The 57,671-nt window shown below is 63.8% G+C and carries 41 protein-coding genes (2 of these 41 cut by a window edge); 22 read left to right on the top strand and 19 right to left on the bottom strand.

Annotated features, from left to right (window positions below; translation table 11 throughout):
* The 4 genes from IFT65_RS12835 to creB form a co-directional block, all read right to left on the bottom strand.
* Positions 1-931: the 5' portion of a M20/M25/M40 family metallo-hydrolase gene (locus tag IFT65_RS12835; protein ID WP_192081750.1), read on the bottom strand. Its footprint begins 671 nt before the window's first position; only the first 931 of its 1,602 coding nucleotides appear in the window; it begins with the start codon at positions 929-931; its stop codon lies off the left edge, out of view.
* Positions 932-1,079: 148 nt separating this feature from the next.
* Entirely contained in the window at positions 1,080-2,438 is a 1,359-nt protein-coding gene (creD, locus tag IFT65_RS12830) for a cell envelope integrity protein CreD (protein ID WP_192081749.1), read from the bottom strand.
* A gap of 400 nt (positions 2,439-2,838) precedes the next feature.
* The gene (gene creC / locus IFT65_RS12825) at positions 2,839-4,272 is read right to left on the bottom strand and encodes a two-component system sensor histidine kinase CreC (protein WP_192081748.1); all 1,434 of its coding nucleotides are present in this window, start codon (positions 4,270-4,272) and stop codon (positions 2,839-2,841) included.
* Positions 4,273-4,274: 2 nt separating this feature from the next.
* Positions 4,275-4,988: a two-component system response regulator CreB gene (gene creB / locus IFT65_RS12820; RefSeq protein WP_192081747.1), complete on the bottom strand. Its 714-nt coding sequence runs from the start codon at positions 4,986-4,988 to the stop codon at positions 4,275-4,277.
* 46 nt (positions 4,989-5,034) lie between these two features.
* Between creB and rlmJ the strand changes: the two genes are divergently transcribed.
* The 4 genes from rlmJ (at position 5,035) to IFT65_RS12800 (ending at position 10,892) form a co-directional block, all read left to right on the top strand.
* Positions 5,035-5,892: a 23S rRNA (adenine(2030)-N(6))-methyltransferase RlmJ gene (rlmJ, locus tag IFT65_RS12815; RefSeq protein ID WP_192081746.1), complete on the top strand. Its 858-nt coding sequence runs from the start codon at positions 5,035-5,037 to the stop codon at positions 5,890-5,892.
* A gap of 95 nt (positions 5,893-5,987) precedes the next feature.
* Positions 5,988-6,533 carry a GNAT family N-acetyltransferase gene (locus tag IFT65_RS12810; RefSeq protein WP_101098371.1) on the top strand — a complete coding sequence of 182 codons (546 nt, stop codon included), beginning with the start codon at positions 5,988-5,990 and terminating at the stop codon, positions 6,531-6,533.
* A gap of 134 nt (positions 6,534-6,667) precedes the next feature.
* Positions 6,668-10,132 (top strand): transcription-repair coupling factor, encoded by a 3,465-nt coding sequence (gene mfd / locus IFT65_RS12805; RefSeq protein ID WP_192081745.1) that lies wholly within the window; start codon positions 6,668-6,670, stop codon positions 10,130-10,132.
* 166 nt (positions 10,133-10,298) lie between these two features.
* Positions 10,299-10,892 (top strand): hypothetical protein, encoded by a 594-nt coding sequence (locus tag IFT65_RS12800; RefSeq protein WP_192081744.1) that lies wholly within the window; start codon positions 10,299-10,301, stop codon positions 10,890-10,892.
* 63 nt (positions 10,893-10,955) lie between these two features.
* Here IFT65_RS12800 and IFT65_RS12795 read toward each other — a convergent pair whose 3' ends face one another.
* The 4 genes from IFT65_RS12795 to IFT65_RS12780 all read right to left on the bottom strand — a co-directional run bounded on the left by IFT65_RS12795 (position 10,956) and on the right by IFT65_RS12780 (position 16,911).
* The gene (locus IFT65_RS12795) at positions 10,956-13,052 is read right to left on the bottom strand and encodes a M13 family metallopeptidase (RefSeq protein WP_192081743.1); all 2,097 of its coding nucleotides are present in this window, start codon (positions 13,050-13,052) and stop codon (positions 10,956-10,958) included.
* The gene (locus IFT65_RS18735) at positions 13,049-14,548 is read right to left on the bottom strand and encodes a hypothetical protein (RefSeq protein ID WP_249405151.1); all 1,500 of its coding nucleotides are present in this window, start codon (positions 14,546-14,548) and stop codon (positions 13,049-13,051) included. Before IFT65_RS18735 ends, IFT65_RS12795 begins: the two co-directional genes overlap by 4 nt.
* A gap of 167 nt (positions 14,549-14,715) precedes the next feature.
* On the bottom strand, positions 14,716-15,465 hold the full coding sequence (gpmA, locus tag IFT65_RS12785) for a 2,3-diphosphoglycerate-dependent phosphoglycerate mutase (RefSeq protein WP_188326572.1): 750 nt from the start codon (positions 15,463-15,465) through the stop codon (positions 14,716-14,718).
* Positions 15,466-15,969: 504 nt separating this feature from the next.
* Positions 15,970-16,911, bottom strand: coding sequence for a cation diffusion facilitator family transporter (locus IFT65_RS12780; protein ID WP_192081742.1), 942 nt, complete (start codon positions 16,909-16,911; stop codon positions 15,970-15,972).
* 216 nt (positions 16,912-17,127) lie between these two features.
* Between IFT65_RS12780 and IFT65_RS12775 the strand changes: the two genes are divergently transcribed.
* On the top strand, positions 17,128-18,201 hold the full coding sequence (locus IFT65_RS12775) for a Rieske 2Fe-2S domain-containing protein (RefSeq protein ID WP_192081741.1): 1,074 nt from the start codon (positions 17,128-17,130) through the stop codon (positions 18,199-18,201).
* A gap of 8 nt (positions 18,202-18,209) precedes the next feature.
* Here the strand turns inward: IFT65_RS12775 and uraH are convergent, their stop codons facing one another.
* Both uraH and IFT65_RS12765 read right to left on the bottom strand, forming a co-directional pair.
* The gene (gene uraH / locus IFT65_RS12770; protein ID WP_197974119.1) at positions 18,210-18,677 is read right to left on the bottom strand and encodes a hydroxyisourate hydrolase; all 468 of its coding nucleotides are present in this window, start codon (positions 18,675-18,677) and stop codon (positions 18,210-18,212) included.
* Between the two features lie 44 nt (positions 18,678-18,721).
* Entirely contained in the window at positions 18,722-21,328 is a 2,607-nt protein-coding gene (locus IFT65_RS12765) for a TonB-dependent receptor (protein ID WP_192081787.1), read from the bottom strand.
* Positions 21,329-21,727: 399 nt separating this feature from the next.
* On the opposite strand from IFT65_RS12765, the gene IFT65_RS12760 reads away from it, so the two are divergent.
* Complete coding sequence (locus tag IFT65_RS12760; RefSeq protein ID WP_192081740.1) at positions 21,728-22,783, top strand: beta-eliminating lyase-related protein; 1,056 nt, start codon at positions 21,728-21,730, stop codon at positions 22,781-22,783.
* Between the two features lie 78 nt (positions 22,784-22,861).
* Here IFT65_RS12760 and IFT65_RS12755 read toward each other — a convergent pair whose 3' ends face one another.
* Positions 22,862-23,224, bottom strand: coding sequence for a glycine zipper 2TM domain-containing protein (locus tag IFT65_RS12755; protein ID WP_188326569.1), 363 nt, complete (start codon positions 23,222-23,224; stop codon positions 22,862-22,864).
* Positions 23,225-23,407: 183 nt separating this feature from the next.
* Between IFT65_RS12755 and IFT65_RS12750 the strand changes: the two genes are divergently transcribed.
* Positions 23,408-26,029 (top strand): excinuclease ABC subunit UvrA, encoded by a 2,622-nt coding sequence (locus IFT65_RS12750; protein ID WP_192081739.1) that lies wholly within the window; start codon positions 23,408-23,410, stop codon positions 26,027-26,029.
* Positions 26,030-26,072: 43 nt separating this feature from the next.
* Here the strand turns inward: IFT65_RS12750 and IFT65_RS12745 are convergent, their stop codons facing one another.
* Complete coding sequence (locus IFT65_RS12745) at positions 26,073-28,784, bottom strand: PAS domain-containing protein (protein ID WP_249405162.1); 2,712 nt, start codon at positions 28,782-28,784, stop codon at positions 26,073-26,075.
* A 260-nt stretch (positions 28,785-29,044) separates the two neighbouring features.
* Here IFT65_RS12745 and IFT65_RS12740 point away from each other — a divergent pair, with 260 nt between their 5' ends.
* Positions 29,045-29,437 (top strand): barstar family protein, encoded by a 393-nt coding sequence (locus IFT65_RS12740; protein ID WP_192081738.1) that lies wholly within the window; start codon positions 29,045-29,047, stop codon positions 29,435-29,437.
* Between the two features lie 228 nt (positions 29,438-29,665).
* The gene (locus IFT65_RS12735; protein ID WP_192081737.1) at positions 29,666-29,983 is read left to right on the top strand and encodes a hypothetical protein; all 318 of its coding nucleotides are present in this window, start codon (positions 29,666-29,668) and stop codon (positions 29,981-29,983) included.
* Positions 29,984-30,253: 270 nt separating this feature from the next.
* On the opposite strand, the gene IFT65_RS12730 is transcribed toward IFT65_RS12735, so the two are convergent.
* On the bottom strand, positions 30,254-31,162 hold the full coding sequence (locus IFT65_RS12730; RefSeq protein ID WP_192081736.1) for an alpha/beta hydrolase-fold protein: 909 nt from the start codon (positions 31,160-31,162) through the stop codon (positions 30,254-30,256).
* A gap of 87 nt (positions 31,163-31,249) precedes the next feature.
* On the bottom strand, positions 31,250-31,876 hold the full coding sequence (locus IFT65_RS12725) for a YiiX/YebB-like N1pC/P60 family cysteine hydrolase (RefSeq protein ID WP_192081735.1): 627 nt from the start codon (positions 31,874-31,876) through the stop codon (positions 31,250-31,252).
* Positions 31,877-32,325: 449 nt separating this feature from the next.
* Between IFT65_RS12725 and IFT65_RS12720 the strand changes: the two genes are divergently transcribed.
* On the top strand, positions 32,326-32,544 hold the full coding sequence (locus tag IFT65_RS12720) for a hypothetical protein (RefSeq protein WP_192081734.1): 219 nt from the start codon (positions 32,326-32,328) through the stop codon (positions 32,542-32,544).
* A gap of 12 nt (positions 32,545-32,556) precedes the next feature.
* Here the strand turns inward: IFT65_RS12720 and IFT65_RS12715 are convergent, their stop codons facing one another.
* The gene (locus tag IFT65_RS12715; protein WP_342365885.1) at positions 32,557-33,342 is read right to left on the bottom strand and encodes a DUF6491 family protein; all 786 of its coding nucleotides are present in this window, start codon (positions 33,340-33,342) and stop codon (positions 32,557-32,559) included.
* A gap of 143 nt (positions 33,343-33,485) precedes the next feature.
* On the opposite strand from IFT65_RS12715, the gene IFT65_RS12710 reads away from it, so the two are divergent.
* The 6 genes from IFT65_RS12710 (at position 33,486) to IFT65_RS12685 (ending at position 39,189) form a co-directional block, all read left to right on the top strand.
* On the top strand, positions 33,486-34,448 hold the full coding sequence (locus tag IFT65_RS12710; protein ID WP_192081733.1) for a cation diffusion facilitator family transporter: 963 nt from the start codon (positions 33,486-33,488) through the stop codon (positions 34,446-34,448).
* Between the two features lie 156 nt (positions 34,449-34,604).
* Positions 34,605-35,324: an EAL domain-containing protein gene (locus IFT65_RS12705; RefSeq protein ID WP_197974125.1), complete on the top strand. Its 720-nt coding sequence runs from the start codon at positions 34,605-34,607 to the stop codon at positions 35,322-35,324.
* A 111-nt stretch (positions 35,325-35,435) separates the two neighbouring features.
* Positions 35,436-36,533 (top strand): hypothetical protein, encoded by a 1,098-nt coding sequence (locus IFT65_RS12700; RefSeq protein ID WP_192081731.1) that lies wholly within the window; start codon positions 35,436-35,438, stop codon positions 36,531-36,533.
* A 113-nt stretch (positions 36,534-36,646) separates the two neighbouring features.
* Positions 36,647-36,964: a helix-turn-helix transcriptional regulator gene (locus tag IFT65_RS12695; RefSeq protein ID WP_192081730.1), complete on the top strand. Its 318-nt coding sequence runs from the start codon at positions 36,647-36,649 to the stop codon at positions 36,962-36,964.
* A 6-nt stretch (positions 36,965-36,970) separates the two neighbouring features.
* A complete protein-coding gene (locus IFT65_RS12690; protein WP_197974118.1) occupies positions 36,971-38,197 on the top strand; it encodes a type II toxin-antitoxin system HipA family toxin in 1,227 nt (408 codons plus the stop codon).
* A gap of 269 nt (positions 38,198-38,466) precedes the next feature.
* Entirely contained in the window at positions 38,467-39,189 is a 723-nt protein-coding gene (locus tag IFT65_RS12685; protein ID WP_192081729.1) for a hypothetical protein, read from the top strand.
* 714 nt (positions 39,190-39,903) lie between these two features.
* Here IFT65_RS12685 and IFT65_RS12680 read toward each other — a convergent pair.
* Both IFT65_RS12680 and IFT65_RS12675 read right to left on the bottom strand, forming a co-directional pair.
* Complete coding sequence (locus IFT65_RS12680; protein ID WP_192081728.1) at positions 39,904-42,588, bottom strand: DEAD/DEAH box helicase family protein; 2,685 nt, start codon at positions 42,586-42,588, stop codon at positions 39,904-39,906.
* Positions 42,585-44,540, bottom strand: a complete 1,956-nt coding sequence (locus IFT65_RS12675) for a site-specific DNA-methyltransferase (protein ID WP_192081727.1) — start codon at positions 44,538-44,540, stop codon at positions 42,585-42,587. The genes IFT65_RS12680 and IFT65_RS12675 overlap by 4 nt, the downstream gene beginning before the upstream one ends.
* Before the next feature lie 179 nt (positions 44,541-44,719).
* Between IFT65_RS12675 and IFT65_RS12670 the strand changes: the two genes are divergently transcribed.
* The 3 genes from IFT65_RS12670 (at position 44,720) to IFT65_RS12660 (ending at position 48,166) form a co-directional block, all read left to right on the top strand.
* Positions 44,720-45,781 (top strand): DUF4238 domain-containing protein, encoded by a 1,062-nt coding sequence (locus tag IFT65_RS12670; RefSeq protein WP_192081726.1) that lies wholly within the window; start codon positions 44,720-44,722, stop codon positions 45,779-45,781.
* A gap of 178 nt (positions 45,782-45,959) precedes the next feature.
* Positions 45,960-46,952 (top strand): phage exclusion protein Lit family protein, encoded by a 993-nt coding sequence (locus tag IFT65_RS12665; RefSeq protein WP_192081725.1) that lies wholly within the window; start codon positions 45,960-45,962, stop codon positions 46,950-46,952.
* Positions 46,953-46,978: 26 nt separating this feature from the next.
* Positions 46,979-48,166, top strand: a complete 1,188-nt coding sequence (locus IFT65_RS12660) for a phospholipase D family protein (RefSeq protein ID WP_192081724.1) — start codon at positions 46,979-46,981, stop codon at positions 48,164-48,166.
* Positions 48,167-48,211: 45 nt separating this feature from the next.
* On the opposite strand, the gene IFT65_RS12655 is transcribed toward IFT65_RS12660, so the two are convergent.
* Positions 48,212-51,034 (bottom strand): UvrD-helicase domain-containing protein, encoded by a 2,823-nt coding sequence (locus IFT65_RS12655; protein ID WP_192081723.1) that lies wholly within the window; start codon positions 51,032-51,034, stop codon positions 48,212-48,214.
* Between the two features lie 72 nt (positions 51,035-51,106).
* Between IFT65_RS12655 and IFT65_RS12650 the strand changes: the two genes are divergently transcribed.
* The gene (locus tag IFT65_RS12650) at positions 51,107-51,820 is read left to right on the top strand and encodes a VRR-NUC domain-containing protein (RefSeq protein ID WP_192081722.1); all 714 of its coding nucleotides are present in this window, start codon (positions 51,107-51,109) and stop codon (positions 51,818-51,820) included.
* A 32-nt stretch (positions 51,821-51,852) separates the two neighbouring features.
* Complete coding sequence (locus tag IFT65_RS12645) at positions 51,853-52,692, top strand: HNH endonuclease (RefSeq protein WP_192081721.1); 840 nt, start codon at positions 51,853-51,855, stop codon at positions 52,690-52,692.
* Here IFT65_RS12645 and IFT65_RS12640 read toward each other — a convergent pair whose 3' ends face one another.
* Positions 52,693-54,948 carry an Arm DNA-binding domain-containing protein gene (locus tag IFT65_RS12640; protein ID WP_192081720.1) on the bottom strand — a complete coding sequence of 752 codons (2,256 nt, stop codon included), beginning with the start codon at positions 54,946-54,948 and terminating at the stop codon, positions 52,693-52,695.
* A gap of 216 nt (positions 54,949-55,164) precedes the next feature.
* Here IFT65_RS12640 and mutS point away from each other — a divergent pair, with 216 nt between their 5' ends.
* Positions 55,165-57,671 carry the 5' portion of a DNA mismatch repair protein MutS gene (gene mutS, locus IFT65_RS12635; protein ID WP_249405161.1) on the top strand. 64 nt of this gene lie beyond the right edge of the window, so 2,507 of the gene's 2,571 nt are visible here — the first part of the coding sequence; it begins with the start codon at positions 55,165-55,167; the stop codon falls past the right edge of the window.

The following is a 57,671-nucleotide window of genomic DNA, read 5'->3' as shown; positions in this document are numbered from 1 at the left end:
CCAGCATCACCACTTCGTCAGCCTTGCTGCTGCCGCGTAGCTCAGCCAGCGTGTTGTAGCCGGGCTGGTTGGCTGCATCGGTGAAGCGCGCTGCCACGTCCACGCGCAGCTTCACCGCCTGCTTGTTGGCCAGCGCCCGCACCAACGGATTGAAGTGCTCGGAAATCATCGCCAGCTCGGGGATGCCAGCCGACTCACCGGCCCTACGCGAACCGCCGCCGGCGACGCGGATGATGCCGTTGTCCCAGCCGCTGATGCTGATCGCGGCCAATGCGCCCTCTTCCACGAAGAAGGCATTGGTGGCCTTGGCCAGCGCCTGCCGCTCGCTGTACTCCTTGACCCGCTTCTCCTTCTCGGCCGCTGCATTCTTCGGCAGGGTGAACTCCTGCAGGCCCTCCAGCGAGGTCGCATCATGGCGATGCGAGTCCGGTTCGGTGCCACGCTTGTACTCGCGTGCCTCGCCCAGCAGCAGGATCTTGCCGCGCAGCGTGCCTTTGTATTTTTCCAGGTCCGCCAGCTTCTTGATGTCCACCTGGACCAGCTCGCCTTCCACCGGTCCGTTGGTACCCGGCGTCCATGCCTTGGGCAGTGCATGCAGCGGCTGCACGCGCTCACCCAGCATCTCCACGCGGGCGGAGGTGAACTCCCAGCCACGGCCGAAATCATCGAAGGCTTCGTCATGCACGTTGCTCAGCCCCCATTCGCTGAACTTGCCGCGCGTCCACGCGTTGGCCTGCGCCATCGCCGGTGAGTTGGTCAGCCGCGGGCCAATGGACTCGGTGAGGTGGCTGAAGGTATCCATCACCTGCGAGCGATGGAATGCCTCCTGGCGGATCTTGCTGACCATGTCCAGGTCGACCGGCTCGGCGCGCTGCGCCATCGCCGGATTGCTCACGGCCAGCGCAACGGCCAGCACTCCCCACTTCAACATCGGCTTCCCCCGGCTCACACCATCATTGGTCAACCATCGAGTGTAGAGGCGACCCCGCCAGGTCGCAGATGCCTAAGGTCACGCAAAGAAGCAGGGCCACATTCCGATCCGGAATGTGGCCCTGCCAGGGTGATGCAGGAGGCCGGCTTCAGCGCACGCCGCTGCGCCCGTCACCGTCCGCAGGCAGGGCCGGCGGCCCGCCCATCCCCAGTGCATACCAGTCGACCCGGCGGGTCACCCACATCACCAGCGCCAGGATGCCGAACAGCAACAGCGAACCCATCAGCAGTGCATTGTTTTCCGACACCAGCAGGCCATACAGCGCGCCGTACAGCACCGTCAGCATCAGCGCGAAGCCTGCCCCCCGCTTCCAGTGCCCCAGCACGTTGGCCAGGTACACCGCCTGCAGCCCGATACACGCCAGCGCGGAAACCAGATACGCCTGCCAGAAGGCGATGTGCTCGGACAGGCTGATCAGCAGCAGGAAGAAGATCGCCAGCGCCAAGCCCACCATCAGGTACTGCAGCGGATGGATGCGCAGCTGTCGGATCAGTTCGAACAACAGGAAGCCGACGAAGGTCAGCAGGACGAACAGCACGCCGTACTTGGATGCGCGGTCGGCCTGGGTGTACACGTCCACCGGGTCCACCAGCGATACCTCCACCGACTGGGCCGAGGAATCGCCAGCACGCAGCTGGCGCTGTGCATCCGAGGCCAGCGACGAGACCGCCCAGCGGGCCTCGAAGCCCTGCGCATCGACGCGGCGCTCGTTGGGGAGGAACGCACCGGCAAACGAGGGATGTGGCCAGGTGGAGCGCAGGGCGATCTGGTTGTCATCGCCCACCGGCACCACGGCCAGCGAGCGGCTGCCATCGACCTGCAGCTCCAGCTCCACGCGGCTGGCCGCCAGCAGGCCACCGGCGGGATCGCTGAAACCGGCGACCTCGGCCTGCAGTCCGCGACCCAGCTCATCGGCCACGCCCACGCCGGGCTGCAGGCGCAGCGGCGCACCGTTGACTCGCAGATTCGGTGTGCCGACCAGACCGCGCACATCGCTCAGCCCGACCGCCAGATACGGCGTGCCGTACGTGCGGCCGGTCTTGATCGGGTAGTCATCGGCGGGGAATGCAGCCGTGATCTTGCCCTGCCAGCTGTACACCGGCACCTTGAACAACCCGACCGAGCGCTGGTCCGGCAGCATTCGGCCATCCACGCTCAGCTGCTGCGGCATCTGCAGCCAATGCCCCTGCGTGGTCTGCACTTCGGTGGTGGTCTTGCCCGCCTTGTCGACGACGGCGACCGTGGTGCGCTCGATCCAGGGCACCACGCGCACCGGCCCGACCAGTTGCTGCGTACCCGCACGGCTTTCGGCCACGCGACGGAAGGCTTCTTCGCGGTACTCGCTACGGTCGGTGATGACGCTGCGGATCATCATCAGCGGAACCAGCAGCAGCAGGATCAGCCCGCCGACAATGGCAAAGCGCAGGAACAGGTGAAGGGATTTCATGGTCCATCCTCGTTGGAGAGGACTGCAGGATGGACAGCACCGGTGTGCGCAGTTTGAAGTGAATGTGAAGTGGAGCGACCCGCGGCGCACGTCCGTTGCGGTCATGCGGCCGTCGCAACACGGCAATGGCGATGAGGCGGTGACAATGACGCCGTGGAAACGCCGCGCGGTGTCGAGCCGACCTGGTAGAGCCGACTTCAGTCGGCTGCCGTTTGCGGGCAAGCACAACGCAGCCGACTGAAGTCGGCTCTACCAGAACGGCATCATCCCACCAGCCAGAGCGGCATCACCCCGCCAGGCAAAGCAGCATCATCCCACCAGCCAGAGCGGCATCACCCCGCCAGGCAAAGCGGCATCATCCCGCCCGCCAAAGCGGCATAACCCGCCACCCAGAGCAGCATCAACCCGGCAGCCACAACGTGGCCACCGTACCCCCGCCGTCGCGGTCCTCCACCCGCACCCGGCCACCATGCAACCGGGCCACTTCGTGCACGAACGGCAGCCCCAGCCCGGAGCTGCGCCGTCCCGTGGCAGGCCGTGGCAGCGAATAGAACCGTTCGAAGATCCGCTCGCGTGCGTAGTCCGGTACGCCCTCCCCGTGGTCCACTACCTGCAGCGCCACGCCATCGCCCTCCGCCAGCGCACGCAGGTGCACCCTGCCGCCCACGGGCGAAAAGTCGATCGCGTTGTCCAGCAGGTTGTGCAGCGCCTGGCGCAGCAGGTACCCGTCACCGCGCACCGTCAACGCAACAGACGCGTCGATGTCCAGGCTGACCTGCGCCGCCTGCGCGCGCAGCTGCAGAGCCTGGGACACGCCGTCCAGCAACACCGATGCCGGCAGCACCTCGCGCGTCTGCAGCCATCCGTGCTGCTCCACTTCCGCCAGCGCCAGCAGTTTGTCGATCGTCTCGGTCAGCCGTTGCTGCTGGTCGACGATGCTGCGCGCGAACCGTGCCCGATCCTCCTCGGCCATGGGCTCCTGCAGCAGCTCGGCCGCGCCACGGATCGCCGCCAACGGGCTTTTCATTTCGTGGGTCAGCGACTGCACGTAGTGCTCCACGTACGCCTTCCCCTCCAGCTTGCGCCGCATGGTCTCCAGCGCCTGGCCCAGGTCGCCGATCTCATCGCGCCGCGGGCGGGGCGGCGGTACCGGTTCGCCCGCGCTCACCGCCTGAGCGTAGCGATTCAAGCGCCGCACGCCGGTCATCAGCCATGCTGTCATCAGGATGCCGATCAGCGCCGACAGCCCGATCAGCCACGCGCCGCGCAGCATGATCTGGCGCTGGCTGGCGGCAATGAAGGGGTCGATGCTGCGATTGGGCTGCGACAGCGACAGCACCCCGATCAGCCTGTGCCCATCGGCTGGGTCGTACACCGGCGCCGCCACGTGCATCACCGTGTGGGTGGGATCGCCGGGTACTTCGGGGCTGGACCGCGCACCGTACTCACCGCGCAACGTGCGATGGACATCATTCCAGCGCGAGTTGTCACGCCCCACGTCGCGCCCCAGCGAGTCATACACCACGATGCCCTTGGCATCGGTAATGGTCACCTGGTAATCCAGCGCGCGCTTGGGGAAGCGCCACACCATCGCCTTCGGGTCGCGGCGCTGGGCGCGTGCCAGGCTGGCAGTGAAACCGCCCCCCGCCAGCGTCCCCGCCTTCAACTCCGGTGCCGCCATCTCGGCCAGCACGTTGGCCGCATCCACCAGCGTGGATTCCATGGCCTGCCGCACACCCGGCTTCACTTCATCCACGAATATCCGCATCACGAAGAAGGCCGCCAGGCCCACGATCAGGAAAAATCCCAGGAACAGCTTCAGCCCCAGCCGCATGCTCAGACCTCCAGCGCGTAGCCGAGGCCACGATGGGTGCGGATCGGATCGTCCTGCGCCCCCGCCGCCCGCAGCTTCGCCCGCAACGTCTTGATATGCGTGTCGACGGTGCGGTCCGCACTGTCACTGGTAGCGTCCCAACCGCGATCCATCAACTGGTTGCGGCTGAGGATGGCCCCGGGCCGCTGCAGCAACGCCGCCAGCAGTGCGTACTCATAGCGGGTCAGGTCGAGCACCCGCCCTGCGTAATGGATGCGGTGGCTCTCCGGGTCGATCCGGAATGCACCGTGCTGCTGACCCTTCTCGTCAGCTACCGCCGTGGTGGCAACCGACGCACTGCGGCGCAGGCGCGCACGCACCCGCGCCACCAGTTCGCGCGGTGAAAACGGCTTGGTCACGTAGTCGTCGGCGCCCAGCTCCAACCCCAGCACCCGGTCGATCTCCTCGCTGCGCGCGGTCAGGAAAATCACCGGCACCTGCCCCGCCGGACCGGGCAGCGCGCGCAGCCGGCGGCATACCTCGAAGCCGCCCAGGTCGGGCAGGCCGACATCCAGCATCACCAGGTCCACGCGGTGTGCCTGCAGGTGCTGCAGGGCCTGCCCGCCGAGCAGGCAGTGGGTCGCCGCGTAGCCTTCGCTGCGCAGCGCATACAGCACGGTTTCGGCAATGGCGGTCTCGTCTTCGACCACCAGTACGTGGGCAGCAGCTTCTGTCATGGCGGCAGCATAGCCGCTGCGCCTGCCTACCCGTACACTGCGCCCCATGAACTACCGCCACGCCTTCCATGCCGGCAACCATGCCGATGTCCTCAAGCACATCGTGCTGCTCGCCCTGATCGACAGCTTCAAGCGCAAGGACAGCCCGTTCTTCGTGCTCGACACCCATGCCGGCCGCGGCCGCTACCTGATGGCCAGCGAAGAGGGCCGCAAGACCCTGGAGGCCGAAGAAGGGGTGATGCGCCTGATGTCCCAGCCCAAGCTGCCCGAGGTGGTCGAGCGCTACCTGAAGGCGGTGCAGGCCGATAATCCGGTCGGCGCGATGATCAACTACCCGGGCTCGCCGCTGCTGGCCGCCCAGGCGCTGCGTCCGCAGGACCGTCTTGCGGCCTGCGAACTGCAGCCCGAAGAAGCCGCTGCCCTGCGGAAGGTGTTCGCCAACGATGCGCGGGTCGGCGTCTACGAAGGCGACGGTTACGAAAAAGTGCGGGCCCTGGTGCCGCCGAAGGCCAACGGGGCCAAGATCGGCCGCGGGCTGGTGTTGATCGATCCGCCTTACGAAGGGCAGGACGCTGAGTACATCCGCATCCTGGCCACGTTGAAGGAAACCTACGAGCGTTGGCCACAGGCCACCTGCGCGGTCTGGTTCCCGATCAAGCAGCGCCGCACCATCCTCCACTTCCTGCGCAAGGCGACCGCGCTGCCGTTCAAGTCCGCCCTGACCATCGAGCTGCTGGTGCGCCCGGACGAATCGCCGTTGCGCCTCAACGGCAGCGGCATGCTGATCCTCAATGCCCCCTTCCAGTTCGACCGGGTGGTCGGCCCGGCCCTGCCGGCGCTGAAACAGCACCTCGGTGAAACGGGTGCCAGCACCCGCATCGATTGGTTGAAGACCGCCGAATAGGCCCCTGTGACGCCGTGCATCGCCGTGAACCATTCGTTCACGGTGTGCGGCCATGGGAATGCCACAATCGCTGGACCACCAAGGAACAACCCGGTATGGCCACTCGCAACCGCATGCCGCCCTGGCACGAGATCTTCAAGGCCCCCAGCGGCCACGAACTGCTGATCCGTCCGATCCGGCCAGAAGACGGCCCGCCGCTGCAGGCTGCTTTCAGCCTGTTCGGCCCGGAGGAAATCCGTGACCGCTTCCTGCAGGCGGTCACCGAGCTTTCGCCGGAGACCACCCAGCGGCTCACCCACCCCAATCCGAAGACCGAAATCACGCTGGTCGCGGCCGAATCGCTGCCGGCCGGTGAAGCCGTGGTCGGCGCGGTAGCCCGCGCCTCGATCATCCAGGGCACCCGTGAAGCCGAGTACGCGATCCTGATCAGCCGCTTCCTGATCGGCCAAGGGCTTGGCCGGCAGTTGATGCGCAAACTGGTGAAGTGGGCGCGCGGCAAGTACCTGGATCGCCTGTATGGCGATGTCGCCGAAGAGAACGAGCCGATGAAGCAGCTGGCTGACTCGCTGGGCTTCAAGCCGGTGCCGCACCCGCAGGGCACGCCCGGCCTGGTGCGGATGGTGCTGGAACTGGATAACTGAGGCGCGTGCGCCGGGCGCTGCCCGGCGATCCATCCCGGGCCACCGCGCGCGCCGGGCATGGCGCGACGCCGCGTTCGGGCTTGTTGCAGCGTTGTCCCGGTCTGCACAACGGCCTCTGATAGAATCGGCGGCCAATGTCGCGCTCTCCTTATCCCATTCCGCCGCTGCCCCGTCCCGGCCAGCTCCGCGCCTGGTGGCGCGCTCCCAGCTCCGCCACGGCGCTCGCGTGGTACCTCGCCCGTGCGGCGCAGGCACACGACGGCCCGCTGCTGGTCGTCGCTCCGGACAACCACGGTGCCAACCAGATCGAAGCCGATCTGCACACCTTGCTCGGTGCCGACGACAGCTTGCCTGTGGTGGCGTTCCCGGACTGGGAGACGCTGCCCTATGATCGTTTCAGCCCGCATCCGGACATCATTTCCCAGCGCCTTTCCGCACTGCATCGCCTGCCCGGCCTGAAGCGCGGCCTGGTGGTGGTACCCGTGCAGACGCTGATGCAGCATCTGGCACCGAAGCAGTACGTGATCGGCGGCAGCTTCGATCTGCAGGTTGGCCAGCGACTGGACCTTGATGCGGAAAAACGCCGTCTGGAAAGTGCCGGCTACCGCAATGTGCCGCAGGTGATGGACCCGGGCGATTTCGCCGTGCGCGGTGGCCTGCTGGATGTCTATCCGATGGGAGCCCGCGAGCCGCTGCGGGTGGAACTGCTGGATGAAGACATCGACACCATCCGTGCCTTCGACCCGGAGACGCAGCGCTCGCTGGACAAGGTCCAGGCCGTGCACATGCTGCCCGGGCGCGAAGTGCCGATGGACGATGCCAGCATCTCGCGGGTGATGGACGCGCTGCGCGAGCGCTTCGACGTGGATACCCGTCGCAGCTCGCTGTACCAGGATCTCAAGTCCCGCTTGGCACCGGCGGGCATCGAGTATTACCTGCCGCTGTTCTTCGACCGCACCGCCACGCTGTTCGATTACTTTTCCGCCGACGTGCTGCCGGTCATGGCACCGGGCGTGGGCGAGGCGGCCGCTGCGTTCTGGGCACAGACCAGCCAGCGCTACGAACAGCGCCGGCATGACGTCGAACGCCCGCTGCTGCCGCCGGACCAGCTGTATCTGTCGCCGGATCTGCTGCGCGAGAAGCTCAACGACCTGCCACGGGTTGAAGTATGGCCGCCCGAACACGCACGCATCGAGCAGGCCCAGCCACTGGGCGATACCAAGCTTCCGCCACTTCCGGTGGCCGCACGTGATGCAACGGCGGGCCAGGCACTGGCCTCGTTCGTCAAGGAATACCCGGGCCGCATCCTGATCGCCGCCGATACGGCAGGCCGACGGGAAGCCCTGCTGGAAGTGCTGCAGGCCGCTTCATTGAAGCCGCCCGTCGTGGTCGACCTGCCCTCGTTCCTTGCCGGCAGCGAGCGCTTCGCGATCACCGTTGCACCGTTGGAAGACGGCTTCGCGCTGGACGATCCGCGCATCGCGGTGCTGACCGAACGCCAGCTGTTCCCGGAGCGCGCGGGCCAGCAGCGCCGCTCGCGCCGCGCCGGGCGCGAGCCCGAAGCGATCATCCGCGACCTTGGCGAGCTGACCGAAGGCGCGCCGATCGTCCACGAAGACCACGGCGTAGGTCGCTACCGCGGCTTGATCGCAATGGATGTGGGCGGAATGCCCGGCGAGTTCCTCGAGATCGAGTACGCGAAGGGGGATCGGCTGTATGTGCCGGTCGCCCAACTGCACCTGATCAGTCGCTACTCCGGCGCATCGGCCGATACCGCGCCGTTGCATTCGCTGGGTGGCGAACAGTGGACCAAAGCCAAGCGCAAGGCCGCGGAGAAGGTGCGCGACGTCGCCGCCGAACTGCTGGAAATCCAGGCACGTCGTCGCGCGCGTGCAGGCCTGGCGCTGGACGTGGACCGTTCCATGTATGAACCCTTCGCGGCCGGCTTTCCGTTCGAAGAGACTCCCGACCAGCTGGCCGCCATCGACGCCACCCTGCGGGATCTCGCCAGCAGCCAACCGATGGACCGAGTGGTCTGCGGTGACGTGGGCTTCGGCAAGACCGAAGTGGCCGTGCGTGCTGCCTTCGCTGCGGCCAGCGCCGGCAAGCAGGTCGCGGTACTGGTGCCGACCACGCTGCTGGCAGAACAGCATTACCGCAACTTCCGCGATCGCTTCGCCGACTATCCGATGAAGGTGGAAGTGCTGTCGCGCTTCAAATCCACCAAAGAGATCAAGGCGGAACTGGAAAAGGTCGCCGAGGGCACCATCGACGTGATCATTGGCACGCACCGGCTGCTGCAGCCGGATGTGAAGTTCAAGGATCTTGGCCTCGTGGTGGTCGATGAAGAACAGCGTTTCGGTGTGCGGCAGAAGGAAGCGTTGAAAGCGATGCGCGCCAACGTGCATCTGCTGACCCTGACGGCCACGCCGATCCCGCGCACGCTCAACATGGCCATGGCCGGCCTGCGCGACCTGTCGATCATTGCCACGCCGCCGCCGAACCGGCTGGCGGTGCAGACCTTCATCACCCAATGGGACGACGCGCTGCTGCGCGAAGCCTTCCAGCGCGAGCTGGCGCGCGGCGGGCAGCTTTATTTCCTGCACAACGACGTGGAGAGCATCGGCCGCATGCAGCGCGAGCTGTCCGAGCTGGTGCCGGAGGCGCGCATCGGCATTGCTCACGGGCAGATGCCGGAGCGCGAGCTGGAACGGGTGATGCTGGAATTCCAGAAGCAGCGCTTCAATGTGCTGCTGTCGACCACGATCATTGAATCGGGCATCGACATCCCCAACGCGAACACCATCATCATCAACCGGGCGGACCGCTTCGGGCTGGCGCAGCTGCACCAGTTGCGTGGCCGTGTCGGTCGTTCGCACCACCGCGCGTACGCCTATCTCGTCGTGCCGGACCGCCGGTCGATCACACCCGACGCGGAAAAGCGGCTCGATGCGATCGCCTCGATGGATGAGCTGGGCGCCGGCTTCACCCTGGCAACCCACGATCTGGAGATCCGTGGTGCCGGCGAGCTGCTGGGCGAAGACCAGAGCGGCCAGATGGCTGAAGTGGGCTTCAGCCTGTACACCGAGCTGCTGGAACGCGCCGTGCGCAGCATCCGGTTGGGCAAGCTGCCCGATCTGGATGCGGGGCAGGAAGTCCGCGGCGCCGAGGTGGAACTGCATGTACCGTCGCTGATTCCGAGTGACTACCTGCCCGACGTGCATACGCGCCTGACCCTGTACAAGCGCATTTCCAGCGCGCGTGACAGTGCATCGCTGCGCGAACTGCAGGTGGAGATGATCGACCGCTTCGGCCTGTTGCCGGATCCGGCCAAGCATATGTTCGCCATTGCCGAGCTGAAACTGCAGGCCAACGAACTGGGCATCCGCAAGCTCGATCTGGGCGAGGCCGGCGGTCGCATCGTCTTCGAAGCCAAACCGAACATCGATCCGATGTCGGTGATCCAGCTGATCCAGAAGCAGTCCAATCTGTACAGCATGGACGGCCCGGACAAGCTACGGATCAAGCATCCGTTGCCGTTGCCGGAAGACCGCTTCAACGCAGCGCGCGCACTGCTGACCACGCTGGCCCCGGGCTGACGTCAGTTGGCTGCCGCTGCGCTCGCCGACCGTGGGTCGGCGCTACCGCGAACGCACCGATGCGTGACCTGACCCGCCGCTGCGCTCGCCGACCATGGGTCGGCGCTACCAATGGCCATGCCTCATCTACACTCCATCCTCTGCATCACAACACGGACGCATCACCATGCACGGACTCACGCGCCTCCCCGCCCTGCTTGCTTGCCTGCTCATGCCCTTGGCAGGCCACGCCAAGACGGTCGATCAACGTGCGGCGGGCAACCTGCAGGCAACCCGCTCGCTGCCCTGCACCGCGCTGAAGGATGTCACCGCCAACGACTCGCCGGCCGATCTGATGGCCGCCATCCCCAGCTGCATCCAGGCCGGGCGCAATACCGACGGCGCAGACCTCTTCTCCATCGCCGGTGTATTCGCCCACTTCGATACGCAACGCGTGGCAGACAGAACCGCACACGGTGCCTACGGCGCGCTCAAGATGAACCTGGTCGCCAGCTTCGAGTCTGCTGGAGACGGGCCGATGGCTGCGTTCAGCGCCGCGCTGCAGGACCGCATGGCCCACGCGGACGCCTACCAGAAAAGTCTGTGCCTCCTCGCAGAGCGCTTGGGTCCTCCGCGCTACGCCCCCACCTACATGCTGAGCCACGGCATGTCGGCGTTCACCGGCAAGGACACCGGACTGGTGCCGGGATTCGATGCCGCTGCCGCATGGAAGATCACGCAGCAGGAGTACCTGAAGTGCGACGAGATCGCGGCCGGCTGATGGATCTGCCTAGAAAAAACCCGGCTTTCGCCGGGTTTTTCATTTCTCAGCACACGCGTGCGATCACCAGATCACAACGCGCTTGTCATCGGCACGCACCATCGGCTGCCCCGCCTTGCATTCGAATGCTGCCGCGAACGACGGCATGTTCGACGGCGCACCATTGGCGCGGAAGTTCGCCGGTGCGTGCGGATCGGTGTTCAACCGCACGCGCAGTTCGCCGTCGGTGAAGTTGCGACGCCACACGGTGGCCCAGTTCATGAAGAAGCGCTGGTCCTGGGTATAACCGTCCACCGGTGCGTTCTTCGACGGATCTTCCTTCAGCGCCATCTGCAGCGCGTCATAGGCCACGGTCAGGCCACCGAGATCGCCGATGTTCTCACCCAGGGTCAGCTTGCCCTTGACGTTCACGCCGGGCACGGCCTCATAGCCATCGAACTGCGCGACCAACTGGTCCGTCCGCTGGGTGAAGGCACTGCGGTCGGCGTCGGTCCACCAGTTGTCGAAGTTGCCGTTGGCCGCGAACTGGCTGCCGGAGTCGTCATAGCCGTGCATCATTTCATGGCCGATCACCGCGCCGATGCCACCGTAGTTCAACGCCGGGTCTGCCTTGGCATCGAAGAACGGTGCCTGCAGGATCGCAGCGGGGAACACGATCTCGTTCTTGGTGGCGTTGTAGTACGCATTGACCGTCTGCGGGGTCATGCCCCACTCGGTCTTGTCGACCGGCTTGCCGATCTTGTCCAGCATGTAACGGTAGTTGTACGCGCGCGCCGCCTGCATGTTGCCGAGGAAGCTGTCACCGTTGGTCTGCAGGCCCGACCAGTCACGCCACTTGTCCGGGTAGCCGATCTTCGGGGTGAAGCTGGCCCACTTCTCCAGTGCCTTGTTGCGGGTGTCTTCGCCCATCCATTCCAGCTTCTCCAGGCGGGCCTTGAGCGCTTCGGACAGGTTGTCCACCAGATGCTGCATCTGTTCCTTGCTCTCGGCCGGGAACACCGCATCCACATACAACTGGCCCAGCGCTTCGCCCATGCCGTTGTTCACCGAATCCAGCACCCGCTTCCAGCGCGGCTGCATTTCCTGCTGGCCCCGCAACGTCTTGCCATAGAAGTCGAAGTTGGCCTTCTCCACGTTGCTGCTCAGATAGGGCGCGGCATCGTCGATGGTGTGGAAACGCAGGTAGGCCTGCCAGGTCGCAGCCGGCACATCGGCCAGCATCTTGTCGACCTCGGTGAAGAACTGCGGCTGGGCCAGCGAGAACTTCTGCGCGGCCGGTACCTTGAGCGTGTCGAACAGTGCGGTCCAGCTGAAGTTCGGTGTCAGCTTGTCCGCATCGGCGGCACTGACCGGGTTGTAGCGCTTGGACGGATCACGCAGTTCGATGCGTGACAGCGAGGCGGCAGCCAAACGGGTTTCAAACGCCAGCACGGCCTTGGCCTGCTCGGCCGCCTGCGCCGCGTCCACGCCGGACAGCGTCAGCACCTGGGTGACGTAGGCCACGTACGCATCGCGGATCTTCGCCTGCGATGCATCGGTGTAGTAGCCCTTCTCGGGCAGGCCCAAGCCACTCTGGCCGACATACGCGATGACGTTCGCCGAATCCTTGTAATCGGCATTGGCCGACAACGAGAACAGCACGCCCTGCCCCTGCGCCTGGCTGTCGCGCAGGTACTGGGTGATGGCCGCGGTATCGTTCAGCGCGGCGATCTTGTCCAGCTGCGGCTGCAGCGGTGCCAAGCCGGCCGCATCGATCTTCGCTTCGTCGCTGCCGGTCTTCCAGATGTCACCGATCTTCGCTTCCACCGAGCCCGCCTTGGCATCGCTGTCGGCGGCCTGCTTGACCAGCGCGTGCTGCACTTCCAGCGAGCGCTCGCGCAGGATTTCGAAGCTGCCCCAGGTGGTCTGGTCACCCGGCACGGGATTGGCGGTAAGCCACTTCTGGTTCACGAACGCGTTCAGGTCCGTACACGCAGAAATGGCCGTATCCAGATCGGCGCTGTTGAGCGAGATCAGCGGCGTCTTGATCAGCGACGGGTCGAAGGCCGACGTGGTGGCATCCGCCGTGGCGGTGGGCGCCGTTTCGGAATTGCCACAGGCAGCCAGCGATGCCGCGATGGCGACGGTCAGGCCCAGCGGGGCCAAGGTGCGCAACTTCATGGGACTCTCCAACAGGTAATCCCCGAGGGTAGCCCGGACATGCAGGACCGGGGACCGCCAAAGGTCACACCCGAATCCATCGGGGCGTGGGACACTGGGCTGGACCTCCCGATCAACTGGCCAGCGTGACCTTCATGACAGCACCCGACAGCAGCAAGGACCGCAAGGTGATCGACGACATCCAGCAGCACGGCTGGCATTGCCTGCATGTGCTGCCCGGTCCGGACGGTGAATCCGGGTTCTCTTATTCGATCGGATTCCAGGCGACCTACGGCGCGCCGGAAGTCATGGTCTTCGGCCTGCAGCGATCCAAGGCACAGGCGCTGCTTGGCGAATGCGCCACCCTGCTGGCCGCAGGGCACAAGATCCAGACCGACGTCGAAGACGGCGAGGTCCTCGATGGCGGTTACAAGGTCATCTTCCGCACCGTACGCGCGGACTGCCACGATGAATACCTGGCCACTGCCGTGCGCCATTGCGGCCCGCAGCCGCTGCAGGCGGTGGTGATGTTCCTGCCCGACAGCGCGCACCGCTTCGCGTGGCAGGCCGGGTATGACGATGCACAGGCCGATGAAGCGCTGGGCATCGTGCACGCCAACGCCCGGTAGTACCGAGGGTAGAGTCGGCGCTATGCCGACGGTCATGCCGACCGTCATGCCGACGGTCATGCCGACAGTCATGCCGACAGTCATGCCGACAGTCATGCCGACAGTCATGCCGACAGTCATGCCGACAGTCATGCCGACAGTCATGCCGACAGTCATGCCGACAGTCATGCCGACAGTCATGCCGACAGTCATGCCGACAGTCATGCCGACAGTCATGCCGACAGTCATGCCGACAGTCATGCCGACAGTCATGCCGACAGTCATGCCGACAGTCATGCCGACAGTCATGCCGACAGTCATGCCGACAGTCATGCCGACAGTCATGCCGACAGTCATGCCGACAGTCATGCCGACAGTCATGCCGACAGTCATGCCGACAGTCATGCCGACAGTCATGCCGACAGTCATGCCGACAGTCATGCCGACAGTCATGCCGACAGTCATGCCGACAGTCATGCCGACAGTCATGCCGACAGTCATGCCGACAGTCATGCCGACAGTCATGCCGACAGTCATGCCGACAGTCATGCCGACAGTCATGCCGACAGTCATGCCGACAGTCATGCCGACAGTCATGCCGACAGTCATGCCGACAGTCATGCCGACAGTCATGCCGACAGTCATGCCGACAGTCATGCCGACAGTCATGCCGACAGTCATGCCGACAGTCATGCCGACAGTCATGCCGACAGTCATGCCGACAGTCATGCCGACAGTCATGCCGACAGTCATGCCGACAGTCATGCCGACAGTCATGCCGACAGTCATGCCGACAGTCATGCCGACAGTCATGCCGACAGTCATGCCGACAGTCATGCCGACAGTCATGCCGACAGTCATGCCGACAGTCATGCCGACAGTCATGCCGACAGTCATGCCGACGGTCATGCCGACGGTCATGCCGACGGTAGAGCCGACTTCAGTCGGCTTGATTAATGCAGCCGACTGAAGTCGGCTCTACCGGGCAACTAGCCGACTGAAGTCGGCTCTACCGGACAACTAGCCGACTGAAGTCGGCTCTACCGGGCAACCAGCCGGCCGTTCGGCCGCCGCCGTTACTTCGCTTTGCCTTGGTTGGCCACGGCCTCGGCCGCCTTGCGCGCCGCTTCCGGGTCACCCAGGTAACGGAACGATTGCACGGTCAGGTCGTCGTTGAGCTCGAACAGCAACGGGATGCCGGTGGGAATGTTGAGTTCGAGGATCTGCTCGCGCGACACACCGTTGAGATACTTGTACAGCGCGCGCAGCGAATTGCCGTGCGCGGTGACCAGTACGGTCTTGCCGTCCTTCAACTGCGGCGCGATGGCATCGAACCAGTACGGCAGCACGCGGTCCAGCGTGGTCGCCAGCGACTCGGTGCCCGGCAGCGCATTGCGGTCCAGCGTGGCATACCGGCGGTCGTGGATCGGATGGCCCGGATCCTCAAGGTCCATCGGCGGCGGCGGGATGTCGTAGGAACGACGCCAGATCTTGACCTGCTCCTCGCCATGCTTGGCCGCGGTTTCCGCCTTGTCCAGGCCCTGCAGTCCGCCGTAGTGGCGCTCGTTCAAGCGCCAGCTCTTGCTGACCGGCAACCAGTCCTGGTCCATTTCGGCCAGGGCGCCCTGCAGCGTATGGATGGCGCGCTTGAGCACCGACGTGTGCGCCACATCGAACTGCAGGCCCTCCTCGCGCATCAGGCGACCAGCGGCGGCAGCCTCCTGGCGCCCCTTGTCCGTGAGTTCGACATCGACCCAACCGGTGAAACGGTTGTCCAGGTTCCACTGGCTCTGGCCGTGGCGCAACAGTACGAGTTTACGGGTCACTGCAGGGTCTCCAACATCGGGAAGGCAGGCCGATAGTGTAGCGCCGAGCCGCGCTCGGCGGCATTGCCCCCGGTAGAGCCGACTTCAGTCGGCTGACAGCCCTCGGTAGAGCCGACTTCAGTCGGCTGGCAGCCCTCGGTAGAGCCGACTTCAGTCGGCTGGCAGCCCTTGGTAGAGCCGACTTCAGTCGGCTGGTCCATCGCGAAACGCAGCCGACTGAAGTCGGCTCTACCAGGTGCCGGGCGCTCGGCATCAGGCACCACGCGCCAAGCACCACGTATCAGCCACCATGCACCGGCCGCTAGCCAACCATCTGTAGAGCCGACTTCAGTCGGCTGGCAGCCCTCGGTAGAGCCGACTTCAGTCGGCTGACAGCCCTTGGTAGAGCCGACTTCAGTCGGCTGGTCCACCGCGAAACGCAGCCGACTGAAGTCGGCTCTACCACCACCACCACCACCACCAGCACCACCAGCACCACCACCACCACCACCACCACCACCGGCGTCAGTGGTGCACGTGACCGTGATGACCGTGGTCGTGCGCTTTTGCCGTCGGTCCGACCGCGCAGGCGTCGCCGCAGTGGTCGGCTTCCAGTTGCAACGTGACGTGGTCTATTCCGTGGCGTTCGTGCAACGCGTCAGCCAGTTCCCTGCGTACCTGGTCGGTGTCCGCCCCTTCGGCCACCACCACGTGTGCGCTCAGCGCCGGGGTGCTCGACGCCAGCGCCCACACGTGCAGGTCGTGCACATCCACGACACCGGCGTGGCTGCACAGACTGCCTCGAACCTCAGACAGTACGATGCCCTTCGGCACACCCTCCAGCAGCACGTTTATCGCTTCGCGCATCAACACCCACGTGCGTGGCAGCACCCACAACCCGATCAGCACCGCCAGGATCGGATCGATGACTTTCCAGCCGGTCCAGCGGATCAGCAGCGCGCCAATGATCACCGCCACCGAGCCGAGCATGTCCGCCCACACTTCCAGGTAGGCCCCTTTCACATTCAGGCTCTCGCCGCTGCCCGCTTTCAGCAGGCGCATCGCAATGAGGTTCACCGCCAAGCCGATCGCCGCGATGACCAACATGCCGGTCGACGCGATCTCCTGCGGCTGGCGGAACCGTGCGATGGCCTCCCACAGAATGTATCCGGCGACGACAAACAGCATGCCGCCGTTGAACATCGCGCCGAGCGCTTCCAACCGGGCGTAGCCGTAGGTGCGTCGGGCATCGGGCGGCCGGCGACTCAAGCGCACTGCTACCAGCGCGATCATCAACGCCAGCGTATCGGTGGCCATGTGCGCAGCGTCGGACAGCAGCGCCAGACTGTTGGTGACAAACGCGCCGATCACCTCCACCAGCAGGAAGGCGGCCGTCAGGCCCAGTGCCCACCACAGCGGCTTCTCGTGGCGGATTTCGTTCGGAAGATGGTTGTGATCGTGTCCCATCGGGATCTCCAGTGCGATGCGTGCAGGCTACGCGCGCAGGGCGGTGGACACCATCACACGCGTTATAACATCGCGCCTGCGCGGCGCAGCGAACGGGCCGGCACGACGGGACACGACGCGGCCGGTCAACAGAAGTGCGCTTTGCAGCATCCTGCATGGCAGCAGGACCTTCGTGGGATCCAGCATTTCCTCACGCCTCCGCTGGAGAAGCACCGCATGCCCCTGCACCATCACCTCGGTCCGCGCAGCCACGAGGACCGCCCCCTGCTGCCGACCGGCTGCAGTTTCGATGCGCCGGACTGGTACCTCATGGCCCGCTGCTGGTTCCCGGTGATGCGTAGCGAAGACCTGCGCGCCGCGCCCCAGGCCGCCCGGCTGCTGGACCAACCGCTGGTGCTGTACCGCGCGGCAGGGAGTGTCGTCGCAGCCGCCGATGCCTGTCCGCACCGGGGTGTGCCGCTGAGCATGGGCACGGCGGATCCGTGCGGCATCCGCTGCCGCTACCACGGCCTGCTGTTCGGCGCAGAGGGGCGCTGCCTGGATGTTCCCTGCCAGCCCGGCCACCCGGTGCAGGCGCAGTTGCACCTGCGCACCTATCCCACCGTCGAGCGCTATGGACTGTTATGGACCTGCCTGTGGCCACAGGAGGGCGTGCAGCCCGATATTCCCGTGATGCCGCACTGGGACGAAGCGGGCTTCCAGCAGGCCGTGTGTCCCTGCTACCCGATGGACTGCTTTGCAGGTCGCCAGCTTGAGGGCTTCATCGACGTGGCTCACCTGCCCTGGGTGCACGCGGGCACCTTCGCCGATCCGGACCGGCGCGGTGTGCCGTCCTACGACGTGCATCACCGCAGCGATGGTTTCGCGATGGACTACGACAGCGACATGCCCAACTACCCCGTCGACTCGGGCCGCCGCGCCCCGGAAGGTCACGTGTGGCGACGGCACTTCGAGGTGCATCCTCCCTTCGCCGCGTCGCTGACCCTGCACTTTCCCGGCGCTGATCGTGCGGTGGTCATGAACATCGCCACGCCGGTATCGGCGCTGCGTACCCACCTGTTCTGCCCGGTGTCACGCAACTTCGACACGGATCGCCCGGCGGAAGAGATGATCGCATTCAACCTGCGCGTGTTCGACGAGGACAGGGCGCTGACGGAGGCACAGCGACCGCGCAACCTGCCGCTGGACGTCCGCGTCGAAGCACATACGCGTGCCGACCGCATCACCTTGGCGTATCGACGCAGGCTGCTGCAGCTCGGATACCGGCGGTTCTTCGCCGATGTCGCCTGAAGGCCATGTCAGCTGCCGCGGTAGGTCGAATAACCGTAAGCGCTGAGCAACAGGGGGATGTGGTAATGCGGCAGCTTCCCGTCGACATCCACGGTCACCTGGACCTCCGGGTAGAACGTGGTTCCGCCGTGCTGCGTGTACCACGCACCGGTAAGAAAGGTGACCTGGTAGCGGCCGGGATCGAGCGCCTTGCCGGGCGGATAAAGCGCGGCCACACGGCCGTCGACATCGGTGGTGCCGTTGCTGATCACCGCCCAGCGATCCCCTTCCGCCTTTGCCAGCACCACCTGCACCCCTTCAGCCGGCAAGCCGGTCTGCTGGTCCAGCACATGCACGCTCATCGGATTGCGCGAGGCCGCACTGACGCTGGCCACGGTGAACAAGGCCAACAGCAGCGCCGCGACCCGGATGATGTTCTTCTTCACGTTGGGTAACCTCTCCATCGGACGGTGCTGCATGGTGCGATGGGCACGCATGCAGCACTATCGGATCGGTCCTGATCCGCAACGCGTCGCGCGCATCAGAGCCTGAAGCGCGCACCCACGGTATAGGTCCGCTCCGGCGATGCGAAATCGCGCGGAAACTGTGGACTGCCGAAGTAGTTGCGGGTCGAGCCACCCAATAGGTTGGTTGCTTCGGCGAACACGGTGATGTGGTCATTGATGTCGTAGTTCAACGCCACGTCCAGCCAATCCTCGTCACCCTGGCGGATCTCGCTGGGCTGGTCACCGGAGCTGTTGAAACTGGTCGCATAGTCGGTGCGCCGGTTCCACGCCAGGCGCGCGGAGAAGCGGTCGTACTGATACATCAGTACCGCATTGAACGCGTGCTTGGACACGTTGGTCAGCGGCTGGACCTGTCCCGTCGGCGATTCGGCTTCAGCGCTGATGCGCGTGTAGTTCAGCTGCGTGCCGAAGCCGGACAGCCAACCCGGCAGGAAGTCATAGAACTGGCTGTAGCCCACCTCGAACCCTTTCAGCGTGCCCTCGCCGGTGTTGCGCGGCCGGGTGATGGAGTAGGTCGTTCCGCCGATGGTCTCGTCGTCCGCATAGCTCTGCACATAGCCATCCAGTTTGCGGTGGAAGCCTGCCACCGACAGCAACGAGCCCGGTTTGAAATACCACTCCAGCGACGCGTCCAGGTTCTTCGATTCCACCGCCTGCAGATCCGGATTGCCGCCGCTGCCACGCGCCGGCAGGCTGTCGGTGGATTCGAACAGGCTGAGCTGCGGATTGAGGTCGGCAAAGTTCGGCCGAGCAATCGTTTCACTACCCGAAAGGCGCAGGATCAGGTCCTCACGCAGCGAAAAGTTCGCGCTGGCGTTGGGCAGGTACTTTGTCTGGGTGGTGTCGATCTGGCTGGCACGGTCCACCCCATCCACCGTCCGCGTGCCGGCGAGCTGGGATTCCAGGCGCGTTGCGCGCACGCCGATGCGGCCGTCCACCGGAATGCTGCCCAGCGTGGTGCCCCAGTTGAGCTGCACATATGCAGCGTAATTGTCTTCGCGGGTGTCAAAGAACAGCGACGCCAGCTCCGCCGGCGCTTCCGGTGACTGCCCCATCACCTGCCGCACCTGCTCGGTCTGCTGCAGCAGATAGGCCGCGTTGGCGACTGCCCAACGGTCCGTGGAGAACGCGCGTGCACCGTCCAGCATGCCGCCCGGCGATACATCGGCCAGCCCAGGCACCTCGTTGGCGTACACGCGGCGGCCGGTCACGTTGTCCATCGCACCCGGCCCGCCGCCATGGTTCGACGCCGTACGGCGGCTGACCCGCACGCCGGCATCCAGCGAACTGAACGGCCCGGCCTCGAACGCGAACGTGCTGTCGCCACGCCACGCCCATTCTTCGCCTTTCTGCTCATCCCAGCTGTCGTAGTACTGGCTCAAGTACCAGTTGGCCGGGTTGGTGACATCGTAGGGAGACCCGTCGGTCTGGGTCGCCCAGGTATCGGGCACACCGCCCGCATCCCGCATGTGCATCAACGGCGCGTCCATGCCCATGTCCAAGGTCATGGCACGGTGCTTGTTGGTGCTCCACGTGTAGGCCAGCTCGGTCGACAGGGTGACGTTCTCGTTGTTCCACTTTCCACCCAGTGCGGCCTGGAACGTATCCGATGTCTGTTTGTGCGCCTGCGTGCTGGACAGTGTGTAGAGATCACGGGCGACGAAGCCGTCCATGACGTCGGTCCCGGGTCGCAGGCTGACCGACTGCACATTGCCGGCGTTGACCAAGCCCGGGAACGGCATCCAGTAGTTGACGTTGTTGCGGCCTTCGTAGTTCACGTAGAACGTGTCGAAGTAAACCTCGCTGTTGTCGGTCGGTGCCCACTGGAAGGTGAAGTTCGCCGAGCGGCGCTTGTGCGTGTTGCGCGCGACCAGCCCGCCTGCGTTGTAGGGCACGAAGATCTGCTGCGCAGGGTCAGCCGGATTCGCGACGCGGTCATACGTGCCGTGGAAACTGTTGCTTTCCTGATAAGGGCGTTGCTGCAGCGACACACTGCCCAGCACGCCCATTCGCCCATGGCCACTGTCCCAGTTGTGCGCGGCCGTCAGGCTGCCGTTCGGCTTTGTCTCATCGGCCTGATCCCCTTGCACGGCACTGATGCTGCCCGCCAGTGTCGTGTCCTTGTCCAGATCAAAGGGCTTGCGCAGGTGCACGTCGATGGTGCCACCGATGCCGCCTTCGATGAACTTCGCGCTGCCGGTCTTGTAGACATCCACACTCTGCAGCAGGTCGGCCGGAATATCCTGCAGCGCGATGCCCCGGCCGCTGGCGGTGAACACATTGCGACCATCAAACGTGGTCACCACATCGGGCAGGCCGCGCACCAACACGGTACCGACCTCCGCGCCACCTCGCGCGACCTGGACGCCGGTCACCCGCTGCAACGCTGCGGCGACGCTGTTGTCCGGCAATTTGCCGATATCTTCGGCCACCACCGAGTCGCTGATTTCCGCCTTCGACTGCTTGGCGTCGACCGCGCCGGTCGCACTGCCACGCACGCCCCGGACCTGCACGGCATCCAGATCCTGCGCACCCGCGGCGGCAGGCGTCTGCCCCTCGGTGGAGGCCGGTGTCTGAGCTTGGGCTTGGGCTTGGGCCACGCTCACGATGCCGAAGATCATCGAAGGCAGCAGCGTACGGCGCAGCAGGCGGTGCGTCGGACGGAATCGGGGCGCGACGGGCAAGGGCGAGGATGACGTCATGCGGGCAAGGCCTTTCAATGCGTGCCGCGTAGCGAAGGCGCGCACCTGCCCTGCCCGCAGCGTCGGGCGCACAGGTCGATCAGAGGGGGCGCACGCAACGACGCTGCGGCGATATGGATACTGGTTGTGAGCCGATCACGACAGAATCGGTGGCGGCATTAGAGCAACCGGAAACTTAATTTTCCGTTCGCTGACGGTGAGGCAGTTGTTGTGCGTGCCGATGTGGATCGCTGCTCGCTCCCCTCTGTCGCGCAGGGGACGCGACCATCGCGTGCCGACGCGCTACGCTCTGCCCCTGTCATCAACCAAGGTCTCTCCATGAATTTCGGCAGCGACAATCAATCCGGTGTTTCCCCGCGGATCCTTGACGCGCTGGTACGTGCGTGCAGCGGCACCGCCGCACCTTACGGTACCGACACGTACACCCGACAAGCAGAGCAGAAAATCGCCGAACTGTTCGAGCACGATGTGCAGGTCTTCTTCGTCGCGACCGGGACCGCCGCCAACTGCCTGTCGCTCTCAGCACTGGCGCAGCCTTGGAATTCGATCCTGTGCCACGCGCAGGCGCACCTGATCAGCGACGAATCCACGGCGCCGGAATTTTTCACCGGCGGCGCACGGCTTATTCCCATCGCAACCGACTCTGGCAAGATCACTCCTGTGGCCCTGCGCGACACGATGCAGCGCCTGCGGGATGCGCCGCCGCACAGCGTCAGGCCATCTGCGCTGACGCTGACCCAGGCAACCGAGAACGGCCTGGTCTATACGCCCAGCGAACTGCAGGCACTGACCTCCCTCGCCCATGAGCACGGTCTGCAAGTGCACATGGATGGCGCCCGCTTTGCCAATGCAGTGGCCCATCTCGGCTGTACCCCGGCGGAACTTTCGGTGAAGGCCGGCATCGATGTGCTGTCGTTCGGGGCCTCGAAGGATGGCGCGCTGGCAGCCGAAGCGGTGGTGTTCTTCAACAGATCACTGGCCCGCGACTTCGATCTCCGCCGCAAGCGCGCGGGTCAGCTTGTGTCCAAGGGACGGCTGTTCGGCGCGCAGTTCAGCGCGTGGCTGCAGGACGGCCACTGGCTGGAACTGGCCCAGGCGGCGAACGATCGCGCCGCCGCGCTTGCCACCCTCCTGCAGTCGCACCCTGCAGTACGCATGGCGTGGCCAGTGCAGGTCAACGAGGTCTTCGTGGTGATGCCGAAGATCCTGCTCGCCCACCTGCATGCCGCCGGCGTGCTGTGCTACGACTGGTATCCGGACAGCCTGCCGACCGGCTTCGTGCTGGGCGAAGACGAGCTGCCCGTGCGCTTCGTCACTGCGTGGTCCACGAGCAGCGAGGAACTGGACGCGTTCGCGGCCGCTCTGGCCGGATAAGGCACGGCGGCGCGCATAAAAAACGGCAGCCCAGAGGGCTGCCGCTTGTTAGACTCAAGACAGAGCGCGCTGCAGGGGTTACCTGTATTCGCGCTCGCAGCGGCGCTCCACCACGCGGTCGCCGTTCTTCTGCTGCTGACGACCCTGGATGTTGCGCCCGGCCGCGCCGCCCGCAACCGCGCCAGCCACGGTGGCCAGCTTCTTGCCGTTGCCGCCGCCTACCTGATTGCCCAGCAGGCCGCCCACTACGGCACCGGTCGCGGTGCCGGCGATGCGATTGGAATCCTTGCTGTTGCGCTGCACTTCGACATTGCGGCAGACCACACGGCTGCCGTCGTCGAAGCGGCGTCCTTCATCGCGAGGACCGTAATTCTGCGCCGAGACCGCCGTGGAAACGGCCATCAGGGCGCCAGCGCACAACAAGGGGATGGACATCTTCATGGTGGACTCCTGACACGGTTCGGTAACGTGCTGCCAGTCTTCGCCCCGCCGGTGCAAACCCGCGTGAATTCGCGTGCAGGCCGCGTGCACGACGACATCCCCATTCAGCTCGCGTCCAAGCTGGGCGTCACGGCAGCGTGTCCCCGCTTCAGGATCTGCCGAACAACGTGGCAGACTGGAAACATGAAAAAACACGACGACTTCGTCCGCGTGCGCGGCGCCCGCGAACACAACCTCAAGGACGTGGATGTCGATATTCCGCGCGATGCGTTGGTGGTGTTCTCCGGTGTATCCGGCTCGGGCAAATCCTCGTTGGCGTTCGGCACCTTGTACGCGGAAGCCCAACGTCGCTACTTCGAGTCGGTCGCTCCCTATGCGCGTCGACTCATTGATCAGGTCGGCGTGCCGGACGTCGACTCCATCGAAGGCTTGCCGCCTGCGGTAGCACTGCAGCAGCAACGCGGCACGGCCAGCGTAAGGTCATCGGTAGGCAGCGTGACCACCCTGTCGAGCCTGCTGCGCATGCTGTACTCGCGCGCAGGCAGCTATCCCGCGTCGCAGCCGATGCTGTATGCCGAGGATTTCTCGCCGAACACCGCGCAGGGCGCGTGCCCGGAGTGCCACGGACTCGGCCACGTCTACGCCGTAACCGAGGCCTCCATGGTGCCGGATCCTTCCTTGAGCATCCGCGAGCGCGCCATCGCCGCATGGCCGCCTGCCTGGCATGGCCAGAACCTGCGCGACATCCTGGTCACGTTGGGCTACGACGTCGATGTTCCCTGGCGCGACCTGCCGAAGAAACAGAGGGACTGGATACTGTTCACCGAAGAGCAGCCCGTGGTGCCGGTCTATCCCGGCTTCACGCCGGCGGAGACGCGCACCGCATTGCGTCGCAAGACCGAACCGGCCTACATGGGCACCTTCAGCGGGGCCCGCCGCTATGTGCTGCATACCTTTGCCAGCACGCAGAGCGCGTTGATGAAAAAACGCGTCTCTCGCTACATGGTGGGCAGCGTCTGTCCTCTCTGCGATGGCCGTCGCCTCAAGCGCGAAGCGCTGTCGGTCACCTTCGCTGGACGGGATATCGGATCGCTGTCGCAGCTTTCGCTGGATCGCATGGCCGAGGTGCTGCGGCCTGCTTCAGAAGGCCGTTTCGAGTCGACCCGTGAAGCCGGAAAGGCCACGCTGAGCCGCAAGGCCTCTGGCAAGGCCACAGCGCGACGCGTTGCCGCGGGCGGCTCAGCGCACGCCGGTGGGTCCGATGTACGCCGCACGCCGGAGCTCAGCGAAGACAAGCGTATCGCCGCACAGCGCATCACGTACGACCTGCTGCAGCGCATCGCCACGCTGCAGGGGCTCGGCCTGGGCTACCTGTCGATGGATCGGGCCACGCCCACGCTGTCACCCGGCGAACTGCAGCGCCTGCGCCTGGCGACGCAGATCCGCTCCAACCTGTTCGGCGTGGTCTACGTGCTGGACGAACCGACGGCCGGGCTGCATCCGGCGGACAGCGCCGCGCTGCACGCATCGCTGGATGCGCTCAAGCAATCGGGCAACACGGTGTTCGTCGTCGAGCACGATCTGGAGATGATGCGGCGGGCCGACTGGCTGGTGGACGTGGGCCCGGATGCGGGCCAGCACGGCGGTCGGATACTGCACAGCGGCCCGCCGGCCGGATTGGCGGCGGTCGAACAGTCGCGCACCGCGCGCTATCTCTTCAACCAGCAGCCGCCTGCGCCGCGCACCCCACGCACCGTAGAGGCCTGGCTGCAGCTGGAGGGGCTGCAGCGCAACAACCTGCAGGGGCTGTCCGCCCGCATCCCCCTGGGCGTGCTGACCGCCGTCACCGGCGTCTCCGGCTCCGGCAAATCCAGCCTGGTAAGCCAGGCGCTGGTGGAACTGGTCGGGCTGCAGCTGGGTCATGAGCCGCAGGTCGAAGAAAGCGAGGGGGATGATCCGCGCCCGAACCTGCTGGTTCAGTCCGCCGGGCGTATTGCCAGCGGCGGCGAAGGCATCCGGCGGCTGGTGAACGTTGACCAGAAGCCGATCGGACGTACACCACGCTCCAACCTGGCCACCTATACCGGGCTGTTCGACCACGTGCGCAAGCTGTTCGCCGCCACCCGGCAGGCACGCGCGCGCCGTTACGACGCCGGGCGCTTTTCGTTCAACGTGGCAAAGGGCCGCTGTGACACCTGCGAAGGCGAAGGCTTCACCAGCGTCGAGCTGTTGTTCATGCCCAGCGTCTACGCGCCCTGCCCCACGTGTCACGGTGCGCGCTACAACGCCAAGACGCTCGAAGTCACCTGGGAAGGCCGCACCATCGCCGAGGTGCTGGACATGACCGTCGACGACGCCCTGGTTTTCTTCGATCAGCAGCCCGCCGTGCACAAACCGCTGGCGCTGCTGCAGGCGATCGGGCTGGGCTACCTCCGGCTGGGTCAGCCGGCCACCGAGCTGTCCGGCGGCGAGGCGCAACGGATCAAACTGGCGACGGAACTGCAGCGCGCGCAGCGCGGCAACACGCTGTACGTGCTGGACGAACCGACCACGGGGCTGCATCCGTCCGACGTGGACAAGCTGATGGTGCAGCTGCACGGGTTGGTCGATGCGGGCAACACCGTGGTCACCGTTGAACATGACATGCGCGTGGTGGCCGATGCGGATTGGGTGATCGACATGGGGCCGGGCGCCGGTGAACGCGGCGGAAAGATCGTCAGCGAAGGCACACCGCGGCACGTGGCAAAGGCCAAGGACAGCATCACCGCCCCGTTCCTGAAGGCCACACTCGACCGCACTCCGTAGGCCCGAGCCGCGCTCGGCGGAGGACCGACCAACACCCCAGGGCCTACCGACCCCGCTCCACCAACGCATTCGCGCGTCGCATCAATTCTGCGGCGGCGAACGGTTTGGCGAGCACCTCCATCCCGTCTTCCAGGTGCCCCGCCCCCACTGCCGCGGTGGCCACGTAGCCGGTGATGAACAGCACCGGCAGGCCCGGGCGGCACTGCCGTCCGGCATCGGCCACCTGACGCCCGTTCAACGGGCCGGTCAAACCCACATCCGTCACCAGCAGATCAATCGCCTCCACCGAGCGCAGCATGTCCACAGCCGGAGGGCCCTCCGATGCTTCCAGCACCCGGTAGCCCGCCGACACCAGCACCTCGCTGACCAGTACCCGCACTGCGGTCTCATCTTCCACCAGCAACACGGTGCGCAAGGGACGACCCTGCAGGGCGCGCTCTCCCGTCTCCACCGGTGCGATGCCTGCCGGCTGCACATCACCCACCAACTGCGGCAGGTAGAGATGCATCGTGGTGCCCTCGCCCGGCCGGGAATCCACCCGCACCTGGCCACCGGACTGGCGGGTGAACCCATAGATCATCGACAACCCCAGGCCCGTGCCCTGCCCGATCGGCTTGGTGGTGAAGAACGGCTCGAACACTTTCTCGACCACCTCCGGCTCCATGCCGGTGCCGCTGTCCTGCACCGACAGGCGCACGTACGGGCCGGGCGGCACCTCCAGCGCGGCAGCCTCCACCGCTGCCAGATCCATGGCCTCGCTGGTGATGGCCAGCGTGCCTCCGCCGGGCATGGCATCCCGCGCATTGATGCACAGGTTCAACAGCGCATTCTCCAGCTGCGGTCCGTCCACCTGCACCGCGGCGCCGCCATCGTGGAAACGGGTGCGGATGGCGATGGAAGGCCCCAACGAGCGCGAAATGATCTCCAGCATGCCCTGCACCATCGTCTCCATCACCACCGCCGTCGGGGCCAGGGTCTGCCGACGGGAGAACGCCAGCAGGCGCTGGGTAAGCGCTGCGGCGCGGTCTGCACCGGAGCGCGCCATCTCGACATAACGGCCAAGGTCATCGAAGCGGCCCTGGGCGACACGCATCTCCAACAGCTCGAGCCCCATCGAGACCGCAGTGAGCAGGTTGTTGAAGTCATGGGCGATGCCACCGGTCAGCTGGCCCACCGCCTCCATCTTCTGGCTCTGGCGCAGTTTCTCCTCGGTCATCAGCAATTCGGCGCTGCGGTCGCGCACGCGCTCTTCCAAGGTAATGGTCAACTGCTGCAGGCGCTCCTCCGCCTCGCGTTTCTCGGTGACGTCGGTTGCCGTACCGAACCATTCGCTGACGTTGCCATCGGCATCCAGCATCGGCACCACGCGCATCAGCACCCAGCGATGGCTGCCCTTGTTCAGCGGCGTACGGTGGTGGATCTCCAACGGCTTCTTCTCTGAACTCGCCTTCGCGATTTCGGCCGCCAGCAGTGCATGGTCATCGGGATGGACGAACGCCTCTCGCCAGTTCCAGTCCGGCGGCAGCAAGCGCACCGTTTCGCCTTGGCGCAGTATCTGCCGACGTTCCGTCCAGTCGGCCGACAGCGCATACAACACCTGGGATGATGCGCCGACCAATGCACCCAGTCGCCGCTCGCTGTCGGCCAACGCATCGATGGCGGCGCGCTCGGCACTGCGATCACGCAGCACGATGACAAACCCATGCGCCGTACCGTCCTCGTCCCGCAGCACGGTCATCGCGCCCTGCGCCGAGAACGTTTCGCCCGACCTGCGCAGGAACGGTCGCTCGCCGGTCAGTCCCCCCTCGGCCAGCGCGACGCGCATGCCGTGCTGGAAACGCTTGGCGCGGCGATCCACCTCGTTGTACAGCCGCTCCGGGGTCTGCCCCAGCATCTCTTCTTCTGTCCAGCCCAACGTACGCCGCGCACCCTCGTTCCACAACGTGATGCGCCCCTGCAGATCCATCGCGAAGATGGCGTAGTCCATCGCGCTGTCCATGATCTGCCGGTGGAGGGATTCGCTGGACCTCAGACTCCGCTGCAGGTCGACCTGCGACGTTACGTCCAGCCCCTGCACGAATATGCCAAGCGGGGCGCCCTGCGCATCCTTGACCGGCTGGAACACGATATCGAGCAGGCGTTTGTCGCCCAGTCTGCCGTCTACCGAGAGGGGAGCGTAAGAGACTTCGGTGCCGATGTAGGTTTCGCCGGTACGGTAAACCTCGTCCAGCAACGGCAGGTAGCCTTGGTCGATGGCTTCCGGCACTGCGTCGACCAACCGCTGCCCGATCAGATCGCGATGGCCGACCAGCTCGGTATAGCGCGGGTTGGCCAGTTCGATCCGGTGCTCGGGCCCGTTGAGGAAGACCATGAACATCGGCGACTTCTCGAACAGCGCGATCAGGCGCTCGTTCTCGTGCGCCAGCCGTTGCTGCGCGACCACGATCTGCGTGACCTCGCGCGTCACGCAGAACACGCCCTCTATGCATCCTTCGTCGTCATGGATGGGCGAAAACGAGAAAGTCCACCAGGTATCTTCCGGTTCGCCCTGGCGGTTCATCTGCACCGGCACGCTGTCGAAGCGTGAGCCCTCGCCCGCCAACGCCTGTTCGATCGGCACGCGCACCGCGTCCCATGCATCGGCCCACACTGCGCGCAGCGGCTTTCCCATGGCCCCGGCAAGGCGCGGACCCAGGATAGGGCTGTACGCATCATTGAACAGGAACGTCAGATCCTCACCCCAGGCGATGTACATGCTTTCCGGGGAAGACAGCATCAGGCTGGTGGCCTGGCGGAGCGCAGCCGGCCACTGCGGCGGCGGCCCGATGGCCGTGTCGGCCCAGTCCCGCGCACGGATCTGCGCCGCCGCCGGGCCATCGTGGAAAGGGAACGTGCGGGGGGTGACGCTGGAGGAAAACGAGATGGACAACCTGCGTACGCCACAGCCTTAATGGTGGCAATTTATTCCAGCCGCGCGAAGAACATGTCAACGTCCACCCCGCCCAGGAGAGCCAGATGACCGACCGCTTCATCATCGAAGGATCCCGCATCACCGACGTACCGGCACTGTATGCCGAGCTCAACCGGGTGTTCATGGAAGACGAAGACTGGACGTTGGGCGCCAGCCTCGATGCGCTGGACGACCTGCTGTACGGCGGCTACGGGAAGCTGCTGGGCATGGAGCACGCCACGGTGGTGTGGCGGGACATGGACATCAGCAGGGCGTCTCTCGGCCTTGAAGCCACCCGCGAATGGCTGCAGCAGAAACTCGCGCAACCCGGTTTTGCGACCACCCGCATAAACCAGCAACTGCAGGCGCTGGAAGACGGCACCGGTCAGACTTATTTCGACATCGTGCTGGAAATATTCGCCGCCCACCCGAACATCCACCTGCAACCCAGCCGGTAGAGCCGACTTCAGTCGGCTGCCCATCCACACCCAACCACATCCCTGGTAGAGCCGACTTCAGTCGGCTGCTCAAACACGCCCCTGGTAGAGCCGACTTCAGTCGGCTGCTCAAACACGCCCCTGGTAGAGGCGACTTCAGTCGGCTGCATATCGGCGAAGCCGACTGAAGTCGGCTCTACCCTCCGCCGGTTACACTCGGTCCTGCACCGTCAGAGGAAACAACACACGATGATCTGCTGGTCCTGCAACCACTGTGGCGCCGCCGTTCCGCAGGAATCCGACGTCTGCGGCACCTGCGGATTCGATTCCACCGCACCGCTGGCTGCGCATCCCGGTGCTTACGCGCCCGAGCGCTGCCTGCGCTGCGCATCGCCCATGCAGTTCGCCGGCACCCTGCAACTGCATGAAGGCACGCGCATGTGGCCTCTCCTGCTGGGTAACATCGGTGAGCTGCTGGTCAACCGAAAGCGCTTCGAATCGTTTCTCTGCACGGGCTGCGGCAAAGTGGAGTTCTTCATGCCGCCCGAATCGGACGCGACCCCGTAGCGGGAATGGGACTGCGCGGGGCGATGGGACTGCGCGGGGCGATGGGACGGTGTGGGGACGATGGGACTGGGTCGGGCGATGGGACTGTGTCGGGGCGATGGGACGGTGTGGGGGCGATGGGACGGTNAGCGGACTAAATTCGCCTCTACCTCGGCCTTGGTCCAAACCAGCCGACTGAAGTCGGCTCTACCTCCGCCTTGGTCCAAAGCAGCCGACTGAAGTCGGCTCTACCACGCGGCTCTACCACGCGGTTCTACCGGCCTGCATGCGTTACGGGTCGGTTTTGCTCGGTCCGGGCAGCAGATGCTTCAAGCCCAACGTGAACCCGCGCGGGGCGACCGTCAGGTGGTCTTCATCGTTCAACACATCCAGCCTCAGCTTCAGTGACGGATACTTGCGCGCGCGCAACGTGCGCTCCATCCGGCGGGCATCCTCCACCATGTCATCGTCCTGCAGGTAGCGCGGGTTACCGACCTTCTTGGCCTCATACTCGCCGATGTAGAAATACACAGTGGCCGGCATGTCACGCAGCGTCTGGGCAGACTCCCGCTCCATGCGGTCCATGACGTGGTCGTCGTACCAGTAAGAGGGGCTGCCGAGCACGTAGCCGGAGAAAAGCGCGGGATCACTGAACAGGATCTGCGTACCCAGCAGTGCCCCGTAGGAGTGCCCCAGGAACAGCCGACGCGTTTCATCCGTTCGGAAACGCTGCGCGACGAAGGGCAGCACCTGGTCCCGCAGATAGGCGGCGTGTGCGGCACCACCGCCATGCACCGCGCCATCCGGCGCATCGGCCGCGCCCAGCGCCGTGGGCGTGTAGTCGCGCCGCCGGCTGGTCGTGCCCTCTTCGCCTACCGCGTAGGACACGCCCACCAGAATGAATTCCTGCACCGAACTGCCCAGCCGCCTGCCCACCTGGCGCAGGACCGGGAAGGCATAGTCGGCGTCGGTGACATACAGCACGGGGTAACGGCGTGCAGGGTCCTTCGCATACGACGCCGGCAGGTTGACGAACACCTGGTACCCGCGGCCCGACACCGGATCGGGCACGTCCCACACCTCGCTGCCAACGATCTCATACGGCTGCCCCTGGCCCCGCTGCGCGACCGGCACGGATGCCGATGCCGATCCGCATCCCACAAGAAAAACCGCCAGCACGGCAGTCAACACCATGTTCATCCCGCTATCTCCGATGCGTCTGAATCCAAAAGCAGGGACGATTCCCTTTCGGCAGGCGAAAGAGCGCCGACGCCTGCGCGTGCAGCCTTACAGCGCGCTGCCGATGCGGTCCAGCACCGGCGATGCGGACATGTCATTCGGATTGGTTCCCGGTGCACCCTGTGGAACCTCCATACCTTTGCTCTTGTAGAAATCCACCCAGTACGACGATATCTCGCCCGTCTGCAGGTTCTTGAAGTTCATCGGCTGGGTAGCGAACACGTGCTGTGCACGAAACGCGCGCTCGATGAAATCAGAACAGTAGTAACTGCCTTCGTCCTGCACATAGGTGAAGTTGTACGGCTTGCCCAGCAACGTACGCGCACGTGCGATGGCCGCCGGGATCGCCGTGCGCGCTTCGCCTTTCAAACGGTAGACGATGACCTGTCGATGTTTGGCCCGCGCATCGGCGAGGAAGCTGTCCAGGTGCTGCGCGCGGGAACCTTTCTCGTCCGCGTGCAGCACCACCTCGCCCTCCTCCTCGTGCGCGACCAGTGCAACGTGGTCGTAACTCGCCGCCCCCTGTTTGCCGGTGGCATCGTGGATGGCCCCGCTGAGCCCGGTACGGGCGGCGGTGACGAACAGCAGATCGCCGTTCTGCGGCTGCACCGGCGCGGCCTGGGCCGACAGCACGGGCGCAACCAGCATGACGAGGAAAAGCAGCAGGCTTGGCATGAACACTCACGGGGGCTGGGGCAAGACGGTGATGATGCCATGTCGTAAACGGCGGGGTGCAGCCGACGGTGGCGCAGGCCCGTGCACTCCCCTGTATCAGATCGGATGCGCGGCCCTACCCCGCAGGTTACGTCCCGACAGGGGTGGCGGCGCCACATCACAGCTTTTCTCATGGACGAAAGCGCATTCCGCTGTCCACGATGGCCCTGCTGACGTGGCAACACGTCAGTCGGGATTGGCGTCCCGTGCTTGAAACAAGTCTTGGACTCTGTTCTGCCCCTCGGGGCACGGCGGAGAATGCATCGTCCTGCCGATCCTGCGGCGGGTGATGTGTGGGGATGTCTCTCAATCCGCCGGTTTTTCGACTTGTTTCTCCCGGTACGCCAACCCGCATCGCCCGCCACCCTGCGCCTTGACGCAGGTGGCGTCACCGCCTGCGAGGTCCGCCGATGCCACCCTATTCCCTCTGCCCCGATCCGCTGTCGGCAGCCGCGCAAAGCCGGCTGCAGGGGTTGGCCGCCCTTCTGGAAATCCTGCATGCCGCACACATCGCCCAGCGCGACGGAGACGTCGATGGCACGCTCAGCGAGCACCTGCAGGAGGGCCTGATCGTAGCGGCCAGGCAGCTCGTGCGCGCGTCGTCGGCTACCGACTGGTGCGCGCCCTGAGCCGTGCACCGGCTAGTCCTTCGGGTATACCGCCAGCACCTCACAGCCCGGCCGCGCAAAACGGGGCGTGCTGGCGCGCAGGTCACCGATGATGGCCGACGGCGTCATCACGATGCGGTCGCCCGGGTTGCCGCAGATCAGACCGTTCTGGAAGCCGGACTGAAAGTCCACCGACTGCGCGCCGGCAAGAATGCTGCAGGACCCGCCCAGCTCCACACGGTAGTAACGCACGCCGCCGTTGCGGCGTGGATTGGTTTCAACCACCACACCCTGCGGATCTTCATTCCAGCTGCGTACGTGGCGGGTGGCAAAGCAGAAATCGGGCGTGCCCTGGAACGTATGCCGCGCACTGCGGCGTGCGCCCTGGGCATCCCCGTCGCCGGTCACCGTGATGCCCGGCAGGGTAGCGGCGAACTGACGGCTGCTTTCACGCGCAGCCTCAGCGAAATCCCGATTGTCGATCACCGTCACCGCACTGATGCCGCAGTTCCGCCCATCCACGACAACCTGCTCGCTGGGGCGGCCGCAGGCCCAGCCCGCCGGTGCGTCCAGCCGCACGTGGCTGGCTTCGTTGATGCCCGGGCATCCCGCCCCGCTGAAATCAAGCCGATACGCCTGCCCATTGCCGCCGCGCACCGCGATGGACTCCACGCTGGCCTGTTCTACCTGACGGATATCGCGCGCATCCAGGCAGTGGGAGGCCGGCGGCACCCGGTCGGCAGGGCCCTGCTGGGCAAGAACCACGCCCGGAACCAGCCCGGCCATGGCAAGGGAAACAAGGCGTAGGGTCCTGATCACGATGCTGTCCTTGCACGGGGATGGGTCGAACCTAGCATGCACCCTGTAGCCGGAACATTGCCGCCAGGTTACCGCCGGCCCGCCGTGCACGCAGTCGGCACAGCCCGTTGCCGATGATGGGCTTCCCCACCGGTTCCCCCGCCATGGCCAAGCCCTCCGGCTCCCGTCTCGTCATCTATGCCGCCCTCGCCGGCAACCTCGCCATCGCCATCGCCAAGTTCGTCGCCGCCGGTATATCGGGCAGCTCGGCCATGGTCAGCGAGGGTGTCCACTCGCTGGTCGACACCATCAACGAGGTGCTCCTGCTGTACGGACTGCGCCGCGCAGAGCGCAAGCCGGACGCGGCCCACCCCTTCGGCCACGGTCGCGAGCTGTATTTCTGGAGTTTCATCGTGGCCCTGCTGGTGTTCGCGGCCGGTGCAGGCGTATCAGCCTACGAAGGCATCCAGCACATCCGCCATCCGGAGCCGGCCACGAACCACACCGTAAGCTATGTGGTGCTGGGCGTCTCCATGGTGTTCGAAGGCGCTTCGTGGTGGATCGCGCTGCGCGAGTTCCGTGCTACCAAGGGCAGCATGGGCTACTTCGAAGCGTTCCGGCGCAGCAAGGACCCCACCACGTTTACCGTCCTGCTGGAAGACAGCGCCGCCCTGCTCGGGCTCTTCTTCGCGATGGCCGGCCTGCTGGCCGCACAGGTGCTGGACATGCCCATCCTGGATGGCGTGGCGTCGCTGTGCATCGCCGGCGTGCTGGCGCTCACGGCCTTCCTGCTCGCCCGTGAAACCAAGGGTCTGCTCGTCGGCGAACCGGCGCACCCGCACGTGGCCGAACGCATCATGGCCGTAGCCAATGCCGATCCTGACCTGCGCCACGCCAACGGCCTGAGCACCATGCAGATGGGGCCCAATCAAGTCGTGGCGATGCTGAGCGCGGAGTTTGAAGATGACTGCACCACGCCGGAAATCGAGGCCTGCATCGCGCGCATCGAGGCCACGGTGAGAAGCGAGTACCCGGAGCTGACGGCCCTCTTCATCAAACCGCAGACGCCGGAAACCTATCGCGCACGACGTGCCGCGATGCTGGCCGGTCCCGCACCGGCGGAATGACGGACGCCTGCTTGGCACGCCCCGCCGTTCGCGGCACCATGATGCTATCCACTCTAGAGACTGCTGATGTACCTGGAACGTTTCTTCGGCACGGGCGGCAGCCCGCATCCCTGCGCGGGCTGCCAGGGTGACAACCGACTGGATTTCGACGTCCGCATGGCCTTCCAGCCCATCGTGGATGCCCGCGACGAATCCATCTTCGGCTACGAGGCGCTGGTGCGCTCGATGGACGGCGGCAGTGCGGCGGATGTCATCGCCCAGGTGCGCCCGGAGCAGTTGTACCGTTTCGACCAGACCTGCCGGGTAAAGGCCATCGAGACCGCCGCGCGCCTCGGGCTGCGTGAGCGGCTGTCGATCAACTTCTTTCCCAACGCCGTGTATGAGCCGGCCACCTGCATCCGCCTGACCTTGAGCGCTGCGCAGGCCTGTGGATTTCCCACCGAAAAGCTGGTTTTCGAGACCACCGAAGCCGAGCAGATGCGCGACCGCCTGCACATCACCCGCATCTTCCGCGACTACCGCGCCCGCGGGTTCCTGACCGCGATCGATGACTTCGGCGCCGGTTATGCCGGGCTGACCCTGCTCGCCGATTTCCAGCCGGATCTGTTGAAACTGGACATGGCGCTGATCCGTGGCATCGACACCGATCCGGTGCGCCAAGCCATTGTCAGGGGGGTCGTGGACATCGGCACGTCGGTCGGCTCGACGGTGCTGGCCGAGGGCGTGGAGACCGTGGCGGAGTACCAGTTCCTGCGCTCGCTGGGCATCGCGTTGTACCAAGGCTACCTGTTCGGGAAGCCGCAACTGGAGGCACTGGGCAGGGTCGATGCCGCGCTCTGGGAACAACTGCGCCTGCCTGCCACGGCATCGGAGTGACGGCACCCGTGTGCGCGAAGCAGCGCGCGCATCCCGCATCGTGGTCAATATCCTCACGGCGACGCGTTAAGGTGTCTGGCCTTCTTCCGCTTCCTGGAGCCCGACGGCGCTATGAAGAAAGCACTCCCGTTGCTGTTGGCCACCGCGTGGTCCAGCACTGAACTACGCGCAGAGGATGCGCCGTCATCCACTACCGCGCCCTACGCTGACATCGGCGGCGCGGTACGCTTCAACTACGGATGGCTGGACTATGGCCCCACCAGCAGGCTGCAATTGGAGCTGCTGTGCGCGGATATCAAAGCAGGCAGCGGGCCGCTTACGTTCTCGGCACAGTATCGCTGGTACGACGGCTTCGACGCGGTGCATCACGCGCAGGTCGGATGGCAGGCAACGGAATCCACGCTCGTCACCGCCGGCATCCAGCAGGTGCCCTTCGGCCTGCTGCCCACGGTGTCACAGAGTTTCTGGTTCGGTGCGGGCTATTACCTCGGCATCGAAGACGACTACGATCCCGGCGTGGTGGTGAGTCACCAGCGGGGTACGCACGCGTGGCACATCGGCTGGTTTGCCGGCGACGAATACGGCACCGGCTCCCGCACGGATCGGTATTCCTTCGACGTGGCGCAGGTGCCGGGGCTGCCCTACCGCGAACGCGACCGCGTGCACCTGCGCTACGAGCGGAACACCGACTGGGCGGGCGGCGAGGTGGTGGTGGGCGCGTCGGGCTTCAGTGGCACCGTGCAGAACACACAGACGCGCCGCCATCACGGCCACCACGGTGCTGCCGTGCATGCGCAGTGGCAGCGCGAAGGCTGGACGGCGCAGGTGCAATGGGCGCGCTACCGCTACGACGTCCCCGGCGAGCGCATCGCGCTGTCCGCCTTCCAGGCGCCGTTCGAGATCGCCGCGCACGCGGATGTGCCGTCGGTGAACCTGGCTTATTCGTTCGGCGAGCAGCGCTGGCTGGATGACATCACCTGCTACAACAACCTGAGTGCGGCGCGCCCGGTGCAGCGCACGGCGGGCAAGCGCACCTCCGCGCAGAACGTCAGCGGCTGCAGCCTGCAGAAGGGCATCATGCTCACTTACGTTGACTGGATAGCCGGCAAGGACATGTGGTTCGCTGGGGGTGAAGGCATCGGCATCAATGACGGCGGACCGTCGCGCTGGCGCTCGCGGTTCAATCTCAATGTGGGGTTCTATTTCTGAGGACTGCGTAGCTCAAGGACGCATTGATACAAAATATTGACCTTTACGTGCTTTTTAGTCAGTTAAAATTCAATATTTTGACGCTTCACTCCTGAGATGCTAGTCTTTGCCCCATGGAGAAGACCATCAAGTTTTCGCTCGCAAGTCCTAAAGAGATTGAGGCCGAGATGGCACAGCGGATCAGGCTGGCACGCATCGGTCGCAACATGACGCAGGCTGATCTGGCAACGCGCGTTGGCGTCTCGGTAGGCACCATTCGAAATCTCGAGCGCACAGGTGACTGCGCGTTCAGCACCATCATCAAGATCGCACAGGCCTTACGTCTGGAAGCCGGTCTTGAAAGCCTTTTCAAAATGGACATCCAGTCCATCGACGATCTCATTGAACTGGACCGTGCGCGGAGTACTGTGCGTAAGCGAGCAGGCAGGTAAAAACTGATGGCGATACAACTACTGGATGTGATCTACGAGGGCTGGGGCGAGCAGTGGTCGCTGGGACGTCTCGCCGACGATGGCGAGCGCTTGTTGTTTCAGTACTCAAGCGAGGCGCTCGAGGAGGGGTTCGCTCTTTCTCCCAATCTCCCGCTGGTGCCGGAGGCTTTCCAAGGATATGACGACTATCAGTATCGTCTTCCGGGTGCTATTGCCGATGCTCTGCCTGATGGGTGGGGTCTGCTGGTCATGGATCGGCTTTTCAGAAAGCGAGGCCGCGACCCGCGCCGCCTTTCACCGTTGGATCGCTTGGCCTTCATTGGCGATCGTGCCATGGGGGCCCTCAATTTCAGACCTCAATCCACAATCGAGCTCGGAAACGAGGACCTCAGCCTGCTCGAACTAGCCGCGCAGGTGCAGGACGTTGTTCACGACAATGATGCGTCGGCGCTGGTCACCTTGGCCAGGCTGGGCGGATCCCCGCAAGGTGCGCGCCCGAAAGTACTGGTGGATTTCGAGCCCCGAACCGACATCGTGAGCACCCAACCATTGCCCGGTGGAGAACCGTGGCTGGTCAAATTCCAAGCGGGGAACGAGCATCCTGAGCTCTGCGCCGTGGAAGCCCTGTACGCCCAGCTCGCTCTTCAATGCGGCATCGAAATGCCGGACACGCGCCACTTTGAACTTGGGCCAAAACTGGCAGCATTCGGAATCCGGCGTTTCGACCGGCACGACGGAATGCGCGTTCCAATGCTCACCTTGGCTGGCGCTGCAGATCTCAACTTCCGCATCCCACAGATCGACTACTCCGGATTCCTGAGACTGACCCGTTCGATTACCCGAAGCCAGGCCGAAGTGGACAGGGCATTTCGACGAGCGGTGTTCAACGTGGTTTTCAACAATCAGGACGATCACAGCAAGAATTTTTCCTTTCGACTTGACCGCGATCGAGACTGGAAGCTCGCACCGGGTTATGACCTGACCTTCAGCTGGGGACCGGGCAGCGAACATCACATGGACGTCTACGGTGAAGGCAGGGAGATCAGTCGCTCGCATCTGCTGAAACTGGCCCAGGACCATGACGTGCCGAAGAAGGACGCCGAGGCCATCATCGCGTTGGTCTGCGATGTGGCGACGCGCTTCGCCGATCTGGCGCAGGATTACCCGATCCGCCGGATGACTCGCCTGCAGATTGGCAAGGTAATCGGCACGCACCTGAGCCGGATGCGCTGAGTAACCGGGGTGAGCCCTATGCCTTGGTCTCATGCAGACCAAGCCATCGCCCCCATCGCCCCCCTCCCCTACAATGATCCACCCGCGGCCACCCCGTGCCCGCACCCGTATCCCGATGGCTCCCGCGTGACCCAGAAGCAGCCCGAACACACCCCCCTGATGAAGCAACATATTTCAGACGTAAATATATCGCGATAAAGAACTTGTTTGCAGCGCTTTCATCATCCACACCTGATCAGATTCTATCCATGGTCCGTCCATGGTCCACGATGACAGCGACCCGTAACGCGGGGGCGACCGCGAGGCGGTGCTGGCACCGAGCCAGCCCCTGCGCCTGCCGGAAGCCGAGGCACTGGTCGGATGTTGCGGGGAACGCTTCGGAGGAAACGTCGAGGAAAATTCTCGAAGCCATTGCTGCGCAGCCGGACATCACCATCCCTGAGGTGGCGGCGCAAGCGCCACGCCCGAAGTCGTTGATCATGGTCGCGATAGCTCTGCCCCATTGCCCTCATCAATTGGGTAACCGGAACCACGAACTGTTCGCCACCCATGCCCCCCTGCTCCTTGGCAAGATGGATAGCGGCCTGCCAGGCCTTGAAGTGTTCCTGGTTGAGATGCGGCCCGGTGTACTCCAGCCGTATGTCGAGCGGGCCGTTTTCGACATCAATCTTTTTCCTGTACGCCCGTTTGCCATTCAAGGACACGCTAAACAACGCACTGCGGGTCATACCCAGGGGTATGCTCACCTGTGGCTGTGCCTTTCCTTGCGCGGGGGCTCTGCGAACCAGATCAATATTCTTGCTCTTCATTCCCACAAGCTAAGAAAAGCCCGCAATCCGTCAAGCTACGGCGTTGATTTGCTACATATGTCTGACCTTCCCCCTATGCAGCCACCGTCAAAGAGGGCGGTTATCTGCTACCGACACTTCTCTCAATTTATTGTTTTACAAAGTTTTTTAGGCATTTCGCTGCCTATAGGCTTTAGGTTTTAGAGGCTTAAGGTTGAGGGCGTGCTGACGCACGCGGGAACTTTTTATCCCGCGGGAAAGCAACAGCAACAGCGCCGGGGGCTGCGCCCCGCCGGCCTGAGACGAGGAATGAGACTTCCCAACCCCTGGGCAAACCTCCCCCATCCCGACGCTCCCTGCGGGAGCGGACCACCGGCCGGTGGCCAGGACCTTGGCCGCCTGCCAGCGGCCTGCCTTCGGCCTTTGCCCTGTATCGCGCTCAGGAGCCCGCCAGCGCCTGCCCGGGGGCAAGCCCACCCCGACCTACCCCAGCGCGGAGCAGCGGCGCGCCAGCGCCGCATAGGCTTGCTCTGCCCCAGTTGTCCGGGCCGCCACGAGCGGCCCAGAACCGTGCCCACCTCTCCGCCCTGAAATTCCCTCGCCCGCATCCAAACCACAACAGGCGCACTGCTGCCACACCCGCAACTATTGCCCGGCCGTGTCGATCGGCCGGGCGAGGGAAAAGCCAGTACCCAAGAACACCGCGCTCGGGCAATCGCTGCACCTGGCTGCGCGACCCAAAGAAAAAAGGTACAGGCTTTTGGCCTGTACCTTAGCTGGTGCGAAGAGTGCCTTCCGGGACTGATCAAAAGGTGATCGTAACCCCGATGGTGTCGGAGTAGTCACCGATCTTGATGTCCTGTCCGGCCTCCGTACGCGGCCCCTTAGTCGGGGCCCATCATTCCGACCTAAGGAGTACTAGCTACTCCTCCGTGCTGCCATCCACTTCCATGCCGGCGTGAGATCGACCCAGTCGAATTCGTCTCCCAGACTACCGTCATCATTGACGATGCGCAGACGTTTATCCTCCTTCGTCACGAACAGCACCTTTCCGTAGGTCTTGGGCGTTCGCTGGGCCTTACGACTAGCGTCCTTGGTACTTTCCTTGGTCTCCACCATCCGAAACTCTGGGGGCTCCCCCAGGGGGTATTCCAAGCAAACGATGAAGTCTGGGTAGAAGTAATTCTTGTGCTCACTTCGCACAACCCGGACGGACCAAGGCTTACGCGACGGGTTGCGGTGCCACCACACGACGTGGTCATCGCGCTCCATCGACTGAATGAACTCCCGCTCCTCCTGATTGACGCCCGCCGACCCATCGATCCCGAAAACCGAGATCGCCCCGCCGGAGTGGGCCAAGGTCTCCTTGAACATGGTCGTCTGGCCTTCGATGTCGAGGCTGTCACGGGCACTCGCAATCGTTCCATCCAGAGGCGGGATAACGCCGTAGAGGTTTTTCTGTGCCTGGTCCAGCGCCTTGCTCAATGGGTAAAGCAGGAACTGGGGCAGCGGCGAGGCACTGCCGATCGTCGAAAATTCCGCAATTGCGTCCTGGACCATCTCACCGATCCGCTGGGCGTCTCGGCGGACGACCCAGCAGGCAGCGTCTCTCGCCAATCGATCCAGCTGCTTGTCGTCCAGTACCGATGAACTCGAATCAGAAGGAGGCACTGCCACATCCTCCTTCAGTCGACCGGCCAGCGTCCCAATGATGATCTTGACGTCGGCGTCTTCCACCTGCGGGATCTTCTTCAACTGGGAAGCCGCATCCCGAGCCAGCGAGCCTCGGTCTGTGATGACCGTGACCTCCTCCGTTCGGATGTTGTCTTCATCCTTGGTCAGCTCGGTGTGGATCTCCTTGTCGCGCAGCAGGTTGTAAGCGGCACGCACTGCAAAGGCGACCTTGTCCTCAGTCAGCGGCAAGTTCATGGCCAAATGCGCCGACACCTTGGCCATGTTAGCCATTGCCGGCCTACTCTCCTGCTGGAACACCGTGGGCGCGCATGGCAGCTTCAAGTTAAGCTTGTAAGCCTTGAGTCCCTGCTCCTTGAGCCGTTCCAGAATTTCTTTTTCATCCGCAGGAACGACTGCGGGCTTGGGCGTGGTATCCACCACCCAGTCTGCCTCCATGATCGTCGTGCCCGTGTCGGCACACGTGTCATTGCCGAACAGGCTAGGTTGAACGGTACCGGTGCTGGGCAGCCCGTCCTCGTCTTCCTCGTCCGGCTCATCAATGGTCCTGGCCGGTGCCGGTTTGGTCCCGTCGTAGAACGCCGGCAGCTGTGGCGAGGTCTTATTGCTGATGACCGTCGCGCCGCTCTTGGTCTGCTTGACTATCATCTGCTCGGTCTGGCCTTCCAACTGGCTCTTGACGGCACCGACCGTGTTTACCGCCGACTGGAAGCCCGCCTGAGCTTCTCCATCAGCCAAGTAGATGAATGCCGTGTCCAAGGACTCGGGGATCTCCTGAGGCTTGGGGAAGCCGTCCCGTACCTGGGGCGCCACACGCATGACGCGCCCGATGAATTGCATGGCGAAGTCAGCGTCATTGACCAGCTTCGTCGATGCCAGAACAAACGCCCGCGGAGCATCGAAGCCAGTGCCAGCCGACTGCTTGAAGATCAGGACTTCCTTGCTGTGGTCGTTGGCGATGGCAGCCATTAGGACCGGATCGGGCTCATCTGACGAATGAACGCCAATGGCCCCCAGGGGCACGCGGCACAGGCGGATGAGATCCTCTCGGGCTTCGTCCACGGTTTTGTCGCCGTTGGCGACCTGAACCAATAGAAGCGGCGTCAGGTCTATCCCCTCGGCCTTGAGGATCTTTTTCAACCATAGGTGCTTCTTCCAAGCCTGACGCAGCACGGTACGCTTAAGGTCTGCAACGGTGGAGATGGTCCGTTGGAGATCGTACTTCACCGCCTCGATGTACTTCTTGTTCAGGCGTGCTTCGACCGCTTCGGCCCGACTCACGACGAATGACGTGCGGGCCTGCTTGCCAGACTGTGCCAGGAACTGGTCTAGGACCGAGTCCTTGGGCGTGGCCGACGCCATCACCATGTAGTCGGGATTAACCCACAGTGCGAACGCGCCAAACTCGGTGCCGGTTTTCAAGCCAATGTGCGCTTCGTCCACGACCAAGCCGATCTTGAGCTTGCGGGCACGCGCCAGCTCTACGAACTCGTTCAGCGCCCGTTGATCGTCATCTGCTCCACTGGAATAGCCGGTCTTGCGGTCTTTGGCACTGGCCACGCCCGCCGCCGTGGATAGCAGCACCATGCCTTTGCTGGGCTCCTGGTTGCGGCCACGGGATAGCATGACGGGGAATAGCTGCCCATCGGCATTACCCAGGATAGCGTCCTCGGTCTGCTGTACCAGGTTCACATAGGGCACGAACCACAGCCACACGGTTTCCTGCGCCGCCGACACCTTGGACAAGGCTCGCACAAGCATGAAGGTCTTGCCCGAGCCGGTAGGAGACCGCAGCAAGACAGGCGGCGAGGGATGGCTTAGAAGGGCAGCCGACAGATTGTTGATGATGTCCTTTTGGAAGCCGATGGGCTCATGACTGGACGTCTGCGCAGCGACAAAATCCATGATCATGCGCGGCCTCCGGCCTGGCCACTGAGCAGCGTCTCCACAAGGCTATGACAGCTGGCATCGACGCCACGAGCGTCCAGCGCCTCCTGCAACGCAATGGGCCGATCGCAATACACGGATAGACGCTGCACGCCATGCGCCTTGGGCCATGCGGATAATTCCTCCACGGCACCTTCGGTGACCTCAGAACATAGAAGAATGTCGTAGTCATCTGCCCTGGCAATGTGCTGAACGAGTCCTTCGTTGAACTCCCACACAGCATGAGCCAGACGCAAACTCAGTAGCGCCGCCGCATTGCTTGTCTTGACCTCAAATGGAAGATCCGCTGCCGCCAGCTTATTGAGCATTAGATAAGCGAACTCCCCACCCTGTTCTACGGTATATCCAGCATTTCCGTTGTACCCGGTGATGACCCGTCGCACGCGAGCGGCGCACACGTCCCTGCAAACATTCTTACCAGGCTCTTTGTCGGTTGCCTCTGTACTTGAGCACAGGATGAAGCGTCGCTGCCCGCCATCTTTGGCGTTCAATTGGAGCAGCGCATGGGCCGTGGTCCCGGACCCCGCAAAGAAATCCAGCACGGTGTCATCCTGCCGCGTCGCCTGTTCCAGCAACCCCTTCAGCAGGCTCAACGGCTTTGGATAGGGGAAAGCCTTCCCGCCGAGAACCGACTTCACTTCCTCGGTTGCGACGCCGCCACGGGTGCTGCGCATAGTGATGACAGCCTCGATGTACTCGTCATCATCGTTAACGTCTTCATTGATACCCGCGATCCAGCTGCTCAATGGCGCCAAGCGCTCTTCTTCAGGGCGCGCGGTCCAGTGCTCCTTGCGGGAGGGGCGTCCGGCTGCAATCGGCTTTCCGATCCAGAAGTCCAGGTCTGGGAGCTCTTCTCGCAGCAGCGGCGTCTTCTTCTTGGGCAGGACCGGCCCCCTCCCCTCTCGGATAGCCGCCAGCAGATCATCCCGGGTGTCGAACCGCATGACATCCACAAGATTGCACGGGGGGAAATAAATCAGCTTCTTCTCGATGAGCTGCTCGATGGTGTCACTGCGCAGTCCATCAAGCGCTGCGGCAACAGCATCCTCATCGTTGTCGAGTCGCTTTCTGATTTCCTTCTCAGATGCGTATCGCCAGACGTTGTCTGGATCGCAGGGATACCAGTACCCGGTCTCTGGATTCTGGATTGGATAGTACGTATTTCCGCGCTCGCTATACGTGTGAGACTTAGTCAGTGGCTGTGGTGACCATTCGCCGCGCTCGTCGTTGTCTGTGTTCCTGAACTTCTTTCGGTCCGTAGGACGCCCATTGAATGCGAACCCAGGATTGGCATAGACCAGCACATGCTCGTGGACATGACTGAACCGTTGAGATAAGTCGTTGCCGGTATCTTTCGTCCGCCAAACCAAACTCCCAAGCCGCCGTCCAGGAAAGACTTCGTCCATCAGCAGTTCAAGCCGAGCCCTATTCTCGTCGTTGATTGACACCAGAATGACGCCGTCGGGTGCCAAAAGCTCCCGCGCAAGCAACAGACGTCGATACAGAAACTCCAACCACTGGGAATGCCTCCACCGGTCAGCCTTTCCGACATAGTGATCGTTGTAGACCCAATCCTTGTTTCCGGTGTTGTAAGGCGGATCGATGTAAATAACGCGGATCCGGCCCGCGTGAGTAGCTTTTAGCAGGCGTAGAGCATCGAAGTTGTCACCTTCAATGATCAGGTTGCGGTGCACGTACTTCTCGCCAGCATTCGTTGGCTTGTAGCTGAGTTCCGGCACGAGTCGAGGCAGAACGATGTCGGCGTTCAACGCCTCATCGTGCTCGATGGCGTTGCGCTCCCAGGTCAAGCCCAACTTCCGCTTGGTGAGGTGCTCCACCAGCAGTCGCCGCAGTTCGGGGGCGCCTAGCTGGCCAAGACGGGTAAGAAGGTCTGTCTGTTTTTCGGTTTGGGTCATGGGCTCGATCTGACTACTTCAGGGCCCCTTTGGCGGGGCGCAGGTTTGTTCATGATTGTCACACAGGGCCTTGGCACGTTCCACGACGGCTGATTGATGGCGTGGATCGTGCCAAGGCCCTGTCTCATCTACTGATTCGCTCATTCCGTACACTGCCATAAACCTCAATGGATCGCCCCATGTCTGGCCGCAAGCACCACTATCTGCCCCAGCTGATCCAACGCCCGTTCGCCTACCGTCAGCGGGGCAAGGAGTTCTATGTCCACGCCCACCATCGGACCCGAGGGCGATTCACTCCCAACACCAGTGGGCTGGGCAAGGAGCTGGACTTCTACGGTGGCCCCGAGGACACGAGCCTGGACGACGCCATCACCCGTGGCGAGGACACACTGGCCGAGACCGTGCAGGCCATCAACCGTGGGGATGCCGTTGCCCCCGCGGACATGGCCACCCTCATCTGCGCTTTAGCCTTCCGCACGAAGTCTATGCGGGAAGCGCTGGTAGCGCTCTTCCCTGCCCTTCTGGAAGCACTTCGCTTGAAGCTGCTCGACCCTATGCGTCTGCGGCGCGACCTCATGGCCAGCCTGTCCGACCCCAAAGAGCAGAAGCGCCTCATCAACGATGAGATCAACAAGCGCTTTGGACATATGCATCGCGAGCAGCGGGCCAAGGCCTACAGCTTCATCACTTCGCAATGGAAATACCACGTCGCGACCAATGAAGCCCAGCTGGTGGCCGAGGCTTGGCAGGTTGCGTATACGTTCCTGGCCAAGGCGCGCGCCGAGGCTGACATCATGGCCAACCGCGCCTACCTGAATGGTCTTGCCAAAGATCCAGCGATGCCCATCCGCGCCACCCACATGGCCAACGATTTGGAGTTTGAAGTAGTCGATGCCCCATTAGGGGAGTTCTTTATCCTGGGCGATTGCGGCCCTATTGCGATGTTCTCCGACGGAAAGCCCAGACTGGTGCTAGCTACCATTTCCAGTGATGTGGCAATCGAGGCTGTGTTCCTTCCGGTTTCACCCACACGCTGCATTGTCGGCCACCTCCCAAGCACGCCGCCGCGCCTCAGCGTGGCTGACATCAACCACATAGGCGCATCGCTGTCCTTGGAGTTCTTCGTCAGCGATCGCGACACAGGTGGCGATCTGGATGAACTGAGGATGTTTATCGGCTCCCTAACCCCGATTGAAACCGAAGACGACATCGTTCGATCATTGATCCAGGACCAAGACTGACCTCCCCTTTCACCTGATAAATCGCACCCGGAAGAACGGCGGATGAGGAAAGGCCCTCCAAAAGGTCCAGCAACGGAGAGCAAACGCTCAGCCCGGCCAGCCGGCCAATCTACCCTCTTGCTGATTGGCCAGTCCATCTAGTATTGAGAGGCCATCGCCACTAACGTCGCCAACACACATGTCCTCACCCATCCTCGCCCTGCAGGGAAACGTCATCCAGGCCTTTGAGAACCCCAACGGAAGCGCCGTTGAACAGCTGCTTCGGGCCGTGAACGAAGGAAAAGTCTCAAACCAACTGGACATGGATCAGGCACCCGGCATCCCGAGGGCTCCCCGCGCGGTTCAAGCCAGTGGAAGTCCCGCATCTTTGGTGCTGCAGGTGGCCCACTTGGAGCTCGTCTGGGCCTTCATCTACGGTTGGATGGTGGTCTACGAGTGGGGCGTACAACGCCCTATGTTGGCAGGCACCTTCGACGGACGTATTCACTTCGACACCCCGCTCAAGGAGCGGGCCGCACGCCTGCTGGACTGGGCCGCAAGTCTCAAATACGGGTACACACCTTGGCCCCAAGGACTGCCGTCCCCAGAGCACCAGCAAGACGAGGAAGAACGCGACCTCTGCCTCAAGGCGAATGGCGTGTTTCAGCATGCGGTAGCCTTCTACCTGTTCCACGAGTTCGCGCATGCCCAGCAAGGCCATCTAGGTTTCATGACAGTAGCCCCTTGCGAAGATCTTGATCCCAACAGCGTCCTGGAAATGGAAAAGGAAGCTGATGATTTCGCGTATCGCATGATCGTGTCGCATGAGGACGACGAAGGCGCACTGCGCAGCAAGGCCTGGCCCATTCTTGCGGCGGTGCTCTCATCGTTCTACCTGATCCACGACCCTCATGAGGTTTACCAGGAGCGCCACCCGCACCTTCACCAGCGGGTGGCCCAGATGCTGGCGAAACTAAATTTCCCGAAAGGCCAAAGCCAGGACTACTACCACTACCTGGCCTCTATCGTGTTGAAACTCAGCATGCAGGGCCCCCTGCTCGTGCTTCGAGACGAGTCTGAGGCCAATAAGCAACCGGAGATATTCGACACCGCTCTCGACGCTCTCGACGCGGAGCTCGATACGTTGGATGGCCATGTGGAGGCTATACGAGCCGCCGCCAGACGAGTCTGAAAATTAGTACCAACAAGGGGAAGCGCTTGAAAACCACCGTAATTACGGACACGGAAGCTCTGTTCGCGGCGTTCCATACGCTCACTCGCACGTCGTCTATCGTTGACCTGTGCGTGGCATGGGCCACTTCAAGCAACGGCCAAGGGCGACACTGGAAGGCCCTAGACTTGGACAAAGTCCGCCGTGCCGTTGTGGGTACCGCCTTTGCCCAATCTGAGCCATCAGCGCTCAAAGAGCTGGCCAACAAGCCTGGTCGCCTCCGACTGATGATTAATTCCGAGGGCACCTTCCATCCGAAGGTGATCTTTGGCAGGAACGGGGATCAGGTCTGCGCCATCGTGGGCTCGGCCAACTTCACGACTGCGGCCTACACGGGGAACACGGAGCTGTCGGTCCTACTGGAAGGTACTGACCACGATCCAGAGCTGGTGGCTATCGAGAGCTATATCGAAGAGCAATGGCGAAAAGGCACCGAGCTCACCACCGAGTGGCTTGCCGAGTACGTGCTGACCTGGAAAGCCGCCAAGATTCAGCGGATTTTGGTGCCCGGTGCCAAGCTTGAGGTCAGCTCGTTGACCGATCTGGAAATGCCGTGGAGCACGTACGTCCAGCTCATCCAGAAGCAGGAAGGTCGCAAGCTGGCCAACGGCACGCCGATCCGCGTGACCGGAACCTCGCCCTCCTACATGGAGGAATTGCGATTGGTTCGAGAGGTCTTCCAGCGCGAGCCGCGCTTCGAGAAACTCACCAAGGACGAGCGCAACCTCCTGATGGGCATCGGCAGCGCGTCCAGCGGATTCCTTGGCTCGATGAAGCCCGCCGGCTACGCCCGCGGCTTGGTCGGTAGCGAGCCGGAGAAGATTGGCAAGATCCTCGATCGCTTACCGCTCGCTGGGCCTGTGACGCTTACGGAAGCAGCAAACCTCCTGAACGAGCTGACCCAGCTCAAGGGTGTAAAAATCGGTGTGACCACGCGCTTCTTTGCGGTAAAGCGCCCTGACCTCTTCGTGTCGGTTAACAACGGCAGCAACCCCCAATTGGCAAAGCTCATGGGCGGTCGGGAGGTCACGTCCGTCAAGCAGTACATCGCCCTCTTGAGCGCGGCCTGGGCCACGGAGTGGCACCGATCCCCCCGACCTACGGACGCCCAAGAGGCAGGCCTATGGGAGCGCCGCGCCGCCCTGCTGGATGCCGCACTGTACGAATCAGTGTGATTAGGCGGGGGCCATGACGTGCGCAACGCTTGGGGGTAGCGGCAGTCATGAATTATGAGCCGGTACGTTGCCGGTCACCCGACATCCATCCCGATACCGCGAGCACCCCAGAAACGGCCCATTGCGGCCGTTCTTCTGTTGGATCACGCCCTGGCCGCAAGCCGGACAGTCCTGCCCCACCACAACACCCTTTTCTAGCCGCCTAACTCGCGGGATCTCGTCATCGGCAGGGTGAACTGAGCGCGTACAGTCACACGCGGGGAAACGCGAGCAACCCAGAAACGCTCCACCTGATCTGGGTACCATGACGCCGCCACAGTCTGGTCGCGAGCAAGGTTCAACGCCCTCTCCATCCACCGGCTCGATCTTGAGATGGTCATTCTTGACCAGCTCAACGAGGAACTGGGATGGCTGCGCCAGCGTTGTGTAGAAGCGCAGCTGCTTCCGGGCCCGGGTCATGGCCACGTAAAACAGCCGTCGCTCCTCTGCAAAGGGGAATGGATCAGGTGCCGGCATGGCCAGTTGCAGCGCTGGATCATCCTGGATCTGGCTGGGAAAGCCATGCGTGCCCTGCAGGACAGTGAGGACGAACACGTATTCGGCCTCCAGCCCCTTGGAGCCGTGGGCGGTCTTGAAGTCGATCGCCAACCGATCCCCGAACTGCTCCTGCCAGCGCTCCAACGTGTGGGGGCGGTCGCGTCGATACCGCCCCAGGAACAGGACGGTTACCCGCGCCCCCTTGGCCGGGACTAGCTTTCCTTCCCCCACGTAGCGATGCATATCCGACAGCTGTTGTTCGATGTAGCCGAGAACAGCACCCTCGTCCTGAAACCCGTACGCCTGCATGGGCGCCTTCTTCAACGGGTTGGTCGTCGTCACCTGCTTTCTGATCTGCGCGGGGTTGGCCTGGACGAATTGGCTTGACACGTCGCACAGGTGCTGCGGACAGCGAAACGTGGTGTTCAGTGTCAGTCGCGTGGCGTAATCGAACGTCATCTCGAACTCGGTCATGACCGAAATGTCCGAGCCTGCGAACCGGTTGATGCCCTGCCAGTCATCGCCCACCACGCACAGATGAGTGGGGACGCCTGGGTTTGCCGCCAGTGCCCGGAGCAGCCTGATACGGGCCCGCGAACTGTCCTGGAACTCGTCGGCCAAGATGATCTGGTAGGGGCTTGCGTAAGCCCCCGACTCCACGTGTCCTGCGGCCTGGATCAGCATGTCCTCGAAGTCGACGTACTGCCCTGCCCGCAGACGTCGCTCCCACTCCTGAGCGATCCGCTCGTAAATGGACAGGTACATGCGCAGACGTGCTCCATACCCGTCCTGGGCTTGTTCGTGGAGCGCCTGCTCCAACTGCGCGTGGCTCAGGCCATTGTTCTTGACGTGCTGCTGGAACACCCGGAACGAACGCGCCAAGTCTGCCTCTTCCACGGGTGGCATCCCCACCCCTTCCCGGGACGGATCGAAGACAGGCGTCACGCCCCGCTCGACGAGGGCCCGTTCCAGCACGGTGATGGACTCGCCGGTCATAAGACCATGCGACGTGGTCTCCACCAACGCCGTGCCCATGTCGGCATGGAGTTGCCGCTTCCACGCTACGCCTTCCAAGTAGCCCTTGAAGTCTTCTGGCGCCTCGCCCTTGGCATTCAGTGCAAAGTGCTCGTGATACAGCTGGGCGTCGGGGTAGTAGAAGTCGGGGAAGTACTGCCGATGGTGTTCGGTGGCGGTCTCGTGTTCATACGCCCGCGCATAGGCATACGCAACACCGTTGTAGAACAGCCAGTTGGCGATGACGCGCTCTTCCTTGCTCTTGACCACATCACCCTGGGCGGTGAGGAAGCCCCGCTTGCCATCGATGTACGCATCAGGCTCTTGCCGCTGCCCCCACTTTCCCACGTCCCGGGCGTAGATGGTGCGGAACTGGTCCCAGTCGCGCTTGAACGAGTCGCTCAGGCCTGACAGCGTCTTGATGATGTTCGACACCTCTCGGATGTCCGCGCCCGGATTGTCAGGGCTCACCCAGGGCGCAAGCGATGGCTTCTTGCCCCTAGCTTTGGCGATGACCTCGATACCGAAGGCATGGAAGGTGTTAGAGCGGACGCGGCCCACGTTCGGTACGTCTTTCAGCTGCTCGGCAATGCGCGATCCAACCTCGTCGGCAGTTGCACGATTGAAGGCCAATAGCAGGATCTGCTCCGGCGTGGCCAAGCCTTCGTGAAGCGCATAGCCGGTCTTGGCCACCATCGTGGATGTCTTGCCGGATCCTGCTGCGGCCACCACCATGACCGCGTCGTCCATGCAAATGCACGCATGGACCTGCTCGGCGGTCAGCGGGTTTTTCTCTACGGTGTCGAAGAACGCCTTGCGCACCATTCGCTGACTAGCCAAGTGTCGCTTATTGTGCTTCTCGAACGCACTGCGAAGCGTGTCCTCCGGCGAGCTGTCCCTCACCGCCTGCTTCCACGTCTTGGTGCGATGCTGGGGCGCCGGATGCTGGATCAGGAAGCGCCGAACCATGCTCTTCGGGATCCAGCGCCCGCCATTGATGACGGCGTCCATGTGACCCCGCCACGCCTTGAAGGCGCTATCGAACTCGGCCTGGGCCAGACGCTCCTGCTCCTGCGGTGGGTCGACGGGTCTGGGAAGAGGGGGGGTGCGTTGAGCAGGAACCAACGTGGTCTTCTTGCACCCGAATATTGTCCACGCCAGCCAGACCGTCCCGAACTGGACGACGCTCAGCCACAGCGCGAACACTTGGAGGATGGTCCAGACGATCCAGAAGGCGACGACCCAGCCCCTGGCCCTGCCCGCCAACGCAATCGAGAAGAAGATGATGGCCTGCCAGACCAGTACCGCAATCGCCATTGCCACCCCATACCCACTGTCCCCGCCCATCGGCTATCTTGCCATGGGTCCCTGGCCACTGATGATCGCCTCATGAGTACCGCCCGCCAACGCTCGGCCGAGAAAGCTGGTTTTCGCTATTTTGAGGTGCCTCTGGCGTGTGGCGCGAATGGCAAGGAGTGGGTGTGCCCACAGCGCGGCGACACCCTCTCGGTGGAGCGAGCCGTACTCTCGCATCTGGAGGGCTATGGCTGGCGGGGCTTCTGGGGGGAAGGTGGCCTGCTGCTCAACCTCATCAAGTGCATGTCGTTCCCTGAGTTGCCGCTGCACCACCGGCTCACGTACGTCGAGGCCATCTACGCGCAGATCATCGCGTTCGAGAAAGAAAAGGTGCCAGTCAAGCACTTGCTCTCGGCCCTCATCGAAGCAACGCCGGCTCAGGTCCAGCGCAACTTCACCCTCATGCTGGATCGTGGCCCCTTCGTCACCAAGCGCAGCTCCATTACCACCACGTCCACTGGCTCCGTACTCGACTTCTTTCCAGGCTTGGAGCCTTGGATGCTGGCGGGGCTTTTCCAGGTGGCCGGCCACGATCTGCTTCACCGCATCGCGTCCACCTTCGCCCGTGATCCCTACGAATACCGTCGTGGCTGGCCAGACCTCACCGTGTGGAAAGATGGGCAGCTGCGCTTCGTCGAAGTGAAGGCACCAGGCGACTCACTGGGCCAGAGCCAGAAGACCATCGCCACCACATTCCGCACTCCGCTTGGCCTAGATTTCTCGCTGGCGGCAGTTGTGCCAGATTGACCCCCGACCAACTGGCCACGCTGGGCCCTCACATGCAAGACAACGGCATCAAGGCTCCCAATACTCACCGATATCCACCCGTCGGAGCCTGCATCTACTGCGGAACCACAAGTGGTCGGCTGACGGATGAGCACGTCATCCCCAAGGGACTGGGGGGCACCCTAGTGCTGCCAGAAGCCAGCTGCGACACCTGCGCGAAGATCACTTCCTTATTTGAACAGCATGTAATGCGCGGCTTCATGGACAGGGGCCGGCAAGCGATGGGAATCAAGGGACGGAAGCAGCACAAGCGCCCGAAGGAAACCGCCCTCACCCAGACATTCATTCAACCTGACAACGTCCTGCTTGAGCAGGAAGTACCTGTCGACCAGGCGATCCGCGTCATGCACTTGCCGGTCCTCCCGCTCCCTGGCTTCCTGGATCCACTTCATCCACCCAGGCCTGACGCTGAGCAAGTCGACATCACCGCCTTCGACACAATCCAGTTCGGGACAGATCAGTTCCAGGCCATCCGGCCGCACTCCGCAGTCGGCGTGCAAATCAAGGACCGCATGGCCATCTGGGACTTCGTTCGCATGCTGGCCAAGATTGCCCATGGGTACCACGTAGCCACGCGCGGCATGTTCCCCTTGGAAGAGAGCCCGCTTGTTCCGATCATCCTGGGCACCCGCCACGATGCCAAGAACTGGATAGGCTGCATCGCAGAGCACCCACTCCCTTTAGATCGTCCGGCGCTTCATCTGCTCAACGATGAGACCCTGGAAGGCGATGGCCAATCCGAATGCGTGGCTTTGCGGATCAAGCTGTTCGCCACCCAGGGAACCGCCACGTATATCCTCGCCTCCCGCATTCGATATCTCTCCACCGGCTGATTACATGCCGATTTCCTGATCCCATCTCGGTGGTCTAGGCGGCTCGGGTGCTGTCGGTAACCTCGGCTGCGTCGGCAACATACCCGGCCGCTTTCTGGGCGCTGGTGCGGGGTTTCGCATGGCTTCGGGGTCGACACGCGTAGACACCTCCCGGTCCGGGAAGCGGGAGGTCTCCCAGTCGATGTCTTCAAGCGCCACGGTGGAGCCAGCACCCAGCACAACCGTTTGCCTCTCTATGCCAGCCAGCTGCTTCTTGATAGCCACGCTCTTCCGTCGATCACGTTCTATCTTTCGCCGCTGGCGCTCGGCTAGCCGAGTGAAGAACACTTCCTGGTCGGCCATGACCTGCCGCGTCTTCTGCCAGCTGACATCTCCGACAGGCGCCGGCGTCGGCTCAGACTGGGTAGGCTCTGGCGCCGGGCGGGCATGTTCCAACGGCGTACCGATGTCATTCAAGCTGATCTGATTGCGTTCCAAGAAAGCAAGCCGCCGGTACACCGCCCGCTCCCGCATTGTGGAAATCCGCGTCGGGGCGTTGCGCAGATCCTTGTCGCGCTTGGCCGCTTCGCTTCCGCCGATGTAGAAGTCATCCAGCCACGTCCTCAACTCTTTGCTGTGCCTGTCCTTGTGCTTCTCAGATGCCAGCGTCAGCACGGCCTTTCGCTCCTGCAATTGCTTGAGCTCCCGCATGGCCTTATCGTACTTCTTCTTCAACGACGCCTCGAGGTAGGGGTCATCGCCGCCCTTCATGTCCTCGTAGCGTTGGATGTCACCGTCTGGTGCCTCCAAGGCTTCCAACCGGCCTGACACCGCCGCACCCTCTTCCAGGCAGCGCTCCTGCCACATGGACACCCATCGACGCAGGTTGTTCAGATGCCACGCGTGAACCTCGGCCGCCTTCGCGTCACCTTCGCGCTGCGCCTTGGCCAGCTCCTTGGTCCTGACTTTCGTCTTCATAAAGCTATCGTCGGCCCGCCAACGCAGAATGCGTTCAGCGAAGTACGCCACTGGCAGCAGCTGGAACTGCCCGTTCTTGGTGTCGTGGAAGCGCACCTGAGAGCCGCGCAGGCCAGTCGTGGGATTTTTCTCGTCGGGACTGGGCGCAATCCACACCCAGGACACCAGCCGCAGGTCCAACTCTTCGGGCGAGCAACTGTCATACCAGCGGAGCTTTGCGCTTTCGTTCCGGCGCGCTCCCCGCAACAAGGTCAGCAGGACGTAGTCCACCCCCACGGCGTTGTGGCCGTTCTGCATATCCCTTCGTCCCACCAGGGCTTTGAGCACCATCGGCAGCGTCTGATTGCCAGTATCCGCAGTATCAGTGCCCAGTGGATTGCGGACCTTGGCATTCTCGTAGTGGTCGGCCAGCTCGCGCGAAGACCGGTAGCGTTCCAGCTCGTACAGAACCTCAAACGGGTTGTAGGCGATGGCCGCCTTACGCTCTGCCTGGGTGGCGGCCTTACGCTCGGCCGCGATCACCCGCGCCACCGCCCTGGACGCATTGCCCATGGTCTGCTCAGTGGCCGTCAGCCCTGCCGAGTACGCCAGCTCTACCGCCTTGCCGGTGAGCCCCCGAAGCACGAGTTCTTCTCGCGACAGGTCCCACCACTTACCCTTGGCAGTCAACCAGTCTTTCAGCTCGGGCTTCAAGCGGTTGGACAGCAACATGCACGAGTGTCGCAGCTTATTCCAGGCGGCCAGGATGTCCTCATCCTTTAGATCCACAATGGCCCTGTCCGCCAGCCCGACATCCTCGCGCTGCAAGCGGGCCAGCGAATCCTTGACTCCGTCAACGCCGCCCGCTTTGGCCTTGCGCCGCTTCACCCGGTCCTCCAGATGAGCGATATAGTCCTTCAAGGCCTCTTCGACGGTCTTGCCTCGTGCACGCTGTCGGGCGGCTTCCGTGTGTACACGCTCCCGCGGATCTTCCCCGGTCTGGCGGATATGGTGGCGCTGCGCCCCGGCTAGCTCATGCGCGCGGGCCAGCGTGAGCTCCTGGACCGACCCCAAGGCCAGCCGGCGCCGCACGCCATTGTGCTGGGTGCGCAACTCGTAGAACGCCCCCATTGGGCCAACGTAAAAGCCAAAGCCCAGCGGAGCACCGGGGGTTGCATCCCCGAAGCGGTAGGGCTTGCCGGTTTCATTGGGCACAAGAACAACGCGCCCGGCCACATCCAGCTGGAGACGTTCGGCCATCGTTAGTGAACGCAATTGAGCCTGAGTCAGGCGATACTTCTGCAAGGCAACTTTGGCCATGGTTCGCGTCTCTCGCGTGGCTAAGTGATGGTCCATGCGGACCATAATCAGCGCCCCGCCCTTCGATTGTGGTCCATATGTGGACCATCGAGGTCGCCTTGAGAACGATTCCACCCCCTTTTCGAGCCCTAAAAGCAAGTGTCAGACAAAAAGCAAACCATTGATAGAATTAACAATTCTCGAAAAGAGGCCGGCTTGCAAGAACATACTCCGTTGATGAAGCAGTTCTTCGCCGCAAAGTCCGAGTTCCCGGACCTGCTGCTGTTCTTCCGCATGGGCGACTTCTATGAGCTCTTCTACGACGACGCCCGCAAAGCCGCCCGCCTGCTGGACATCACCCTGACCCAGCGCGGCAGTTCAGGCGGCGCGCCGATTCCGATGGCCGGCGTCCCCGTCCACGCCTACGAGGGCTACCTGGCCCGGCTGGTCGCGCTGGGCGAGTCGGTCGCCATCTGCGAACAGATCGGCGATCCGGCCTTGGCCAAGGGGCTGGTTGAACGCAAGGTCGTGCGCATCGTCACTCCCGGCACGGTCACCGACGAGGCGCTGCTGGATGAGCGTCGCGACACCCTGCTGATGGCGTTGTCGCGCAGCAAGTCCGGTTACGGGCTGGCATGGGCCGATCTGGCCGGTGGTCGCTTCCTGGTCAACGAAGTGGACACCGACGACGCGCTGGAGGCAGAGCTGGCCCGTCTGGAACCGGCCGAACTGCTGGTGCCCGACGAAGACAACTGGCCCGAGTTCCTGCGCCAGCGCAAGGGCGTGCGCCTGCGCGCGCCGTGGCTGTTCGACGCCGATAGCGGCCGCCGCCAGTTGCTGGCTTTCTTCAAGCTGCACGACCTCAGCGGCTTCGGTATCGATGACAAACCGCGTGCCACCGGCGCGGCCGGTGCGCTGCTGGGCTATGTGGAAGAAACGCAGAAGCAGCGCCTGCCCCACCTGACGTCCATCGCGATGGAAGACGCGGGCGAAGCGATCGCCATGAACGCTGCCACGCGCCGTCACCTGGAGCTGGATACGCGCGTGGACGGTGATACGCGCAACACCCTGCTCGGCGTACTCGACAGCACCGTTACCCCGATGGGCGGCCGTCTGCTGCGCCGTTGGCTGCATCGCCCGCTGCGCCTGCGCGATGTGCTGGTGCAGCGGCACCACGCGGTGGAAACGCTGATCGACCGCGGCGCGGAGGCGGACATCCGCGAGCAGTTCCGTCGCTTGGGCGACCTGGAACGCATCCTCACCCGCGTGGCCCTGCGCTCGGCGCGACCGCGCGATTTCTCCACGTTGCGCGATGGACTTGGCCTGCTGCCGGCCGTGCGCGAGGTGCTGGCGCCGCTCGATTCGCCGCGCCTGCAGGCGCTGCATCAGCTGCTGGGCGAGCATGACGACTGCGCGCGTCTGCTGGCCAGCGCGATCGCCGAAATGCCACCGCTCAAGCTCAGCGATGGCGGCGTGCTGGCCGATGGCTTCGATGACGAGCTGGACGAACTGCGCCGGCTGTCCACCCATGCGGACCAGTTCCTGGTGGACCTGGAGCAGCGCGAGCGCGAGAGCAGCGGCATCGCCACGCTGAAAGTCGGCTACAACCGCGTGCACGGTTACTACATCGAAATCAGCAAGGGCCAGTCCGATCGCGCGCCGGTGCATTACACCCGCCGCCAGACACTGACCAATGCCGAGCGCTACATCACTGAAGAACTGAAGACCTTCGAAGACAAGGTGCTGTCAGCGCGTGACCGCTCGCTGTCGCGTGAGAAACAGTTGTACGAGCAACTGCTCGACACGCTGGGCGAGTGCCTGGAACCACTGAAGCAGTGCGCCGGCGCCCTGAGCGAACTGGACGTACTGGCCGGCTTCGCCGAACGCGCGCAGGCGCTGGACTGGTCGCGCCCGGAGCTGGAAACGGCGCCATGCCTGAAGATCGAGCGCGGTCGCCATCCTGTAGTGGAAGCGGTGCGTGACCAGCCCTTCGAACCCAATGACCTGGATCTGCATCCGGACCGCCGCATGCTGGTCATCACCGGTCCGAACATGGGCGGTAAATCCACCTATATGCGGCAGAACGCGTTGATCGTGCTGCTGGCCCATATCGGCAGTTTCGTGCCGGCCAGCCGCGCGGTGATCGGTCCGATCGACCGCATCCTGACGCGCATCGGTGCAGGCGACGACCTCGCGCGCGGGCAGTCCACCTTCATGGTGGAGATGGCCGAAACCAGTTACATCCTGCACCACGCCACGGCGCATTCGTTGGTGTTGATGGACGAGATCGGCCGTGGCACATCGACGTACGACGGACTGGCGCTGGCCGATGCGGTCGCCCGTCATCTGGCATGGCACAACCGCTGCTACACGTTGTTTGCCACGCACTATTTCGAGCTGACCGCCTTGGCCGACGAACAGCACGAAGGGGGCCGCAGCGGCATCGCGAATGTGCATCTGGATGCGGTGGAGCACACCGACCAGGGCGGCAACGAGCGACTGGTGTTCATGCATGCGGTAAAGGACGGGCCGGCCAACCGCAGCTTCGGCCTACAGGTCGCGGCGCTGGCCGGCCTGCCGCGGGCAACGGTGGCGCAGGCGCGTCGCCGTCTGGCCGAGCTGGAACAGCGTGGTGGCGAGACCCAGTCCGCTGCGGTTGCACCGCAGGCGCTGGATGCACCGCAGCAGTTCGGCTTGTTTGCCGCGCACAATACGGCCGCGCTGGACGCCCTGGCGGCGGTCGA

This window comes from Stenotrophomonas sp. CFBP 13725, from assembly GCF_014841935.1.
Classification (GTDB): Bacteria; Pseudomonadota; Gammaproteobacteria; order Xanthomonadales; family Xanthomonadaceae; genus Stenotrophomonas.
This window is presented reverse-complemented; position numbering and strand designations above follow the sequence as displayed.

Coding starts and splice junctions, on each gene's coding strand:
- creD (WP_192081749.1), bottom strand. CDS start 2,438: ATGAAATCCCTTCACCTGTTCCTGCGCTTTGCCATTGTCGGCGGGCTG.
- creC (WP_192081748.1), bottom strand. CDS start 4,272: ATGCGGCTGGGGCTGAAGCTGTTCCTGGGATTTTTCCTGATCGTGGGC.
- creB (WP_192081747.1), bottom strand. CDS start 4,988: ATGACAGAAGCTGCTGCCCACGTACTGGTGGTCGAAGACGAGACCGCC.
- rlmJ (WP_192081746.1), top strand. CDS start 5,035: ATGAACTACCGCCACGCCTTCCATGCCGGCAACCATGCCGATGTCCTC.
- IFT65_RS12810 (WP_101098371.1), top strand. CDS start 5,988: ATGGCCACTCGCAACCGCATGCCGCCCTGGCACGAGATCTTCAAGGCC.
- mfd (WP_192081745.1), top strand. CDS start 6,668: ATGTCGCGCTCTCCTTATCCCATTCCGCCGCTGCCCCGTCCCGGCCAG.
- IFT65_RS12800 (WP_192081744.1), top strand. CDS start 10,299: ATGCACGGACTCACGCGCCTCCCCGCCCTGCTTGCTTGCCTGCTCATG.
- IFT65_RS12795 (WP_192081743.1), bottom strand. CDS start 13,052: ATGAAGTTGCGCACCTTGGCCCCGCTGGGCCTGACCGTCGCCATCGCG.
- IFT65_RS18735 (WP_249405151.1), bottom strand. CDS start 14,548: ATGACCGTCGGCATGACTGTCGGCATGACTGTCGGCATGACTGTCGGC.
- IFT65_RS12780 (WP_192081742.1), bottom strand. CDS start 16,911: ATGGGACACGATCACAACCATCTTCCGAACGAAATCCGCCACGAGAAG.
- IFT65_RS12775 (WP_192081741.1), top strand. CDS start 17,128: ATGCCCCTGCACCATCACCTCGGTCCGCGCAGCCACGAGGACCGCCCC.
- uraH (WP_197974119.1), bottom strand. CDS start 18,677: ATGCGTGCCCATCGCACCATGCAGCACCGTCCGATGGAGAGGTTACCC.
- IFT65_RS12765 (WP_192081787.1), bottom strand. CDS start 21,328: ATGATCTTCGGCATCGTGAGCGTGGCCCAAGCCCAAGCCCAAGCTCAG.
- IFT65_RS12760 (WP_192081740.1), top strand. CDS start 21,728: ATGAATTTCGGCAGCGACAATCAATCCGGTGTTTCCCCGCGGATCCTT.
- IFT65_RS12755 (WP_188326569.1), bottom strand. CDS start 23,224: ATGAAGATGTCCATCCCCTTGTTGTGCGCTGGCGCCCTGATGGCCGTT.
- IFT65_RS12750 (WP_192081739.1), top strand. CDS start 23,408: ATGAAAAAACACGACGACTTCGTCCGCGTGCGCGGCGCCCGCGAACAC.
- IFT65_RS12745 (WP_249405162.1), bottom strand. CDS start 28,784: ATGTACATCGCCTGGGGTGAGGATCTGACGTTCCTGTTCAATGATGCG.
- IFT65_RS12740 (WP_192081738.1), top strand. CDS start 29,045: ATGACCGACCGCTTCATCATCGAAGGATCCCGCATCACCGACGTACCG.
- IFT65_RS12735 (WP_192081737.1), top strand. CDS start 29,666: ATGATCTGCTGGTCCTGCAACCACTGTGGCGCCGCCGTTCCGCAGGAA.
- IFT65_RS12730 (WP_192081736.1), bottom strand. CDS start 31,162: ATGAACATGGTGTTGACTGCCGTGCTGGCGGTTTTTCTTGTGGGATGC.
- IFT65_RS12725 (WP_192081735.1), bottom strand. CDS start 31,876: ATGCCAAGCCTGCTGCTTTTCCTCGTCATGCTGGTTGCGCCCGTGCTG.
- IFT65_RS12720 (WP_192081734.1), top strand. CDS start 32,326: ATGCCACCCTATTCCCTCTGCCCCGATCCGCTGTCGGCAGCCGCGCAA.
- IFT65_RS12710 (WP_192081733.1), top strand. CDS start 33,486: ATGGCCAAGCCCTCCGGCTCCCGTCTCGTCATCTATGCCGCCCTCGCC.
- IFT65_RS12705 (WP_197974125.1), top strand. CDS start 34,605: ATGGCCTTCCAGCCCATCGTGGATGCCCGCGACGAATCCATCTTCGGC.
- IFT65_RS12700 (WP_192081731.1), top strand. CDS start 35,436: ATGAAGAAAGCACTCCCGTTGCTGTTGGCCACCGCGTGGTCCAGCACT.
- IFT65_RS12695 (WP_192081730.1), top strand. CDS start 36,647: ATGGAGAAGACCATCAAGTTTTCGCTCGCAAGTCCTAAAGAGATTGAG.
- IFT65_RS12690 (WP_197974118.1), top strand. CDS start 36,971: ATGGCGATACAACTACTGGATGTGATCTACGAGGGCTGGGGCGAGCAG.
- IFT65_RS12685 (WP_192081729.1), top strand. CDS start 38,467: ATGACAGCGACCCGTAACGCGGGGGCGACCGCGAGGCGGTGCTGGCAC.
- IFT65_RS12680 (WP_192081728.1), bottom strand. CDS start 42,588: ATGATCATGGATTTTGTCGCTGCGCAGACGTCCAGTCATGAGCCCATC.
- IFT65_RS12675 (WP_192081727.1), bottom strand. CDS start 44,540: ATGACCCAAACCGAAAAACAGACAGACCTTCTTACCCGTCTTGGCCAG.
- IFT65_RS12670 (WP_192081726.1), top strand. CDS start 44,720: ATGTCTGGCCGCAAGCACCACTATCTGCCCCAGCTGATCCAACGCCCG.
- IFT65_RS12665 (WP_192081725.1), top strand. CDS start 45,960: ATGTCCTCACCCATCCTCGCCCTGCAGGGAAACGTCATCCAGGCCTTT.
- IFT65_RS12655 (WP_192081723.1), bottom strand. CDS start 51,034: ATGGCGATTGCGGTACTGGTCTGGCAGGCCATCATCTTCTTCTCGATT.
- IFT65_RS12650 (WP_192081722.1), top strand. CDS start 51,107: ATGAGTACCGCCCGCCAACGCTCGGCCGAGAAAGCTGGTTTTCGCTAT.
- IFT65_RS12645 (WP_192081721.1), top strand. CDS start 51,853: ATGCAAGACAACGGCATCAAGGCTCCCAATACTCACCGATATCCACCC.
- IFT65_RS12640 (WP_192081720.1), bottom strand. CDS start 54,948: ATGGCCAAAGTTGCCTTGCAGAAGTATCGCCTGACTCAGGCTCAATTG.